We start from the raw sequence: 57,469 nt of genomic DNA on the forward strand, positions 1-57,469 counted from the left end.
CCGTGCAAACGTCGACCAGCTGGCTCTCATCGTCGCAGATTCGCCGAGACCTCGTCGAGGCGTGGCGATATGCGCGCGGCCACCGAACGATGATCGCGCTTCTGGTCGTGACGGTCATCACAAACTTATGCGGTTATAGCTATAACGTTCTGCTGACGCCTCTTGGCAGGGAAACGTTCAACTTGTCGGCCTTGATGATCGGCGTGCTTTGCTCGGCGGAACCGGCAGGGTCCTTCGTGGCCGGAGCAATCATCGGAAGCGTTCGACCGCGCGGCCGGTCCCTTCTCTGGTTGCTGACGGGATCGATATTGTTCTTTCTTGCGATAGCGGTTGCCGGGTCCGCGAGCGCGCACAAGTGCTCGCTGACCTTGCTGCTGCTCATCTTCTTCATCGGCGGACTGGGAAGCGCCGCGTACAACATACATCAGACGACCATAGTTATCGAATCCGTGCCCGATGCCATGCGCAGCCGTGTCTTTGGCTTAGTGACTGTCGGAATCGGATGCTGGCCGACAGGAACGCTATTGGCAGGCGGGCTTGCAGCAGTGCTCGGCCCCGCCGGTGCGCTGATCGTTCTGGGCATGACCGGTATCGTGGGCAACGGCCTTCTGGTACTTTGCGCAGCGCGCGCAGGCGTCCGCGTAAGCAGAAGTCGAGCGAAACAGTAGTGTACGTGAGTGAGCTTCCGCCGACCGTGCGTCCGTCGCCTGGTACGCGCTGAAGGCCGCCGGAAAGGGAACGTCATTTGCTCGCGCGAGGTACAAACAGATCGAACACGTGCGAGGCAAGACATGGCCGAATCAGACAATGGCGTTCGCAAGAGCGCCGCATACCCGTATTCGTCGGGCGGATGGGGATCGCTGAAAGCGGTCGCAGGCGCGCTCATCCGGGAAAAGGTGCCGTTGAAGGAAAGCACGGTCCTGCTGAAGCAGAACAAGCCCGATGGCTTCGCCTGCGTGAGCTGCTCGTGGGCCAAGCCGGCGGACCCGCATACCTTCGAGTTCTGTGAAAGCGGGGCGAAGGCGACCGCGTGGGACCTGACTGCGAAGCGCATGACGCCGCAGTTCTTCGAGTTGCACACGGTGACGGAGCTATGCGCGTGGCACGATCACGATCTCGAAGATGCGGGGCGTCTCACCGCGCCGCTGCGCTACGACGCCGCCACCGACAAATATGTGAGCGTCTCGTGGGACGAAGCATTCGAGGACATCGGCCGCGAGTTGCGCGCGCTCGATCCGAAGCGCGTGTCGTTCTATGCATCAGGAAGGGCATCGCTGGAAACGTCGTACATGTACCAACTCTTCGCGCGCATGTACGGCACCAACAATCTTCCCGACAGCTCGAACATGTGTCACGAAAGCACGAGCGTCGGGTTGAAGGCCGCGATCGGCGTGGGCGTCGGCACGATCAGGCTCGACGACTTCGAGAAGACCGACCTCATGTTCTTCTTCGGGCAGAACGTCGGCACCAATAGCCCGCGCATGCTGCATCAACTACAGGAAGCGAGAAAGCGCGGCGTGCCGATCATCACCTTCAATCCCTTGCGCGAGCCGGGGCTCATCAAGTTCGCCAATCCGCAATCGCCGCTCGAGATGTTGTCACCGGCGCATACGGTGATCAGCACGCAATATCATCAGGTGAAGACGGGCGGCGACACGGCCGCGATGCTCGGCATCTGCAAGGCCGTCATTCAAGCCGACGACCGCGCAAAGGAACACGGCGAGCCGCGCATGCTCGATGTCGACTTCATCGAAACGCAAACGGTCGGCTTCGAGGCCTTCGCAGATTACGTGCGCGCCGCGTCCTGGGACGATATCGAACGCGTGGCGGGCCTGCCGCGCACCGATCTCGAAGCCGCTGCCGAGGAATACATGCGCGCCAACGCGGTGATGGCGCACTACGGGATGGGCATGACGCAGCACAGGCAAGGCGTGCAGAACGTGCGCATGCTGTGCAATCTACTCTTCCTGCGCGGGAACATCGGCAAGCCGGGCGCGGGGCCGTCGCCCGTGCGCGGACATTCGAACGTGCAGGGGCAGCGCACGGTGGGCATCACGGAGAAGCCGGAGCTCGCGCCGCTCGACAAGCTCGCGAGCCAGTTCGGCTTCGAGCCGCCGCGCGAGAAAGGCATGAACATCGTCGAGACCTTCGAGGCGATGCTCGATGGCAAAGTAAGCGCGGTCGTCAATCTCGGTGGCAACCTCGTGCGCTCGGTGCCGGACCGCATGCGCATCGAACCGGCGTGGCGGAACCTGAAGCTCACGGTCAATGTCGCGACGAAGCTCAATCGCAGTCATCTCGTGCATGGCGAGAAGTCGTACATTCTGCCGTGCCTGAGCCGCATCGAGATCGATATGCAGGCAAGCGGCGCGCAGGCGGTGTCGATGGAAGACAGCACGGGCTGCATTCACGGCTCGCGTGGCGTGGCCGAGCCTGCATCGCCCGATGCGCGCTCGGAGCCGTATATCGTCGCGGCGCTGGCGAAGCATACGCTCGGCGAGCGCTCGACCGTCGACTGGGAACGCTGGCGCGACGACTATGCGCTCGTGCGCGACGAAATCGCGAAGACATATCCCGAGACCTTTCACGACTTCAACGAAAGAATGTGGACGCCGGGCGGCTTCCCGCGCGATCTGCCAGCACGCGAGCGCAAGTGGAAGACCAAGAGCGGCAAGGCGGAGTTCTTCGTGCCAGAAAGCATCGGGGAAGATCCGGACATGCCCGAACGCGAGCCGCAATCGTTGCGGCTCATGACCTTGCGCAGCGACAGCCAGTTCAACACGACGATCTACGGCCATGACGACCGCTTCCGCGGCATCAGCGGCGGCCGCATGGTGATCCTAATGTGCGAGGCGGACATGGTGCGCCACGGTCTCAGGAAGGATGACCGCGTGACTTTGCGCACCATCGCGGCCGATGGCTTCGAGCGGCGCGTCGGGGGTCTGCGCATCGAGCCGTACGACATACCGCAGGGATGCATCGCCGGGTATTACCCGGAGTGCAATCCGCTCCTGCCGCTATGGCACTACGCGAAGGAAAGCAAGGTCCCCGGCGCGAAGTCCATCCCGGTCCATATTGTCGAGGTAAACGGTACGCCGCGCGAGCCTTGAGCGCCGTTACGCGCGATATCGGCGGCGCGCGGAAGCGGGCCGCAGACAGTGCGCGAGCGCGAGCGCGCCGATCGATATCAACGCAAACGATGCGAGCGGAAACGTGCCCACGGTATTCGCCGCGATCGCGCCGGGCCGGTGCTGCGCGACGAGCTGCATGCGGCGCTTCGTCATGCGCATGCCCAGCTCGGACAACTGCGAGGCGAGCGCGCGTTCGGCCGTCGGAAGCAGCACCGTTTCCTCATCCGCGACGTGATGCATCGCTTCACGCATGAGCTGCATGAAACGGGCGTCGTAGGCGGCATCCTCCGGACCCATCGAACGCAGCTTCGCGATGTCTTCGCGCATCTTGTCGTGCTCGGGCTTGCTCTTCGTAAGATGTTCGTCTCCGGCCATCACCTCGCTGAGCGCGGGGTAGAAGATCTCTTCCTCGAGTTGCGCGTGTATTTCTAGCGCCGTGCAGGCGAGCTCGACGATGGCGCGCTTTCTCCACCACGCTCTTTCCGCGTGATAGCGATGAAAAGCCGCCATCACATGCGTGTGATCCATGCGGATCATCGTCGTGATGGAAGGGGAGCAGGATGGCATGTCCACGATGACTCCTCAGCCGCATGTGTAGGGCTGCTGTGATGGTAGGGTATTCGCGTAATCGGTCGACTAACGTTGGAGATGTGGGCTGCGTCCCTCGTTAAGGCTTGAGGACCACCTTGATACATCCATCTTCTTTGTCTCGAAAAGTCTTGTACATCGAAGGACCATCCTCCAGACGCATGCGGTGCGTGATGACAAACGACGGGTCGATCTGTCCGTCCTGGATGCGGCTCAGGAGATCATCAGTCCAGCGGTTGACGTGCGTCTGGCCCATGCGCCAGGTGAGCCCCTTGTTCATCGCGGCGCCGAACGGAATCTTGTCGATCAGTCCGCCATACACACCCGGCACCGAAAGCGTACCAGCGGGACGGCACACGTAGATCATCTCGCGAAGTACGTGGGGCCGGTCGGTCTCCAACATGACCGCCTGCTTGGCGCGATCGTAAAGGGCGTCGAACGAACGCGTCGCGTGCGATTCCATGCCGACTGCGTCGATGCATTTCTCCGGACCCTTGCCCTGCGTCAAGTCCCGCAACCGATCCAGCACGCTTTCCTCTTTGAAGTCGATTGTGATGGCGCCCGCCGCGCGCGCCATCGCGAGACGTTCGGGCACGCGATCAATCACGATCACCTGTTTCGCACCGAGCAGCAAGGCGCTACGCACTGCCATCTGCCCGACAGGACCCGCGCCCCAGATCGCGACGGTATCGGTCGGCTCGATCTCACACTGAACCGCCGCCTGCCATCCGGTCGGAAAGATATCGCCGAGAAAGAGCACCTGCTCGTCGGTGAGCCCGTCCGGGATTTTTACATGCGTCTTGTCCGCAAACGGCACGCGCACATACTCGGCCTGCCCGCCAGGGTAGCCGCCCGTCAAATGCGTGTAGCCGAACAAGCCCGCCGTAGCGTGACCGAACACCTTATCGGCGGCGTCCTTGTTTCGGTTGGAGCGCTCGCAAACCGAGAAATTGCCGCGCTTGCACTGGTCGCACTCGCCGCAGATGATCGTAAAGGGCACGACGACGCGGTCGCCAATTTTTAGCGCCGTGTTGTCTCGGCCAACTTCGACGACTTCTCCCATGAATTCGTGGCCCATCACGTCCCCGGACTTCATGCCGGGCATGAAGCCGTCAAACAGATGGAGGTCCGAGCCGCAGATTGCGCAGGTCGACACCTTAATGATCGCGTCCCGGCCATGCTCGATGAGCGGGTCAGGAACGGTGTCGTATCGAATATCCTTCTTGCCGTGCCAGATGAGTGCTTTCATGGATGCCTCGGGCTGTTTTGTTGCAATGGCGGGTATGCTGTCGTGAACCTAGGCTTCGTTGTCGGCCTTGCCGGGTCTGCCGCTGCGGCTCGTGGGCTCGAGGTCGAGATCGACATGATCGTGCTCGGGCACATATGGCCCTTCCTCGGAATGATCCTTTCCCTTGGGCACAAGAGTCGGGTCGATGTTGCCGTGCTCGCGCTGTTCGATGGTGCCGTCACCTTTTTCCTTTATATCGCCCTCGCCAAGCGCTTTGCGGCGCTCGTCCGCACGCTCGAGGGGATCAGATGGTTCGCTTTGCATCGCCTGCTCCTTCAACACGCTTGAGGGTATCGCTTTCCATTCGAGCAATCGATATGCCTCGATTACCAAGGGTGCGCGCTTTGTCGCGAAACATGAGACATTTCGATTGGGCAGGGTGCTTACGCCATTGCCTGACGGCACTGAGCGTCGCGCCCTTGCATGGCCTCGAATATCGCACGAAAATGCTGCGCCGTGCGCCGCAATCCGTCGTCGAGCGAGGTCGTCGGCGACCAGCCGAGCGCCTCGCGTGCGAGCGCGATATCCGGCTGTCGATGCCACGGATCATCCATCGGCAGAGGCTTGAACACGATCTCCGACGACGACCCCGTCAGTTCGATGATTCGCCGCGCGATCTCGAGCATCGAAAGCTCGTGCGGATTGCCGAGATTCACCGGACCGGTCAGTTCGTCGGGCGTGTTCATGAGGCGGATGAACGCATCGACCATATCGTCGACATAGCAGAACGAACGCGTCTGCGAGCCTTCGCCATAGACCGTGATCGGCTCGCCCGATAGCGCCTGCATCATGAAGTTCGAAATCACGCGCCCATCCGACGGGTGCATGCGCGGCCCGTACGTATTGAAGATGCGCGCGATCTTGATCGAAAGCCCGTGCTGCCGCCGATAGTCCATGAAGAGCGTTTCGGCGCAACGCTTGCCTTCGTCGTAACACGAACGCGGCCCGATGGGATTCACGTTGCCCCAGTACGCCTCCTGTTGCGGATGCACGTGGGCATCGCCATAGACTTCGCTCGTCGATGCCTGAAAGATGCGCGCGTGCACGCGCTTCGCGAGCCCGAGCATGTTGATCGCGCCGTGCACGCTCGTCTTCGTAGTCTGCACCGGATCATGCTGATAGTGAATCGGTGAAGCGGGGCACGCGAGGTTATAAATCCCATCGACTTCCACATAGAGCGGAAAGGTCACGTCGTGACGCATCAGCTCGAAGTTCGGGCTGTCGAGCAGATGCGCGATATTGTCCTTCGTGCCGGTATAGAAGTTATCGACGCACAGCACGTCATGACCTTGCGCAAGCAGACGCTCGCACAGATGCGAGCCGAGAAAGCCCGCGCCGCCCGTCACCAGAATCCGCTTCCTGAAGGCTTCTTTCATGTCGTCAAGTCCTGTCAGATGAATGGCTAGCTGCACACATAACGCAGCGCTTCGTCCCAGTCGCGCGCGAAGCGGGCGATGTGGAAGCGTTCCAGCGCGGTGCGCCGCGCGCCTTCGCCGAGACGCCGCGCTTCGGCGGGATCGCGCAGAAGGTGCTGCATCGCGTCGATGAGCGCTTGCGTATCCGTATGCACGTAGCCGCTCTCGCCGTTGCGGATCACGGTGGCGAGTTCGGTCGTCGCGAGACCGATGATCGGCATGCCGATCGTCATCGCCTCGACGATCGCGAGTCCGAGACTCGTCCAGCGAATCGGATTGAAGAAGAAACGATAGCGCGCGCTGAACGCCGCAAGCTCCAGATTGCCGACTTCGCCGATGCCGCCCGCCGATTGCGCATCCATGCCGACGAGATCGAGCGGCACGCGCGTGGCCGCTTGCGCATAGACATCGTTGCCGAGCCTTCTTCCGCGCTGACGCAGATGATTGATCACCGCGATGCCGCGCTGCAGTTCGCCGCTGTAATGCACGTCCTTGGGCACCACCACGCCATGCTCGATGACGCGCGTGGGCGTTTCGCCGCTCTCCCACATGAGCCGGTTGAAGTGCGTGACGTGCACCAGTAGCGTGTCGCGCTCCCGCACCCAGTGCTTCTGTTCGAAAGGGTTCTCCTGCGGCGGATCGTGTTCGATATAGATGCGCGGCAAGCGCCGCTGGGCATCGGTGAGCAGGTTGAGACGGTCGTCGTCCCATTGATGCCTGTGCTGGAACAGCACGACATCGAACGATTGCGACGGCACTTCGCTCGCCGGTATCTCATGCACGTTCGCGCCGAACGGCAACGCGCCCGCCGTGCCCGCGTATCCGGGCGGATAGCCGGGACGCGTGACCAGATAGAAGTCGTGCGGCGCCTGGCTCAGGTAAAAGAGGTAATTGCCGTGGATATGCCACGTGAGCACACGCAAGCGCCGGGAACTAGTCGTGGGCATGAAGAAGCGTCTCCTGTCGGACGGTGGTTTCGAGTTGGGCGAAAGCGGTATCGAGCACCGATCGCACGCTCACGTTGAGCGCGCATTCGTGGCCGTAGGGACAGTCGCGAAACGCGCATGGACGACATGCGGGCCAGTCCGCGAGCACCCGATGACGCGCATGATCGAGCGGCGCCCAGCGGCGCGTATCGCTGCCCGATGCGATCACGACACTGGACGTGCGCATCGCCGCCGCGACATGCGATAGCCCGGTGTCGTTGCAGACGATGAGTCTCGCCCTCGCGACGAGCGCGGCCAGCGCGCCGAGCGACGTGCGTCCGGCGAGATCGATGGCTCGCAGGCCGGCATCGTGTGCAACGCGCGCGGTGAGCGGCGCTTCGCTCTCACTGCCCGTGACGGCGACTTGCCAGCCGGCTTGGGATATCGCGCGCGCCACTTCACCGAAGCGCTCGACGGGCCATCGGCGTGAAGGCAATTGCGCGCCCGGATGAAGCAGAACGAGTCTTTCGCAAACGATCGCGCGGGCATCGACCAGCGCATCGCATTCGCGCGTGTCGTCGTCGGTGAGCGGAATCTCCAGATCGAGCGCATCGGCTTCGATGCCGAGACGCTGCATCAGCGCGGTATAGCGCGCGGGCTCGGGCAGATCGTCCGGCCACGGCATGAACACGCCTTCGCGCATTGATTCATCGGGCTTGAGAAAGCCCGCGCTCATGCGCGCGCCCATGCCCGCGACGATATCGTTCGCGACGCCGCCGCTGCCATGCAACTGGATCGCGAGATCGAAGCGTCGTTCGCGCATGGCGTGCAGAAACGCGGGCAGATGCGCGTCGGTTTCCTCTTGCTCGGGAAATCCGATAGCGCCCGGAAACACGATGCGTTCATCGAGGAGATGCGCGTATCGGTCGACGAAGCTATTCGCCCAAGGCAAGCCGATGAGCGCGATATGCGCCTGCGGATACGCACGCCGCAACGCGCGCAATGCGGGCACGGCGCACAGCATGTCGCCGAGTTGCAGCGTGCGAAAGATCGCGATGCGTTCGATCGGCTCGATGTTCATAGGAAGAACACCCCGAACTTGAACGCGCCGCGAATGCGCCAATAGATCGACAGATACGGAATGATCGCGGATGTCCATAACATCTCAGCGATATGCGCGGGCGTGCGGGCCGTCGTCTTCAGTCGTTGCGTGCAGAACCATACCGTCATCGCTGCCCATGCGAGTCCCGCCATCGCTGCCATGCGCGGCGCACCCGCGATGAGCGATACGAGCGCCACGACGAGCGCCGCGAGCATCGCATAGTAGAGCAGCGGCGGACCGCGCCGGATACGTTCGCGAAACAGCGCACGATGCTTCTTGTACAGCAGCGCGTCGAACTGGCTCTTCTTCTGCTGAGAGATGCTCACGCCCCAGCGCGCGGGCCGCACGGGATGCAGGACCATTGCATCGTCGGCGCGTGCGATGGAAAGTCCCGCGCCCATCAACGCGAATTGCAGATCGGAGTCTTCACGCCACGCGGACGTGAAGCGCGCATCGAATCCGCCCGTGCGTTCGAGCGCGGCGCGTGTCGCGAACGCGTTCGCGGTGGCGAACTCCGTGTTGGCGAGACCGGCTGCATCGAGTTCGTAATCGGTCGGACGCTTGCGCAGCGGCACGACGATGCGGCCCGATACCGCATCGGCGCCCGCATCGAGCGCGCGCATGCCGTTCGCGAGCCACTGCGTATCGGGGATGGTGTCGTCGTCGGTGAAGGCGATGCTCCGTGCGAGCGAAGCGCGCCAGCCCGCATTGCGCGCGCCGGCCGGGCCTTGCGTCGACGTCACCGGCACGTAGCGGATTCTCGGTCCGTTCTGTGCGTGGGATGCGGCGAGACGCTGCACGGATGTCCTGGTCGCTTCATCGGGACCGTCATCGCACACGATGATTTCATATCGCGCCGGATCATACGCTTGCGATGCGATCGCGCACACGCAGCGTTCGAGCATCGCGGGACGGCGATACGTCGGCACGATCACGGACACGTCCGGAATGAAATCGTCGCGTGCAGCGGCGGGCGCATCCGTCGCGCTCATCTCGCCGTTTTCGAAAAGCCCCGTGTACGTGCTCATGCGCGCGCACCCGGTTTTTCGACGAGGAACGAGCCGATCACGAGCGCATCGAGCGGGGAGGTCCAGAACGATTCGAGCGCATCGCGCGGCGAGTTCACCATCGGCTCGCCGCGCGTATTGAACGACGTATTGACGAGCACCGGCACGCCCGTGCGCGCCTTGAACGCGGCGATGAGATCATAGTAGAGCGCATGCTGCGCGCGATTGACGGTCTGCACGCGCGCGGTGCCGTCGATATGCGTGACCGCTGGAATGCGCGCCTTCATCTCGGGCCGCACATCGAACACGAACAACATGAACGGCGCGACGCGTGCATCGACGAACCAGTCGGCGGCATGCTCCTCCATCACGACGGGCGCAACCGGGCGAAAGTCCTCGCGATCCTTGATCTCGTTCAGACGCGCCTGCATCGACGCATCGATGGGCGATGCAAGGATCGAGCGCGCGCCGAGCGCGCGCGGCCCGAATTCCGTGCGTCCCTGATACCAGCCGATCACGCGGTTCTGCGCGAGGATCTCCGCCGTTTCATCGGCGATATTCGTGAGCTTGCGATAAGGCGCGCGCGTCCATTTCAGAAACGCTTCGATCTCTTCGTCGCCGAACTCGGGGCCGAGATACGCGTGATCCATGCGCCACTTGCGTTCACGGTCGCCTGCTTCTGCGCGCTCGCGATAGTCCGTCCACAACGCGGCGCCGAGCGCCGTGCCGGCATCGCCCGCGGCGGGCTGCACCCACACTTCCCTGAACGGACCACGATCGCGCAGCCGCGCGTTCATCACGCAGTTGAGCGCGACGCCGCCAGCCATCGCGAGATTCGGCAGCCCGTTGCGCTCATGAAGCCACTTCGCGAGTTCGAGCGCGGTCTCTTCGAGCACGACTTGCAGCGAATGCGCGATATCGAAGTGATGCTGCGTGAGCGGACCGCCGCGTTCGCGCGCGGGGCCGAAGCGTTCGACGAGACGCGGCGCATCCACGGTATAGCTTCCGTCATGACGATACTTCACGACCTCGCGGAAATGATCGACATAGGCGGGCTTGCCGAAGGAAGCGAGCGCCATCACCTTGTACTCGTCCGACGAATGCAGGAAGCCCAGGTAGCCCGTCACGGCTTCATAGAGCAGGCCGAGCGAATGCGGCAGTTCCACCTGCTTCAGCCGTTGATATTCGCCGTTCACGAACTGCCCGAGGCTCGTGGTCACGCCTTCGCCGCGGCCATCCATCGTGAGCACGGCGGTATCGTCGAAAGGTGCCGCGAGAAACGCGCTCGCCTCGTGACACAGATGATGATCGACGTTATGCCATTGGAAACGCACCGCGCGTCCGCCGCTCGCGAAGCGCTTCTTCAGATGATGCGGCGCGCCGTCGAGCAACTGTCCTTTCGCGTTGACGATATAGCTCAGAAACAGCGGGTCCCACGGTGATTCGGACGGATTGGTCAGCGCTTCTTCGGACGGCATCATCGGCAGCGCGATGCTCGCCTTCGCGTCCTTCGGCATGCCGGAGAAGAGTTGCGGATCGTATGAATACGCGATGTGATCGATGTCGGCCAGCTCGATGCCCGCTTCCTTCAGGCAATAGTCGATCGCATCGAACGGAAGCTGCCAGGTCGAGAACGGCACGGGGCGCTTCGCGTGCTTGACGTGCGTGAAGCGTTCGTCCTCGGCCGCCGCGATAACGACGCCATCCTTGACGAGCGCCGCCGCGCTGTCGTGATAAACCGCGTTGATTCCCAATGTGTACATGTCTAGCTGGCCTGTGTGGTCGGGTTGATTTGCGATGGATTTGCTTCGATCAGTTCCAGCACGGCAGATACGACCTGATCCACGGCCACGCCCGTGAGGCACGCATGATGTCCTTCGGGACATACGCTGCGATAACACCAGCGGCACGGCACGTCGTTGTAGAGCACGCGATGCGGCGTCTGCCACGGCATGTGCTGCGGATTCGTGAGGGCGTACAGATCGACGACGGGCGTGCCCAGCGCCGATGCGAAATGCACCGGCCCGCTGTTGTTCGAAAGCAGTACACGCGCATGCCGGATGAGCGCGGCGAGTTCGCCGAGTTCGAGCGCGCCTGAGAGATCGAACGCACGCGCGCTTGCGCCGCATGCTTCGCGGCACAACGGACTTTCGCCCTGCGAGCCGGTCACGAGCATCGGCCATTGCAGATGCGCGCCGAGGCGTCCGATCGCTTCGGCGAAGCGCTCGACCGGATAGCGGCGCGAGTCCGCGCTCGCACCCGGATGCACGACGATAAACGGCGCATGCGGATCGACGCCGCGAGCGCGCAGTTTTTGCGCAAGCGATGCGGCATCCTCGGGACGCACGTTGAAGCGCATGCGCGTATCCGCCGTGCGCGCGCCGACTCGCGCGACGAGCGCGAGCTGCCGTTCGACTTCATGCCGCGTGCCCTGCTGCGGCTCGGTTTCCTGCACCCAGTCGCTGAGAAGGCCATATGGGTTCTCGCGACAATGCGCGAGGCGCAGCGGAATGCCGGCGAGATGACAGAGCATCGCGGCGGGCAGCGGATTCTGACTGTACACGCTGAAGATCACGGCCGCATCGAACTGCGCGGTATTGAGGCGCGCGCGCATGGCGAGATCGGCGAGTGCATCGACGGGCGCATCCTGCTTGACCCACGGCGCGTCGTATTCGATCACATCGTCGATTGCATCGATGAAAGGCGCCGCCGCCTTGCCCGCGCGCGATGCGAGCAAGGTCAGTTGCCGTCCGGGCTGCGCGGCGCGCAGCGCGTGCAGCGCGGGTGTGGTCATCAGCACGTCGCCGAGATTGTCGAGACGGATGCAGAGAATGCGCTTGACCTCCGCGCCCCAATCGCGCGGCTCGTTCGCCGCGCTCTTGCGCGCATGGGCCTCGACGACCGGCGGCAATGCGGACGGACTGAGTGGATCGCGCTTCATGCGGGACACTCCGCATTGACGATCGCAATCGCCGCCTCGTACATGTCCTTCGCGACGATATCCGGTTCGCGTCCTGCGCCTCGCAGCCATTCCGTCTCGTTGCCGTTATCGATGAGCACGCAGCGACAGCCCGCGCGATGCCCCGCTTCGACATCGTCGAGAATGTCGCCGATGAACCAGCTCTGCGAGAGGTCGATGTCGTGTTCGCGTGCCGCGCGCAACAGCAGACCGGGCGCGGGCTTGCGGCAGTCGCATGCGCGCGTGTACTCGGGCACGATGCCTTGCGGATGATGCGGGCACCAGTACATATCGGTGAACGAGGCACCCGCTTCGGCGGCGAACTCGCGCAGACGCGCTTTGACCTGATCGAGCGCACGTTCCCCGAACTTGCCGAGTGCGACGCCGCTCTGATTGCTGACGACGAAGAGCGGCAGTCCAATCCATGCGAACAGACGCAATGCGTCGAGCGCGCCGGGCGCGAGACGCATCCAAAGCGGATCGACATTCCAGGGCACATCGTCAAGCAAGGTGCCGTCCTTGTCGATGAAGACGGCTGCGTGCGGCAGCTGCATCATCGCGATCCTCCGCTCATCGCGACGCGCGCCGCGGTCTGTGTCTCCGCGCCGCTCATGCCACCACTGATGCGCGCATAGACCTGCGCCAGCGCCTGCGCGACGCTCGACCACGTGAACATCGCGTTCGCGCGCGCGAGGCCGGCTTCGCCCATGCGGCGCGCGAGCATCGGATCGCGCTTGAGCGTGGCGATCGCGTCCGCGAGCGCGGCCGGATTCTTCGGCGGCACGAGCAGTCCCGTCTCGCCGTGCGCGACCGAATAGCGGATGCCGCCCACATCGGCGCCGATGACAGGCGCGCCGCACGCCATCGCTTCGAGCGGCGTGATGCCGAAAGGCTCGTACCACGGCGTCGTGACGAACACATCGGCTGCGTTATAGAAGTGCCTGAGTTCGGCACGGCCATGACGGCCCGCGAAGTGCACATGCGCTTCGATGCCGGATTCACGCGCGATGCCGCGAAGCCTGCCGATCTCCGGCGTCGCGATTTCGTTGGCTTCGTCGGAGTTGCCGCCCACCACATAAAGCTCGACGCTTTCGCCATGATCCGCGCGACAGGCGCCGAGCGCGCGCACGACGTTGTCGATGCCCTTGCGCGGCACCATGCGCCCGAGTTGCAACACGATGAAGCGATCCTGCGGCCAGCCGAGCCGTTCTCGCGCGCGCGCCTTGTCGAGCGGATGAAACTCTGCGCGATCGAAGCCGCACGGCACGAGATCGATGCGCGCGGGGTCGGCATCGTAGAGATGGATGAGGTCGTTCTGGTCCTGCGGACATTCGGCGATCACGGAATCGGAGCGCTTCACGAGCGCGTCTTCGATATCGAAGCGCGCATCGGGAAAGCCGTCCGATTCGCCCTGATGCAACCGCCGCACGCGGCCGAGCGCATGAAAGGTCGTGACGAGCGGCACGCCGAGCGCTTCCTTGATGCGCAGTCCCACGAGACCGGACATGAAGAAGTTCGCGTGCACGATGCCATACGGCTGCGCTTCCTGCTTCATGAATTCGATCATGAAGTCGGCGAACGCATCCATGTGCGGCAGAAGTTGCTCCTTCGGCAACTGCACGGGCGGCCCCGCCGGTACGTTTATCACGCGGATGTTTTCGAAGCGCGAGACGAGAGGCAGCAACGAGCGATCGCAGCGCGTGAAGACATCGACATCGTGACCGATACGCACGAGCTGGCGCGCGACGTTCGCGACATAGATGTTCTGGCCGCCGCTGTCGACGCCGCCCGCAATCGCCAGCGGCGAAGCATGTTCACTAATCAATGCGATTTTCACGAGAGTCTCCCTTGGACTGGCCGCCCGCCGTCATTTCTGGTCATTCAAGGGAACAGCATTCGTCGTGCCGCTCGTTTCGTTCGGCTGGCGAAAAGAGAAACGATATGCGGTTCGTCGTGGAGTGCACCGAATTTTCGACAGAGTTCAGTCGCGCTCCTATGAAAGCATTTCTTGGGGCGCTGTAGTTATTTACTGGACTGAAGCGTTTTCGCACGAGTGACTGCTGCGGTTCGTGTGTTCGCGCACTTGGCCGCCTGACCGTCGGGCCTACGCGTGCGGCGGTGACCAGGGCCGTTGCGTGGCTGGTCGAGGTGAGCTATCTTGCAGGCAATCTGTGGGGCGCCGTTCACGAGCTGCGACTGTGACGCGGGGATCGATGCAGGTGCACCGGGCACGAGCGCGCCGGCTACAACCCGAGCATGGATCGCACGACCTATCCGGCAGAGATTCAAGCTGCGGGAGCGAAGGCCGCGTCCCAGAGCGGCCCGACTAGCTTCGGCGGCGCTGCTGACACGACGTCGGCAGCGGGCGGCCCGGCGCACACCGGCAATAGCGTCGCACCGGTCTACTGAGCCGGGCTTTTTGCGTCCCATTTGGCGGCTTCCGACGCGTTGATCCGCCGTCAGGCGAGGCATGCTTGGTCACGCGTCGTCGCGACGGAAGGTGGAAGCAAGGTGTCCGAGACAGCGCAGGACCAAGCCAACCGGGTGTGGTGTGACCAGAGGATCAGACACGGTCGATATATAGGGAGGGCTGCCGACACCGCATGCTGCTGGCCCCACGAGGCGTACAAGCACTTCCTGAAACGTCCGGATCATAAATCGAACGAAGTCTCTATTCCGCGGGTACTTTTTCTAAGGCTGATTCGCCGCTCTCCAGCAGTTCATGAAGCTTGAACAACGCGATTTTCAGATGGCCATCAACCGCTAGTTTGCGAGCCGTGTGCAACACGTCCTGCTCAAAGGCATCGGGTTCGATTCCCCTCGATCGTCGCATCTCGATCATCGCCTTCCTCGTCCAGGTATTGGACGTCGAGCGATACGTCGCCAGAAACCATGACGGTGGCTGTCAAGCCGTTCACCATGTCCGGTTTAACCTCGTCGACGCTAGTAACCGTGTTGCTGCACGGGCCCATCGAAGGTCCCATCATTGAGACCGGCGAACTCCTCCTGATGATCCTCAAAGAACGACTTGACAGCTTCTTCAACCTTGGCCCTAAGGTCGGAATCTTTGCATAGATCGTCGAGGATGCTCACGTTGCCTCCTGTCATGTTGTTTCCGAGCAAGCCCGTCGATCGCGACGATCTCGATGACACCTGGACAGCCTTCGCGCTCCATCGCGCGAGGACGTAGCCAGCTACACGGCAGGGCCGCGTGAATGCGCATGCCTTTCGCCACACGCTCGGCACGTAATCGGTCGCGGACGAGGTACCCATCGATGTGATGCAGAAGGCTGGGCCATACGTCGCTGCAAACGACAACCATCTACGTGCAGGCCGAGAAACAGCGGGTGTCGGAAGAAGTGGCTCGAGTTTCTTGGCCGAGCCCGAATGCGACTGGTCCGCTCGGACGCACCCAAAGGACTTAGGTGCCAAGCGCAAATTGATTGAAGAATCGAACCATTTCGCTCGTTGCATGCGGACCGCAAGGGTCGGTGTACGTGCCTTCGATGTTCCCTCCGGATCAGGCATGACCCAGTCCGTGGACAAGCCATTGCTCGCCGACGGGGCGTCTATTCTCATCACGAAAGACACAACACGTGTACGCGTAGCCGTTCTTCGTTTTCTCCACGTAAGTTGAAGAAGGTTCAAGCGACGCGCTGCAGTCGCCATGCAAGAGTGCGCGCATCGCGACGATTTGATCGCTATTACGCGGATGCACGATTTCGTCGGCGTCGCCGTGAAAGACGATGAGCGGCACGACGCGGTGTTGGAGACCTTCAGGCAAACGTGCGGGCAGGCGCACCTTACTCATCCCATCATTCATCGCACAAAGCGCAGAGAATGCCTCATCGGCCACGCCGAAGGCGACGCCCGAGTGGACCGCTGCGGCCGCGTACAGATCTGGATGGGTGACGGCGAGATTGACCGCCATGGCGCCGCCAGCCGACATGCCCGCCACATAGACCTGTGTTGGGTCGACGTGGTAGGCCGCAATGACCTCCCGAGTAAGGGCCGCGATCATCGAGGTTTCGCCGGACTCACGCGCCTGGTCGCTGGGGCGGAACCAGTGCCAACATCGAAGCAGATTGGTGCTCTCCGACTGCTCCGGATAGGCGACGATATAGCCGTGCGCCTCTGCGGCTTCGTTCATTTCTGTGCCGGCTGCGAAGTCGTCGGGGTCTTGGTGTGCGCCGTGCAGCATCACGATCATCGGTAACGGCTGGCCGTGATAGACACTCGGGACGTAAAGTTTGAACCGGTGGGTATGGCCGCCATGCTCGAAGCGATTGCTCAACCATTGCGGCCCATTCGTAGCCGCCAGCCCGTGTCGCCCGCAAGAAGGCGCAATCGCGGGGCGCGACCGCTCCAGCGGCGCTGCGTCCTTGCTCGCGTCGATCGGGGCCCGGGAATGATCCGGCTTCCCGCTTTGGGCGGTCGTCTGGGGCTCCACGAAAAAATGCGTCGCCAACCACAGCGGTCCGCCGGTGAACAGCGAAAATAGCGCGGCCTGTGCCGACGCAAGCGGATCAAAGTTATTCATTTCGTCTCTTTGAAGTAAATCAGCGTGCGCTCGGATCCGCACGCAGACGCAACGGGCGATCCATTGGCCGCGTCAGGAACACTGCATTCGCCATTCCTGGCGTCGCATAGAACCTAAGCGAAGATTAGAAAGCGAATCGTTAAATCCGCGATGCGTCGTGCGGCGCGCGCCCATCGGTCTTTGGCAGCGCCATGCCGCATGAAGCCTCTCGATTGCGGCCTCATGCAGCTCGTCGTATCAGGCTGAACGCTTGGCGGGTGCGCGCGTGGTTGTCTTTGCGATTTCGCCGTTCGCATCCAGTATGGTGCCGCCCGTTTCGGGTACGGCGTCGGTCGCGGAGTCGGCGAGGTTCGTGATGAGATCGCTCGACGATTGGACGTCTGACTGCCCGTCGCTCGCGGCGACCTTTGCCGCCTCACTGAATGTGACGCCGTTACGCTCATACTGGCCGCGGACTTCGCCAACTATGTCGTCTTGGGTTGACGTGATAATCGACATCACGTGCTGGCCGTAGGAAGCGGCCTTCTGGGGGAACTGGGCGAACATGATGGACTGCCAACCAAGCACGTTGCCTGCGTCCGCCTCGTCCCCCGCGCGCAGTAGCGTGTTGCTTTCCTCGACTACCTTGTGGACTGTCTGTACGTTCAGTTCCGTCAGCGCTTGCAGACCGCTCGCGAAGCGCCCCGTGACGTTGAGAAGCGTCTGCAAGTTGGCGCGCGCGAGGGACGGAATCTGGTAAGCGAAATAACCGGGGTACTGAAACATTGACTGGCTCCTTTAAAAACTCGATGAACGTCGTTTGAAAGGAAATGTCAGACACGCCACACGGTCGTGCAGGAGTTGCCGGTCCGAAGAACATCGCATCGTGGGTGCCGACATCTGAAGCGGATAAAGGCGAGAGTCAGATCGCCCGGTCGCCTGAACCAGGCGATCGCAATGCTGCATCGGTAGGGCTTATTCGGGCGTCGTCTTTTTGGTGCTGGAAACGTCGACGGAGGCATCTCGGGAACCGGGCGTGCGCTCGACTTCCACTTGGGTGCCGCGGACGGTATCTGTGACTGTCTCGGTGCGGTTGGATGCTTCCTTGCCGACCACCACTTCCTCAACTACGCGGGCGGTCTTGGCGACGACAGCTTCTTCCGCAGTTTCCTTGATCTCAACGGAACCCTCGCGCAGATCGGCGGCGGTCGCGGGCCGGTCCACAGCGCGGCGCTCGATATTCGCGTGTTCTTCGCGCAGGTTCACCGACTCGCTGACTGGCGTCTCGGTCAGGCGGGAGTAGACTCGCACGCCACCCGTTTGCACGGATCGTTTGCCGACTTCCAGCGATTCCTGCACGACCGGAAACGCCTTCCGCTCTTCCGCGATCTGGTCCGCCGTGTAGGCGGGCGCGTCGCGGTCATAGTTGGTATAGCCCGTGTTGCGCCATTGAGCGACGCGCGAATCGATGTCGACCGCGCCGGCCGCATACAGCGCATCACGCACGCGTTCCGTCTCGGATTCATTCACCACGTCTACCGACAAGAGGGCACTGCCACGCCGCACGGCTTCTTGATAATGACCAATCTCTTCCGGTCGATCGCTGTCGCCGAAAAGATTCTTGAAGAAATGCTCAATCCTGGCCATCGCTCCTTCATGGACTTCGCCAGCGGGACGGCCCGCTGCTGCGCTGTCCACAGCTGGATCAGTGGACAGGGTCGAACGCTCGTCATTCGAATGCACGCGCATGTCCGTGCGTGCGATGCCTTCTGCCTCGAGCCGCGTCTGGGCGCGCTCCGCATCCTGGAAGGTATCGAATACACCGATAATCGTCTGAGTCATTGTGGCATCTCCGGATAAAGGGCTTGCGCAAGCCGAAAGTGAAGCGCGTGTGAGAGCGAACGCAACCTCCGTTCCAGTGCAGCTCAACGAGAGGGCGGATCAGGCTTCCACTGGCCATCGGGGCCGTCGCGCCGCTCAACTACCAGTTCCTCGGCATGCGTCAGGACTTGACGCACGACGTCGCGTTCTGTCTCTGTCGTCTTGATGTGTACCTCTTCTTTCAACGTCAGTTGCATCGTGACGACCGGCACATATTCGTAAATGGGAATGATTAATGTGTCGCCGTCCCGGCGCGGCTCCGCGCGTTCCTCGACCGGGCGATTAACAGGTACGTGCTTGACCTCAACATGCTGCTCGCGCAGGCGCATCGTCACGGGTTCCATCTCTTCATGGACAACCTTGCGTACGCGCACCGCTCCCGTCTCCGTCGTCCTGACGCCGACCTCAAGCTCCTCCTGGACGGCAGAAAGACGGACTTCATCTTGTGAGACGCCTGACGCGGCGGGGTTTGGTGCGGCTTTCTCTGAATTCATCGATTCCTCCATGCGCGAGCGCGGCGTGCCACGAGGCCGCTCACAGCCGGCCACTATGCGCGGCGGCCCGGTTACGAGGCAGTGCGGGATCTCGATCCGCCGCGGCGCCGCCGCTTTCCTCGAACGGCGGTTGATGGCGAAAACCGGCGCCGCCCGACACGATCGCGATGATCGCGCCGACGACCAGTGCAGCGAACGAGAACCAGCTCGCACGCGCGACGCCGCGCGCAGCCGTATCCGCCGCTTGGCGAGCGTTCTGTTCCGCCTCGGGGCCGGATGCCGCGGAGGCTGCCGAGGCCACTGTAGCTTGCACCTGCTGCTTCGCCGAATCGATCAGCTGATTGCTGCTGCCCGGTTGATTAGCCGCAGTCGCCCCGACTTGGGCGCCGGTCGCGGCGATGCTACTTGCCGTGCTCACAGCACCGGTGATCAGCGACGTCATCCCATAGACAATCAGCAGTGTCATGACGGCCCACGACAGCAAGCCGTGTAGCCATCCAAGCACAGGGGCGCACCGCCCGGCGAAGTAGGAGCCGACGAACACGGCGAACACCGTTGTCACGATGACCCAGACGCCCGAGCCGAAGCCAAAGCCGTGCAACGGGTCGGGCTTCGACAGCGGCGCCAGCAGCGATGCACCGATGGCGGTGCCGAGCGCACTCATGGTCAGATAGACAATCATCGAGAGGATGACTCCCGCGATGATGGACCCCCACGACAGCCGTGGTAGGCCGTCTTTGGTCGTTAAAAGTCGCATGATCGTTCTCCGTTGAGTCGTTGCGAGGATGGTCCTGACTGGTCGCAATAGACATGCCGACTCGCTGGTACCGGCGAACAGAGGACGCAACGACCGCGCTCTCCCGCGCGTCGTCGTAAGTGGACGGTGAAAGTAAAAGTGACGGCGCCATACCAGCCAAATTGTTGCGCGATATACGTCACGTATCGGACGCGCGCGGTGGCGCATGGGCTGGCGACAACGCGCTATGATCCGACGACAAGGGGAAAACGGCGACGAGAACGGCGGAGCGAACCGCTAGCGCGGCTCAAAACCAAAAAAGACAGGAGAAGGAGTCATGTACGCTAATGTCGACGACGCGCAGTCCGCCTTCCTGGATGCCCTTGTGATCGAAAGGAAAGTGGTTTGGGTCTTTTTGGTTAATGGAATCAAGCTGACTGGCCAACTGACGTCGTTCGATAAACGTGTCCTCTTACTGCAGTCTCCCACCGGCCTACAGACCGTTTTCAAAAGCGCTGTTTCTACGGTTTGCCCGCCCCATGTGATCGAAGGCAGGCAATCACGGGATGGCCGTCCCGTGGAACAACACGAACGATTTCGGCTGAAGCGGCCTCAACGCTAATCGTCACCATGCCTGCGAACAAGTGAGTTGTGGCAGCGCCATGTCTGGACGTCGAGAAAATGGCGGTCAACCGGTATGGTGATTGCTGCGGGTGGGTTACGGTCGTGCTCCTAGGATACCGAAGATGCTTACACAGAAAACCAAGGACATTGTCAAGGCGACGGCACCCGTGCTCGCCGAGCATGGATATCCAATCATCAAGCGCTTCTATACGAGACTCTTCGAAGCTCATCCGGAGCTCAGGAACGTTTTCAACATGACCCATCAGGAGCGAGGCGAGCAGCAGCAAGCGCTCGCTCGACTAAAGAACATCGCAAACAAGCACGCTAGCCTCGATGTGCGACCCGAGCACTACCCCATTGTGGGTGAGCACCTCCTGGGGGCGATCAAGGACGTGCTGGGCGACGCTGCAACGGACGAGATCATTTCCGCGTGGGCGCAAGCCTATGGAAATCTGGCTGACGTCCTGATGGGCATGGAAAGCGAGCTCCGTGAGCGCTCTGCAAGTGCACTGGGCGGCTGGAACGGGTGGCGGAAGTTCGTCGTGAAGGAAAAGCGCGCCGAAAGCAGCGTCATTACGTCCTTCATTCTGGAGCCCGTCGATGGGCAACCAGTGCCGAATTTCGAACCGGGACAGTACATCAGTATTGCTGTGAACGTGCCCGCGCTCGGCCTTCAACAAATCCGTCAATACAGCCTGTCCGATATGCCTAATGGGCGCAGCTACCGAATCTCCGTCAAACGGGAAGAGGGCGATGCAACGCGGCCACCCGGACAGGTCTCGTCGCTGCTGCACGATCACGTCAACGTCGGCGACGAAGTCAAGCTGGCCGCACCGTACGGGACTTTCTACATCGATGTCAATGCGGCAACCCCGCTGGTGCTAATCAGTGGCGGTGTCGGGCTTACGCCGATGGTGAGCATGCTCAAGCGCGCCATCCAGAATCCACAGCGACAGGTCGTTTTCATCCACGGCGCCCGCAACAGTAACGTCCATGCGATGCGCGACCGACTCAAACAGACAGTCGCCACGTATCCCGATTTCAAGGCTGTTGTGTACTACGATGATCCTTTGGCGGGCGACGTACAAGGCGTCGATTTCGATCGCAAGGGCTTTATCAACCTCAGCGAGATCAAAGACCTCCTCTTGTTACCGGATGCCGACTACTACATTTGCGGCCCGATTCCCTTCATGCGGCTACAGCATGATGCTTTGCGGCAGCTAGACGTCCCTGAATCAAGAATCCACTATGAGGTTTTCGGTCCGGACCTCTTCGCGGAGTAAGCCAGCGGTTTGATGAACTTCAGGCCAAGGACGCTGCCCAAACGCGTTGTGCTGCAATGTCCGCAGACGCTGCATGGACCGGACCATCAAGTCTGCGGCTGGCCGCCTTGGCCGGAGACATCCAGTAAAAGCTCGATGAGGGCCTCGCCGCGCCCAATCCCTGCGTTCGGCCGCAGCATTCACCCCGATGCAGTAACGGCGTATCGGCAACGGTGATAGTGTTCCTCGAGCGGCGAGTGACGCGGCCACCGCTCGGCTGGCCGCGCACACGGGGCTTTATATCAGTCCTGGTCGCTGCGCTCGACAACGAGCATCAGCGCGCAGACGCTGCGGCGTCGAGTGAGCCATAGCGATAACTGTTTCTTCCTTCTCGTTTGGCTTCGTACATTGCTTTGTCGGCCGTCGCCAGGAGCCTGTCCGGCGTCGTTGGCGTTTGAGCGTTGCACAGAACAACGCCCACGCTCGTCGCAATCGTGACCTCATGATCAGTCAGGCAAAATGGCCTACTCAGCGGGATGCAGATGGATTCGGCAATGCCGCTGGCGGCCGTCTCATCGGTCACGCCGTGACTCACGACAACGAATTCGTCGCCTGCAAGACGGCTCGTAAAATCGCTCTTGCGCACCGTGTCCGTGAGGCGCTGGGCGACCTGTCGTAACAACTCATCGCCTGTCTCATGGCCGTATGCATCATTGACCGGCTTGAAGCCATCAGGTCGAGAAAGAACAGGGCCAGCGCTTGACGCGTTGCACGGTCAGACGCAAGGTGTTGCGCCAGATGCCCGGTCAATGCACGTCGGTTTGGCAATCCGGTGAGCGGATCACGCATTGCCTGCGCGATGAGTTGCCGCTCGGCCTGCTTACGAGCCGTTACGTCTTGCGCCATCTGCGTGCAAAAAGCGACCTCTCGCGACGTCTCGCAGGCATCCACGCCGACCCGCGATTTGAACCACTGCCGATGTTCGTCGACCAGCGAGACCAGCGCTATTGGCACGCTGAGCATGTGTGCGAGCACACGCGTGATGCGATCGAATGCTTCTTCGGCAGGTGTATCGAGAATCGATAATCCGTGCAAGACGCGCAGGCGTTCTGCCTCGTCGGGCGGCATTGGAGCAACGTGCATGAATTGGTCTTGTGCAGGCGTTCATTTACGAGCAATCCATTCTAACGGCAGTCGTTGCAAGCGTTTGCCAGCAGCAACAGCAGCATGGCGTCGACAATAGACGAAGCGTCCTTGCACGTGACGTACGTACGATTATGTGGACACGAAAATGAAGCGACGCAAAGTACGGTGGCCGCGCTAGCCGTCGCTTTGCCGGTCAACGGTGCAGCGGTTGCGCAGACGGGAGGGCAAAAGGCCCAGTGCAGCCTCACAGGTGAAGCAGGAAAGGGCGGACCGATTTTTCCCAATTCATGCCGCCGATATGGCGTAGCGCCGGCAGTGTTCGAGGTATCCGACCTCGTGGCTTCCCACCAGATCGACGATGCTATGCCACAGCCATAGTGGGGCATCCATTGAACGTGTATTGCCCCGTCTGAGATCAGTGAGCCAGCTCCGTCGCGTTGCTCGGTCCATTTGCCGCGCGTGCGCCTGGCCGACGATGCGCGCCAGATAGCGCGCCAGGTTCATCGCCTCGGTTTGCCCGATCTGCTCTATTTCTAGCTTCAAATCCTGCGGCAGCAACTCGCGGAGAATGACTGGTTTGCCTTGAAGATCGGCCGCGCGCATTCGCTTGCCGAGGTGCGGGGAGAGATTACGGGCGCCTTCCACGACACGTTCGGCGTTGTCGCGCGGCATTGCGGTGTTGGCATAGCCGGGTGCCGCAGCCTTGACGGCTTCCTTAATGTCGATGAGGCAAAGATCGTCGCCTTCGACTACGCCCCCGTCGACATCGAGTAGAACGGCGTACCGAAGACGTCCGAGGGAGCTGCAGCCTTTGACCCAGTAGGCGGCGTCCAATACGGTGACGTTACCGGTATTCGAGCGGCCCCGCAGACTCGTCGCTAGATCGGCGACAGTTTTTTTCTCAAAAAGCGCTTCAATTTCGCCACGTTCGTCTTTGGTGATCGGCCAGAACCGCTTGCCAAACGGAATGGTCGGCTGCGTGTCGTCTAGTCTTTCGCGCGCTAGATGTTTCCATGAACGACGAACGGCTTCGCGCATCACGATGCGCACGACCTCTGGGCGTCTGATTTCCTCATCGAGGTTGCATTTCTCGTCGAACGTTTCCGTATAGCCCGCGAACAAGGCTTCAATCATATTGATCGTCGTAACGCCTGGCAGCGCTGAACTGCGCGCCGCGGTGGCGAGGGACAATCCGAGACGAATCAGATCATGCACCGGATTACCGATGACGGTCTGATCCAGATCTCTGATCTGTACCTCGATTCGACCGTTGGCATCGGCAATTGGACCGAGATTGCCGGTATGGCAATCGCCGCAGATCCACACTGCTGGTCCCGACGGCAGGCTCTCGGCAGACGCCTCGTGAAGCCAGTCATAGAACTTGATCGTATTTCCGCGCACGTATGCGTGCGTTGAACTTGCCATCTTGTTGTTGCGCCTGGCAGTCAGGACTTTCAACCGACGTTCGCAGTCGGCCACCTTCGCTTTTCGTTGATTTCGCCACCGGACAGTGCCCTTCAAATATCGATGATGCGACGACGGGTGAAAAACGTGATGCATGCCATGTGCCCGAGCGGAAGTGGTCGCGCAATGCAACTTTCTTCCGTTGAGGCCATTACGTCTCCGTCGCATGGCAATTGAAGGGTGCTTATTTTGCTCTAATTAATCAAATCTATCTGGTTCGAAAGCCTGATAATGTAATATTATCGGGATAGCGTTTCAGGGGTAAAATTCACGAATTCTGATTTACAAGAGAGGAGAGCGCGCCGTGGCACAAGGCTTTCCGCCGGATGACCCCAACGCGGACCGTAAACCGGACCACGAACCGGACCGCGAACCGGACGACGGCTCGGGCGACGCCTACGACGAGCTGCCGGATGCGTACGTCACGCGTCTTTTGCATGAGCTCGAACAGGTCGTCACCGCGAGCCGCCGCACGATTGCCATTCGCTATGCCGCCCACGGGGTGACCTTCCCGGTGCCGCCGACGCTGGACCGCGCCGAACTCATGGTACTGACCGCGCTGGTGCAGACCTACGGCGTCGCGGTGTTTCGCGATGACTTCAGTGGGGTGCGCCAGCGCTTGGCGGAATGCGGTGCCGTGGTCGTCCTGCAGCAGACGGTGTTCGGCGATCGCCCGGGCCGGGGCTTGCAGCGTTATGGGACTCGAATCGGTGGGGGATCCGTCGGCGGCGTCGCTGCGCGCCTGCAGGAAGCGCGGCCGCTGTTCGAGACGCTGTGCGAGCAATTTCCTGAGACCTTTCTGGTGCAAGCGCGGGCACTGCTGGCGCGGGTCGCGCGGAGATCGTTGCCGCCGAGGCCACGGAGGCAACCGATGCCACCGAAGCCGCCCGAGCCGCCGCTCGAATCGGAGGACGGAGAGTGCGACGATGCCTAAGCACAGTCAGCAAGATCGGCACGATCAGCATGACGCCTCGGCTCGGTCGGCCCAAAAAGCACCCTCCGAAGCTCGCTCCAAGGCTGCCCCGGAAAAGCTCACCGCCAAGACCGCACGCCCCCCGGAGAAGCTCACCGAATCACTTGCCCTCGAGCGCCGTTACACGACCAAGGATTTCACGGCGCTGCGCGCGTACGTGCAGCGCATCGCGCCCGCGGTGATCGCGCGCACTTACTACGATCCCGACGAGGATGCGCACGCGGCAACGCCTGGTGCGATGGAGCGGCATCTCAACACGATGCTCGACGCACTGGTGGCGCTGGCGCTCGCGCACGGCTCGACGGCGCTCGCCGATCATCTGCGCGCGTCGATCCGTCAGCACGGGCGCCCGTCGCTGACGGCGGTCACCTTCCGCATGGTGACCGAGGCGGCGCAGTTGGCCGCATTGCCGCCGCGGGCCGATCACGCCATCAGTGCTTGGCTGCGGCCGCGCGTGGCGCGTCGGCTGAAAGGCGAGGGCATCCAGACGCTCGGTGAACTGGTGGCCTTCTGCAACCGACGCGGCGGCAGCTGGTGGCGCTCGATTCCGCGCATCGGCCCGGGCCGGGCGCGCGCGATCGTGAGCTGGCTGCGCAAGCAGCACGTATCACTGCAACTAACGATCGAAGCAGACGTCGACTCCGAGGAACGGGACGGCGTGCCGCTGATCGCGGCCGAACTGGTCGAAGTGGTGCCGGCCGCCAAGGTGACGGGAAGCGGCCCAAGCGGCGTCCCGAGCGGCGGCGGTCCAGGCGGCAGCCCGGAATGTGCAAGCCGGCTGACGAGTCGCCTCGTTCTTGCGCCGCTCGAGCGTCTCGCCGTGCCGCACGCGCTCTCCGGCGCGCATGGCGAAAATCGTTCGACGGCCTTCTGTTATATCCAGGCGAACCACGATCTCGATGCAGTGCGCGCGTATCTGAACCGCTTTCGCGATCAGCCTAAAACGCTGCGGGCGTACACCAAGGAGCTCGAACGCTTCCTGTTATGGGCGGTCGTCTTGCGCGGCAAGGCGCTGAGTGATCTGCGCGTGGACGACTGCGAGGCCTACAAGGACTTTTTGAAAAGCCCCGATCCGCGCTTTGTCGGCGAGCGCTTCCCGCGGCACTCGCCGCGGTGGCGACCGTTTGCCTTGCCCAACGCCTCTGCGGCCGCCGACGGTGCCGCATCGCTGTCCGCGACGCTTTCGCCCGACTCGCAGCGTTATACCGTTCGGGTACTGCAGACGGCGTTCGCCTGGTGGGTCGATGTGCGCTATTTGGCAGGTAACCCATGGACGGCAGTCAACGATCCGGTCGTCGTCAAGCGCGCGAGCGCAATGAAGATCGAGCGGGCATTGCCAGCCGAACTGTGGCGCAAGTTGCGCGACGAGCTCGATACGCGATCGGCAGCCGCGGGGGCGAAGCAATGGCGCGCCCTGCGCGCAGCCATCTTACTGATGGGCGATTCCGGTCTGCGGCGTGAGGAGGCGGCCTCCGCGCGTCGAGAGCATTTGCGTCCGTCCCAAGTTACGACAGGCGGCGTCGCTGTGTGGGAGTTGACGGTGATCGGCAAGGGGCTGCGCGAGCGGGCCGTGCCAGTGAGCGCCGCGACCCTCTCGGCGTTGCGTGTGCATTGGGCCGATCGACGCAGTGACTTCGACGGCGTAGCGGACGGGGCGATGCCTCAGGGTCCTTTGCTCGCACCCATCGTGATCCCGTCAACGGACGCATCGCGGCGGCGTCACCGAAGCAGACAGCCGGGTTCGCAGAGCGAAGCCGGTTACACCGCCGATGGCATCAATCGGTTGATGGCGCGCATGTTGACGGCCCTTGTCGAGACCATGGAAAATCTCACGTCAGACGAGCGGGCGACGCTCGGCTCAGTCACCGCGCATGCGATGCGACCTACGTTCGGAACGCAATCCGTGGCCAATGAAGTACCGATCGACGTGGTGCAGAAGGTGCTGGGTCATGCCTCTCTGCAGACGACCTCGATCTACGTGCGGGCGGAACGAATCCGAATGCTGGAAGAGGTGGCTGGCTATTACGCGCGAAGCGCTGACTTCGTTGGCGTCACCCAACGCGACAAATGAATGTAATGAGTTAGCGATGCTACCGCTCGAAGAAGCTACGACAATATTTCTAGGTTTGGCTCAACTTAAAGGGGTGGGCTTCAAGACCCTTCGCGGGTACGGCGGGGTTGACGCCGTTGCCGAAGGATTTGCGACGGAGGGCGCGTCGAAGTTCATTCGCCGTCTGTCGGATGAACCCCTCACCCACGACGTCCATTCTCACGTGCTTCGGATGGGTACGGTTGCCGCAGCAAACATCCGAAATCGGGGCATCCATCTGGTTCGTGCAGGCGATCCCAACTATCCGAAGCGATTCGAAGACCTTGATGAAAATTTGCGCCCACTCTGGTTTTTCTACCGGGGAGACGTTCAACTGCTGAGCGCGTTCAACGTGGGGGTCGTCGGCACGCGATCCCCATCTGATGAAGGGGCGTTCTTGGCGAAATATGCGGTCGCAACGGTGCGCGCGCTCGACGCCTGCCTGGTCAGTGGACTGGCCAAGGGCGTTGACGAAATCGCCCACGAATGGGCGCTTCACTCCGGCGTGAAGAACATCTCTGTGTTGGCGAACGGTCTCCTGAGGGTGTATCCCGCTAAGAACGCGGACTTGGCCGATAAGATCGTCGACGCAGGAGGCGTGCTGATTTCCGAGTACCTTCCCAGTGAGGCACCCAGCGCGGAGGCGTTCGTCTGGCGCAACCGCTTGCAGGCCGCCCTTTCGAATTGCGTCGTCGCGCCGGAGTGGAAGCGCGCGTCAGGCACGGCGCACACGATCAGATTCGCGAAGAAGCTTGGCCGACCCACGATTAACCTAGTCTCTACGGGTCGAACGTTCAGCGATGATCACGGCCAAGCGGACATGTCGTTCAACGTTCCCGCCGAGCACACCGAATTCACCGACGCATTGCGCGGCACGCTGGCCGGGGGGCAGGAGCCACCTGCCGAGGCGCATGCAAAGACCGCCTTTTTCGCGCGGCAAGGTGATTTGTTCGGAGCGACGGAATGAGTTTGAAGCTCTTGCTGGTGAGTGTCGGTGGAACGCTTGCGCATGGTAATCAGATCAACGGGAAAATCGCTGCAGAGTTGGGCCGTTTGGTCCGAGAGTTGGATGCCCGCGGCGTCAGGACTGTCCTGTGGTCCAATCGAAATTGGACCGTGGGTGGCGTTCCGTTGCGCCAATACTTTTCCCAGATCGCCGGCATCGACGTCCCTGTCCATGGAGCAGGCGTCGATCGCAGCCCTGCTCGCGTCCTTCAGAACTCTGCGGCGCCCATATTGCAACGCTACGGGGTGCAGACCCACGAGACGGTACTCGTCGGCGGAATGACCGACGACATGCGCGCGGGCGTTCAGAACCAATTCATCCTAGTGCGACCAGACTGGTACGCGCAGCAGATGGAATACGGCTTTCCCGTCGCGAGTGTGGGCGAGTTAGCGCGGTTCTGTTTTGTCTTTGCGCTCAGGCAGCATCCGATTTTCTGGCGCGTGCAGCACGGTAACCTCGACGTCAGCGCCGGGGGGCCCTTCTCAACGATGAACGAGCGGTTCGCTGTCTTCGGCGGTGACGCTCGAGCGTTCGCGAAGCACGGGCAGGGGCATCCTGACTTCTGGTTTTATTTCACCGTGTCGTCGTTGTACTTTGCCGGACTTCTGCAGGGCGTCGACTATATTTGCAGCTATCCTGGCCACAAACCCGATTCGGATCCGGATATACACGGCGTGTCAGCGACACTGGCACGACTCGGAAAGTGCTTCGGTAAATCCTACTATCACGACTTAATCATCCGGCATCGCGAAGCCCCGAAGAGCCAATACACGAAAGCGGCGGACCGCAGGTTCATCACGCAATTGAACACGATCCACTTGCAACCGAAACCGCATCGAAATTTGCGCGACCAGCCCAACAAGACCAACCTCAAACTTGCGGGCAAACGCGTCCTGGTCGTCGATGACTTCTGCACGTCGGGGTGCAGCTCGGAAGCCGCGCGCGCATTCATCGAGGCCGCCGGTGGTCAGGTCCGGCTGTATTCATGGTTGAAGACAATCAACACGGCGTATCAGGAGATCACGCCGTCGATCGATCTGAACGCGTACGCAGCGGCGTCGCTTGCCGCCGACCCTCCTGCGGTGGCTCATGCCTACCATGCCGGTATCATTGATCATCATGCTCCGGCTGAGATTCAGTCGATCTTCGATCAGTTTTGCGGGTGGACCTGGTAGCGCCAGATTTTTGGGAGGTCGGCAGTGATAACGCAGGGACGTGCAGCTGAAGGCCCGGGTCGAACCCCAGCGCGCAACTGCGCTGCCCCGGAAAATGCGCCGGGACCATGAGCAGAATGCTTTATACTGTATGTATATACAGTACCATGACAATGCACGAGGAGTCACATGAGCACGCCGTTCGACTTAGGCCAGTCATTACTCGCGGCCGCGCCGGTTGAGCCCCTGCGAGAGATGGGCGCTTACGAGGCGCTGTGGCAATCCGATCGGGCATCGTTCAAATCGATTGCGGAAACATTCCGACAGAATCCGAACGCCACGCCCTCCGAACTCGTCCCTGCTCAGACCATCGATGAAACGGTTCCGCAGGTGATGGACCATCTCGAACGGGCAGGGATTCATGATCTTGGCATCTGCGTGCACGGGACGGCCGACTATCCGAATAAGCTTCGGGATGCGGCGTATCCGTTGGAATTCTTGTACTTCAATGGATGGCAGGATCTGGCCTTCTCCCACAAGTCTGTCGCCGTCGTGGGCACGCGATCTCCGTCCGATGAAGGCGCGAGACGGGCGAAAAAGCTCGTCAAACTGTTAGTTAAACACGATTTCACGATCTTTTCAGGGCTCGCGCGGGGCGTGGATACGATCGCGCATACCACCGCGATTGAAGCGGGCGGGCGGACCGTGGCGGTCATCGGAACACCCATTACGGAGTCCTATCCGAGCGAAAACGCGGACTTGCAGCGCCGGATTGCCAAAGAGTATCTCGTTGTGAGTCAAGTTCCCATCCTTCGCTATGCGCGGCAGACGTTCCGAGGAAACCGCCTCTTTTTCCCGGAACGGAACGCGACGATGTCCGCGCTCTCCGATGCAACGGTCATCATTGAAGCCGGCGAGACCTCGGGGACGCTCACGCAAGCGCGAGCCGCTTTACATCAGGGCCGGCAACTCTTCATTCTGGATAGCTGCTTTCAGAATCCAAAACTCACCTGGCCCGCGAAGTTTGCAGAGAAAGGCGCAGTCCGAGTGAAGGACTTCGACGACATTCTCAACAGGCTCGGCAATGCGGCTCCTGCAAATTGATGAGGCAACCCGAAGGGATCATCGTTACCTAAGGGCTGACGACTTTTGTCTCTACCAAGGGGAATACACGGCGCGCGGAGGCTATGGCTGCAGCCCCATGAACGACATGATCTTGAACATCAAGAAGTCGGTCACTAGAAGGGGGCGTCCTGAATACCAATACAAAGAACGAGATATTCGTCGTGCCGGCTTAGCCTTTCGCGAGGCGTTGAACGCAGAGGCGCTTGCGACGGTCACGTTCGTTCCCGTTCCTCCTTCAAAAGAAGTCAATCATCCCGAGTATGACAACCGAATTGAACTGGTCCTTGCTCATATGGCCGAGGGGACGAATGCGGACGTCAGGCAACTTGTGCTGCAGGCGGGGAGTTACGAAGCTTCAAGTCAGGCGGCGATACGAGGAGGCGACCGCATGCATGCCGAGGACCTGATCGCGCTCTACAGGATCAATGAGGGCATCGCCGATCCCGCTCCTCAGCGCATCCTCGTGGTGGACGACGTCCTGACCACCGGGAGTCACTTTGTCGCGATGAAGACCGTTCTTCGACAACGGTACCCAAACGCATGGATCGGTGGCCTCTTCATTGCGCGACGAAGAATTGAGGACGACGTTGCTGAGTAGCGTTCGCCGGTCAGTGTAGTTGGTCGGCGGCAGCTCTATCACTTTCCTTCAAGAATGAACTCAACTGATGTCGAGAAATGGCCTCCGTACATGCAGCACGTTGGGGTGCGGCATGCGTTGCAAATTGCCCAGCAGGTTGCAACCTGGAGCGAAGAGAAACTTTACGGACTCGAGTTGCACGCTCCTGAGCCAGACCATATGGCAGCTACAGCGTTCTCGATAGTTCACGAGCACCAGAAATCCTGTCTCTTGTTGGTCCAGCATGGCCTCGTCGGTTCGGCCACAGCCTTGATGCGCCCGTCCGTTGAAGCTCTGATCCGTGGGCTTTGGTTGCAATGGGCGGACGATACCGAACTCTTGCGTTTCCAAAGAGGCGAAGATAGTCTCAATTTAGAACGTGCAATTAAGATGATCGTGCAGCGTTCAGGCGTCGCGCGCTACAACGATCTGCTTGGCATGTGGGCCGAGTCAAAAAGAACACTTCACGGTTATGTACACCACAGCTTTCAATCGATAGTCCGTAGGTCTGGACAATTTGAGATGCCGCCAGAGGAAATTGTTTCGCTGCTTACCTTCAGCGCCGCGCTCGCAACGCATGCTTCCATCGAAATTACAGAGCTTGCGAGTAAGCGTGTTGTTCCTGGTCAAGAGAAGATAGGTCGGGAATCAATGCATATGCTGCAGGGAGAGCTGGTGAGCATTCTCGATGCACTCGGCCTTGTCGAGATCCGGTCTAAGAAAGATGTGCCAACAGAACGGGAGGTGAATGACTGAATGACTCTATTGCACTGGCAAAAGTGTCGTAGAGAAACAGCCGGTCGCCACGACCAGGATTCTGGCTTGCAATGTTGCTTGTTCAACGATGCCCCGATGGATATCGTCCATCGCGCGTTGATGCGGCGCCGGCCCATCCACGCGTCGGGAAGGCGCGGCGCAGTCAATCGACTTGCGCAGTCAGCGTCGCTTCATTCGCCCGGAAAGTCAGGCACCAAGATTGCAGAGCAATTTTTAACGCCCTTCAAATGCGCATACTTCGGTCGGGACGCGCAGGAGCGTCGGGTGTCAGCAGAACCTACAGCAATCATCGGCATGGGTCGCTCGAGGGTGGGCTTGACATAACGCCGTCCTCGATCACAACAGGCACGGGACAGACACGGGGCTTGATCCTGCTTTGGCACGGGACTGAGCCGAGCAACCGGAGCGCGGCGCATGACCTGGTCCTTCACAGGATCAGGAATGCGATGCCCGCCGTTATGGTCGGTAACAACGCAGCGCCGAGCAATCGCAGCGGACTCACCGCACCTCCCGAAAATCGATTACCGAGAATCGCCAACCCGGCCGGATTAGGCGCGTTGGCAATCACGGTCAGTCCGCCGCCCGTCACGGCGCCGGCCACCAATAGGTATTTTGCGCTGTCGGACAAGCCAGGGAGGAGCGAGCCGAGATAAGTGATGGCCGCATTATCCATCACTGCCGTTAGCCCCGTCGCGCCGAAGTAAAGGGTAAGAGCGTCCATCGAACCCACGACCGGCTGCAGCCACCACTGTTGCAGTCCGCCGAGCACCACCAGTCCGCCGAGAAAGAAAGCGACGAGAAGGCTTTCGCGAAGCATGAGGGGCGATTGATGGCGCTCGTATGCCTGCGTGTAGCCGAGGAAAAACAGAAACGCCCCGACGAAGACGACGGCATGATGCGAGTTCATGACGACCAGCCCGAGAAATCCGATGTGAACAAGTGTGACGCCCACTGGAACGGGCTTCGATAGCAAATCGCCAGTGTCTTCGGTCGTCGGCCGCGACGGGACACTTTTTGCAGCGATTGCGACGAACACAGTGGCATTGAAAAGGACAGCAAGGGCTGCTTTCCACCCGAAAGTCGCAGCCATGAAACCCGTGTTCCAGCCCCAGGCACTTGCGACCATCAGCACCGGTGGTGCGGCGTACGCCGTCATGACGCCGCCGATCGACACGTTCACGAAGAGCAACGCGAGTCCGAAGTACTTAACGCGTTCGGGTACTGGAGCGGCGAACAGTCTGTCCCGCAAGAGAAGCGCCGCGAGCGTCATTGCGGCCGGTTCGGTAACAAGGGAGCCCAGCAGCGGAATTGCGGACAACGAGAACCACACCACGGCAACCTCTGCGCGCAGCGGCAAGAAGCGAGAGAGCCCCATAACGACGTTCGTTACGAGGACAAGAATCGGTCGGCTTGCCGCGATGACCATGATGACGAAGACGAACAGCGCCTCGGTAAATTCGCGATGCTCCAGGTATCCGACGGTCGCCCTAGACCCGACAAGCGCCCACATGACGAGACACAGAACCAGCGCCCAAAATCCGAAGACGACCTCGACTTCAGCCAGGAAGTGAAATATCCCTGAGTGCCGTGGAAAGTGGTGGCCAAGCGTTTCGATTCGGGCTACGGCGAACGTATGGAGCAGAGCAATTGCGAAGATGACAGCGGCAGTAACTTCAACGGAATGGGGCATCGAGCGAAGGGAAGGTGGGGTTTTGAATCTAGAGCGGTTGTCAATCTGGTAATGTTACAGCACGCTTTCAATTTAGTCGGACGAGCCGGACAGGCGGAAGCACCGCAGATTTCGTCCCGGGATTAGCGACTGAGATACCCGTTCAATCACATCTTTTGAGGTAGCGGTCGAGCAGAACCGTGGCAGTAGTGCCATGTAGAAAAACGGATAGAACGATGGCCAACAAGATTATCGGCATGAGCTTGCCAGCTATGCCGTTTCCAGCCCGCTCGAGCGCGAAAAGCAGATAGTAGAAGGCGCTGACACCGCGCAGTCCTAGCCATGCCGAGAGTGAACGCTGGTGGCGATCCATCGACGAGCCAATAAGAGAGAGACTGCTGCCGAGCGGGCGCGCGACGACAAATAGAAACAGGACCGGCCAGGCAACGGACCAGTGAATCAGTTCGCGCCAGTGCGCAGACACGACGCTGCCGATGATGACCATCAACCCGAGCTCGACGAAACGTTCGACCTCCACCGAGAAGCCCATCATGTTCTCGGCAATGTAGGCGTGAGCCAGTTCGGGATCCGTGGCCGCTTCCTCACGCTCCCCACGTTCGACGGACTCCAGCACTTCATTCGGTGGCTGTTCGCCGGTTGCCTTCATTTCTTGGCGGCGCAGCGCAACACCGGCGACGAACACGGCGATAAAGGCGTAGCCATCAACGATCAGCGTCGCTCCGTAAGCCAATGCAACCAGTCCTAACGCAAGAAAACCTTCGAGGCCCAGTGCGTGGTCATACCGCGTGCGAAGCCAGGTCACGAGAACCACGATACCCGCGCCCAGCGCCCAGCCGATTACGACGGCGCTGACCAGTCCCCAGGCAATCGCGAGGGAAAACGTCCATGGATTGCTGCTGCCAAAGCTTTCGATCCCAGAAAGGGCGAGCGCGATGTAGACCATTGGTGAGGCTGCACCATCGTTCAGACCGCCTTCCGACGACAAGGCAAACCGCAATGGCTCCTCGTCGCCAGCCTGCTCGACGCGCAGCTCGTTGGCTAGGACAGGATCCGTTGGTGCAAGCGCGGACGCCAAGAGCAGCGCGGGACCGAGGGCGAGTCCGAGCCCCCACCGAGCGGCAACAAACATGATGGCGATGGTAATGAGCATCGCCGGGCCAGCAAGCCGCAGCGTCAATCGCCAAAGCGGATCCGACAGCTTGATTCGCAGATACATCCCGATTGCGAAAAGCGAGACGACGAGACCGGCCCCGGTCAGCGTGCGCAAAAGCGCAACGTCGCGTTTGAGGTCGATGTTCAACAAGCCTGCGCACGCCGGACCGAGTAGGAAGCCGACGACAAGGTAGACCATTGCGCCGGTCATCGGCAGGCGCTCTACGATCTTTCGGCCAATGGCCATCAAGACGAGTAGAGCCCCAACTATCAAAAACCAGACGGCCTCGATCGTCAAAACAAGCTACCGATTGCCGGGAGCCGATCAGGGCGCCGGTGCGGCCGGATTATTGTCGTCAGCCGCGGCATCATCGGCGGCATCCTTCAAGTCTTCCTTTGCGTCACCGAGCTCCTTCCTCGCTTCGCCACCCGCCTGTTGCGCGTCGCCTTTTGCTTCCTGTACCGAGTCGTCCGTCATTTTTCCAACGCCTTCGTTGATTTTTCCCTTAACTTTTTCGCCCACGCCCTTGACCTGATCTTCGTTCATCGCGGTTCTCCTCAATTCCTGCCGATTGCAGGCTTCAGTACACTCGCAAGGTTGGTGCCGACCCATGCTATGACTTCGCAAAGGAGATCATTAACTGTGTCCGATACCCCGCAAATCAGAGTTGAACGCGAGGCAGGCGGTTGGATCTGGATAGCCGTTGTCCGAGGTTCGCATGACGATTCGCCGCCCGTGGTTCTCCAATGCCATGAGGCTTTTGTCAGTCGGGAAGCAGCGCTTTTCGATGCCGCCCAAACCTTGCAAAAACGGAGCGTCCTGCCAGACGGCGCAGGGCGAACAGATACGGCATAGTCCTGGGCCGTATCCACGAGCCGTCAGCCGGCCGTTGATTTCTGCTGCCAGCGGAACCTATGAATGACGGTGGAATCTGCGCCGGTCGCGGAGGGGGGCCGCGCTGCCTGCGCCCGCATAGAATTACGGCTGAGTCCAAGGGGACAAATCGGCACCAATGCAACTATTGGTGTCAGAGCCGGAGCATTGCGCGTCTGTGTGACCGTTCGATCTAAGCGCCTCAGCATGCATCAAGTGCTGCGCGCTATCACTTTTCAGTGAAAGCCTTCACAAAAATCCGTCGAAATGTGCCAGCCTGATATCGTCGTGACGGCGATGGTCGCCCGCCACGGCGACACAACGCAAGCGAATTTGCTCGGGCCGGCCGCCCGCAATCGCCTGCATAGATAGGCCGCCGTCGACGTCGGGCAAGCCAACATCGAGGAATGGAAAAGGCCGCATGCCGAGCGGGGGCAGCCGGTTCTCGTCTTGCGCAGGAAGGAAAAGGCCACGGCCACGCTCAACAGAAGTTCTTGCTGACGGTCGTTAGTCCGCCAAGCAGGTGCGACATGTCGACGAGTCGCTGCGCCACCAGGTGACGGACTTCGCCTTCGCATTGCCAGGTGCCATACACCGCAAGTAATGCAGCGCCCAACGCTTCACGTCGCTGTTTCTCAAGCAGTGAGGGCCATACGATGACGTTGACGTTGCCCGTCTCATCTTCGAGCGTCACGAACATGACGCCTTTCGCGGTGCCAGGTCGCTGCCGTACGGTCACGAGCCCGCAGCCTCGTGCGAGACGGCCGTTTCGATAGGTCCGCAAGGTCGAAGCCGGCATGAGCCGCTGTTCAAGCAGCGCCGGCCGCAAGAGCGATAGCGGATGGCGTCCGAGCGTCAGTCCCGCGGTGTCGTAGTCGCTCACGATCTCCTGCGCTTCAGATGGGGCACCGAGCGTCGGCGTTTCATCGTCGATTCGGGTATCGGACAAGATGTCGCGGTCGGGCACCGCGGCAGCGGACTGCCACAGCGCTTCACGACGGTTCCCCGCAAGTGACCGGAGCGCGTTCGCTGCCGCGAGCACCTGCAGGTCGCGGCGATCGAGCTGCGCGCGACGCCCTAAATCGCTGACGCTTGTAAACGGCTTCACGGCGCGTGCCGTTTCGATCCGCTCGGTGGCGCCTTCACGCATGCCCCTGAGCAACGAAAGGCCGAGCCGAACCAACGGCTTGTCGTGACCCGGCCGCTTTTCCAGCACAGAATCCCATCCGCTGATGGTCACGTCGATCGGCGCCATCTCGACGCCATGACGCCGCGCGTCTTGCACCAACTGAGAGGGCGAGTAAAAACCCATCGGCTGGGAGTTGAGCATGGCGGCCAGAAAGGCCGCTGGCTCATGGCACTTGAGCCAACTGCTCGCGTAGACGAGGAGCGCGAAGCTTGCGGCATGACTCTCCGGAAAGCCATACTCGCCGAATCCCTTGATCTGCTCGAAGATGGCTTCCGCGAACGCCTTGTCGTAACCGCGCGCCTGCATGCCCCCGACGATGCGATCGTAGTATTGCTGCAGGCCACCCTTGCGCTTCCAGGCCGCCATCGCGCGCCGCAGCTGATCGGCTTCACCCGGCGTGAAGCCGGCAGCGAGAATGGCGACCTGCATCACCTGCTCCTGGAAGATCGGCACGCCGAGCGTGCGGCCGAGCGCGGTTTTCAGTGCCTCGCTGGGATAGGTGACCGGTTCGAGCTTCTGGCGCCGCCGCAAGTAGGGGTGGACGGCGCCACCCTGAATCGGACCCGGTCGCACGATCGCGACTTCAATCACGAGATCGTAGAACTCTCTGGGTTGCATGCGCGGCAGCATGCTCATCTGTGCGCGCGACTCGATCTGGAAGACGCCGACCGTGTCGGCGCGGGAGATCATCTCGTAGGTGGCCGCGTCTTCGGCCGGAATGTCCTGCATTTCAAAGCGCTCACCGCGTTGCTCCGAGACGATATCGAGCGTGCGTCGAATTGCCGACAGCATGCCGAGCGCGAGCACGTCAATTTTCAGCAAGCCGAGTGCTTCGAGGTCGTCCTTGTCCCACTGGATGGCGCTGCGGTCGGGCATCGCCGCGTTCTCGACAGGCACCAGCCGCGTGAGCTTGCCGCGACTAATCACAAAACCGCCCGAGTGCTGCGACAGATGCCGGGGAAAATTCAGTATCTGCGCCGCCAGATTCGCCCACATGGCGATCAGCGGATTGGCAGGGTCGAGGCCGGACTCTTCGAATCGACGCAGCAGATCCTGCGAGTGATCGAACCACTGATGGCTCTTCGCGACCTTGTCGACGATTTGCGGATCAATGCCGAGCGCCTTGCCGGTCTCCCGAAGTGCGCCCCGCGGTCGGTAGGTCGACACCGCGGCGGCAATGGCTGCGCGATCGCGTCCGTACTTCCGGTAAATGTACTGGATGACCTCTTCGCGTCGTTGGTGCTCGAAGTCGACATCGATGTCGGGCGGCTCACCGCGTTCCTTGCTGATGAAGCGCTCGAACAGCATGTTGCCACGTGACGGATCGACTTCGGTGACGCCGAGGCAATAACACACCGCGCTGTTCGCCGCCGATCCGCGGCCCTGGCAGAGGATGTGCTGACTGCGCGCGAAGCGCACGATGTCATAGACGGTGAGGAAGTACGCTTCATAACGCAGCTCGCGAATGAGCTGCAGCTCGTGCTCGATTTGTTGTTGCACGTTGTGTGGCACGCCGGCGGGGAAGCGCCGGTGCGCGCCGATATAGGTCTCTTGCCGCAGATAGGCTTCATGCGTGTAGCCTTCGGGAACGAGTTCGTCGGGATACTCGTAGCGCAATTCATCCAGCGAGAAGGTGCAGCGCGCGAGCACCCTCAACGTTTCGGCAATCGCATGCGGCGGATACAGGTTCGCGAGCCGCAAGCGGGAACGCAAATGCTGCTCGGCATTGGGCGCAAGCTCATAGCCGCATTCAGCCACGGGTTTGCCGACGCGAATCGCGGTCATGGTGTCTTGCAGGGGCTTTCGCGAGCGCACGTGCATCACCACGTTGCCGGTCGCCACGACCGGAATTCCGGCTCGCAATGCCACTTGTTCAACGATGCCTCGATGAATGTCGTCCATCGCCCGCTGATGCAGCGTGAGGCCGACCCACGCACGCGCCGGAAAGGTCTGGCGCAGCCAGTCGACTTGCGCAGTCAACGTCTCTTCATTCGCCGGAAAGTCCGGCACCAGGATCGCAAGGCAGTTGGGAACGTCCTTCAAATGCGCGTACTTCGGTTCTGGTCGGGCGAGATCGTCGGGGGTCAGCAGGTAGCTGCCCTTGGCCGCCCGCATGCGCGCGAGCGTAATGAGCTCACACAGGTTGCCGTAACCATCCCGGTTTTGGGCGAGCAAGATAAGGCCGAACGCGGGGTCAGATGCGGGCCCAGCAGCAGGACCAGCAGCGGGGCGGCTTTTGGGACCGCTATCCGCATCCTGACGCGCATGGACCAGACGAAAGTACGAGCCGATGACCAGCGGCAGCTTCTCTTCCTTGGCCTGAACATGCGCGCGCACGACGCCCGCAACCGAACACTCGTCGGTGATGGCCAGTCCCGCGTAACCGAGTTGCGACGCGCGCAGCACCAGTTCTTCGCCGTGCGATGCACCTTGGAGAAACGAAAAGTTACTAAACGCGAAAAGCTCAGCGTAGTCGGGCAGGGCCGATGAGGGAAAGTCCACAATGCCACCTGCTTATCCGCTTAGCCAAACAACCCGTGCAGGAACCAGCGCGTTTCCTCGGTCTTGACGCTCGGCCGTTCGCGGTAGATCCAGTAGCAGCTTTTATCGTCGGCTTCCGCGACAAAATAGTCGCGCGTCACCAGCGCCCCATCGTGCCATCCGGCCTCGATCCGTTCGCCAGTTGAGACGAGCTTCAGCGGCGAACCGTAGAACGGACGATGATTCTTGACCATCAAGCGCAAGGGCACATGCAGTAGCCAGGTCGGTCGCGGCAGATCATCAGGCGCGGGGAGGGTCTTCGGCGTGCTCTGCACGGGCACCCACTGGTTGGCGTGTTCCGGCCGATGATCGGGCGCGGGCGCGGGCCGCAAAACATTTTCGGCGCCCAGACGTGCCGCTAGAAGCTCTAGCAGCCGGTTATGGTCTTGCGCGGACCCGCCTGGCTCGGGAAACAGCGAGTCGCTGGGCGGCTCGGCCGCTCGCACTTCGGCGGCCGTCAGCCGCACGGCGATGACCGCGGCTTCCAATTCCGTGCGACCGAGTCGCTCCTTCAGGAGACGAACCAGGTGCTCTTCATGCCAGGTCGGCTCAGCGAGTGCGATCTCAATGAGCGTCGGTTCGATGGCCTGGCGTCCGCGTTCATGCTCGAGCGTGATCGTGGCATGCGTGAGCGCCAGCTGCTGGGCCGTGAGCCACCCGCAGAGCTGCACGACGAGTCGCCGCGCGGAAAAGAGGATGGCTTCGGCATGCTCAACGCGATCAGGCAGCTCGACGCGTGCGCTGAAGGTCGGCGGCGGTTCGAGCCATTCGTGCAGTTCAGGCGCCAGGCCATAGGCCCGGTCTAGGGAATCGAGTAGGTCCACGCCACATCTCTTCTTTAAACCTGCACGGGGCAGGCGTTGGATATCACTCAGGACGCGGCAGCCCAGTCCATTGAACCAGTCGGCGAAGGGGCGCAACTCCGGCACCACCATGAAGGGCAAGACGTCCAGGTAGCGTTCGAGCGAACGCATCTTGAGCACCCGCTGGCGGCCGGGCTTGGCGAGGAGCCACGCACCGCGCCCGGTGGGCGCGACGCTTATGCGCGCGGTGACGCCGATGGTCTTGACGACGTCCTTGATGTCCCTGCACACGCGCAGGATGCCGCCGAAGAGGCGCAAGCTCGCGGTGACGTCGACGACGACGGTTTGCTCCTCGCACACGGCCACCTGCGGCGAAAAACGCAGCAGCGCGACCGCCACCTCGCGCTGCATCTCGTGTTCACGCGCGGCGCTCCGGTCGAACATCAGCGCCTCCGGCGCGAGCGTCGTGACCCCGCCGCGTTTCATCCCCACTCGCACGCCCGCGTCCCTTGCCACCGCATCGAGCACGATGACTTTGTCGCGCTCGAGCACCACGCACCCGTGCTCAGACGGAGGCGACCACCTCGGTCTGAACACCTCCAGCGAAAGCCGGGGCAAGTGAATGGCGACGAACACGGCCATAGGGACTCAGCAAGATCGGCGACGGTTGTAGGGTGACGGTCAATGGTTCAGTTCGGTTGGGACCGCGTCGTTTAATCATGTCGACTGCGATCCCGCCCTCTGCCGGTCTCACGCCAAGCCGTAAGGTCGCCGGTGACGCATCCTGGGCGCTGGCAAGCGGACGCACCAGAATCAGCAACGTCTCGGTCGCCTGAGCGGCCAAATGCAAGCGTCGCAAAGCCTCGGAGCGGATGTGCTGTTGCCAGAACAGCAGCGCACCGCAACTTCCGGCCTGCAGCACGCGCTCCGCGCACCACAAGGCGTCCGCCGTTTTCGACGCACGCAGCCACATCAGCTTGTCCAGCGGCACGCCGAGGTACGAGAACGCCAGCGCATTCGGCACATGCGGCGCCTGCAGCAGCAGGACGGGCCGCCGAGCGTGCTGATCCTGCTGAGCGACGCGCGCGAGCGCCGGGCGCAACAAACGCATTTCACCGACGCCGGGCTGCTGCACGAGCAATTCCACGAGCGCCCCAAGCGGCCAGCCACCGCCGGGCAGTTCCGCGGACAACGCCGCGTAGCCGGTGTCTACGGTCTTACCGTAGGCACGCGCCAACTGCGATCCGCGCCACAGACTCGGGTGAATCGACTCGACATGTTTGGGCAGGGCCGCCATTTTGCATAAGTACTGTATGTATGTACAGTACTTTACATCGAAACCCGCAACGCGGTATTGCGCCCTTTTTTGTCGCGGCTGGCATCTCGGGCGACTATCCTGCTTGGTTACTGCGGGGAATACGGAACGGCGCCGGCAGCGCGGTCGGTAACCAATCCTTGGGCGTTGCCCAAGCCGGGCGCCCAAGACGAAGTCAGGTTGATTCCGGCGCCGGCGCCCACAATTATTTTTGAGGCGGGGCATTGAGCGCCCGGCGGTAGATTTCCCCCGTCGGTCCACTCTGAAAGCGAATTGCTGAGGGCTCGAGCGGCGCGCTCTTGCAAACAGTCTGTGGGGTTTTATGAACAAGATCGGTAGTTGCATTTCACATGGATTGGGGACCGGCCATGCCCACGCCGCGGACCATCCCCTACCTCCGAAAGTTAGAGAATGTCGATAGGTTCCAAGCACCAGGTACGAAGTAAAGGACGAAACGAGACGACGTATGGCCGGATCTGATAGCAACGAAGTGTTGGATGTGTCGGACGCGCGGGCGGAGCTGCTGTGCTTCCTGGTCGCGACCGTGGCGGCCTCCCATTCGCTCACATACGAGTGGCGAGTCGATCATCTCGTGGAGAGCTGCCGCATCTGGCTTCGACGCAATCGCCTTTGGATGGATTGGCTCGAGCGCGTGCGCCTCGGCCAGCTGGCGCTCAAGATCGCACAACGCGACCTGAAGGGCGCCGGCATCGCGGTGCGCCAGTCGAATGTCCAGGCGCTCTTCACGGGCGACATGCAACTGAACTATTCGTGCACCGTCATCAAGAAGATGCTGGCGCTGTGCAAAGAGGCGCTCTGACGTCCTGGGCACGACTCCTTGGAGCGCCGCTATCACGACAAGAGGGGAACCCAACACATGTGTTACTCCGCGCAAATCCAGGCTGACTATCGCCGCTACGTGAAGATGTTCGGCGCACAGATGGACATCCGCGAGTTCGCGCGACTGTTCTGGGAGCGCGCCGAGGGCAGCAAGGCAAAAATCCCCAAGGCGATGGAAGACGCCTTCCGCGAGCCTCAAACCGATGACGAGCGTCAGATCAAGACCTTCATTGATCGATACAACGCGGAACAGGCGACCAAGGTCGAGCAGGAGCTTTTCAAGCAGCGAACGCGGCTGGCCGATGCTGAACGCACGCTGCAGACAAAAACGACCAAAGCGGCGACCGAAAGCAAGCGCATCGCAACCGACAAGATCGATGCGGCGTTACGGCGCTTGGCCGACTTCGGTCGAACTGAACAAGAGCCCCGTGACTCACGCATCTTTCCCGGCTACTATGCGCCCGTGCTCGTGGTCGAAGACGGACAGTATGTCGTCAAGCCAATGCGCTACCAGTGTCGCATCGCGGGTAAGCCTGCGAACTATGATGTTAAGTACCCCGGAACATATAATGCGCGGCGCGATAGTCTGGAAAAGTTCTGGAAGCCGTGTTTCGGCTACACGCATGGTCTACTGTTGGTTGACGTCTTCTATGAGAACGTCGCGAGAGCGAAGTGCGAGAACACGCTATTTGAGACGCATGACGGACCGCAGGCGCCCGGCGAAAACGTCGTCCTGGAGTTTCGCCCCAACAACGGTCAGCTGCTGATGGTAGCGTGCCTCTGGTCGAAGTGGACGGCTCCCGGGCAGCCGAATCTCCTCTCGTTTGCCGCCATCACCGATGAACCACCTGCCGAGGTGGAAGCAGCAGGCCACGACCGCTGCATCGTCCCAATCAAGCGAGAAAACGTCGATGCCTGGTTGAGTCCGCAGGCGTCCGACCTCGCCGCACTCGACGCGATCCTCGAGGATCGAGAACGGCCTTACTACGAGCATCGGCTTGCCGCGTAGATTGTGAACAGCAGGAGCCGCTTGCCGGCGGCCGCCCGGAACGCGCCTTGCTTCGCTGTCATTGTTCTTTACTGAGGAGGTGCAACGATGGCAGGCGACAACTCGTATAAGCCCGGTGAGATCGTCAAGGTGTCCGGCATCTATTCCGTCGTTCATGACGATGGCAAGGATACGTTCGAAGTCACGTGTGTCGAGGGCGAACATTTTCCGCCGACGCGCAGCGGCAAGGGCGCCCACTTCGAACTCAAATACGCGGCGACGCACTCACACAAACACGGTGAACTGAAGGGCACCGAGGCGCGTGGGTGACATGGCTAAGGTCTAATTACCTGATCCACCGGCATGAAGTGCTAACTGTCTAGCGCTTCATGCCGATTGCTTCATGCCGACCGCGCGGCGCATCGCGGCGGTGATGCCTTGCCGCGTGCGCCAGTAGCCTTCCCACGGATCCGCTGCGAGTGTGCGTTGTCGGTGGATGGCTTGCGCCATCGTCCACTGATCACCGCTTTTTACGTCCTTCAACTCATCCCACGATATCGGCATCGAAACCGCCATGCCGGGGCGGGCGCGCACCGAAAACGCGGCCACCGTACTGGCGCTGCGACCATTGCGCAGATAGTCGATGAAGATCTTGCCAACGCGATTTTTCGGCCCCAGCACAGCTGAAAATCGCTGCGGCACGACGCGCGTCATGTGCTGTGCGACCGCTTGGGAGAAAAGCTTCACGTCCTCCCAGCCCTGTCGGCGGGTGAGGGGCACGACGATATGAAAGCCCTTGCCGCCGCTCGTCTTCGCAAATGAGCGCAGGCCCAGCTCATCCAGCACGACCTTGACGAGTGATGCGGCTTCCAGCATCGCTGACCAAGGCAAGGCGGGATCGGGATCGAGGTCAAAGATGACGCGATCGGGATGTTCCAGATCGGGCGCCGCGCCGTTCCACGAATGGATCTCGACGACGCTCATCTGAGCGAGACCAACGAGCGCATCGGCAGTATTGGCAACCAGCAGCGGCTTGTGTCCCGGATACAGGCTCACGGGCAACTCCTCCACGCCGGGAATGCGCGCACGCTCGGAGTGCTTCTGAAAAAACAGTTCGCCCGCAATACCGTCGGGCGCGCGTACAAGCGCAAGCGGCCGGGCACGCAGGTAGGGCAGCGCCCACTCGGCGATCGCCTCGTAGTACCGCACGACGTCAAGCTTGATGCGGCCTGAGGCCTGATCCATCACGCGCTGCGGGTTGCTGATCTTGATGTCCCCCACGATGACTGTGCCGCGGGGACCGGGTCGTTCGCGCGTCGAGCCGATCCGCTCATGACCTTCGACTTGTGGATCGTCAATGACCTTTTCTTCCGTAACGGCCTGTGCAGGCTTGTCTTCGCGCAGGGCATGAAACACGGGATGCCGGATTTCGCCGTTGGGCGTCCATTCCAGGAACGACGCCTCCGCCACCATGTCGGGCGCGAGCCAGTGGAACTCGCGATCGCGTTCGGGTTGCGGTGCGTTGTAGAAGGCGGGCTCAGTCTGAAGCAAGGCTTGAGCGCGCTTGCTAAACGCGGCACTGCGCGCAGGCGTCAGATGAGGCGCAACATGGCCCGCGTACCTGAGCGTGCCGTCTTGCTCATAGACGCCGAGCAGCAACGAACGCACGCCAGACTTTGCACCCTTCACACGCGAGAAGCCGCCAATCACGAACTCTTGCCTGAGATTGCACTTGAGCTTGATCCACTCGTTCGAGCGACCCGAGCGGTACGGCCCATCGGCGCGCTTGCCGATGATGCCTTCGAGTTTCATCTTGCAGGCGGACGCCACGAGCGACGCCGGGTCCTCGGCGAAATCGTCGGAATAGCGAAGGAGAGGGCTTTCGACGCTTTGCATCAACTCGTGAAGCAGGGCCCGACGCGATCGAAGCGGCTGCTCGCGGATGTCGTTGCCGTTCAGCCACAACAGATCGAAGACATACAGGACGATGTCCGCCGTACTGCGCCGGTCGAAAGCGTTCTGCAGCGCATTGAAGTCGGGCTTGCTGCTGGCGTCCAGCACGACTGCCTCCGCGTCAATCCAGGCCCTGTCGACCGGCAGGATTGCCAACGCGTCTCGCAACCGCGGCATGCGCGCCGTCCAGTCGTGTCCGTTGCGCGTGATCAGCTTGACGTCGCCCCGCTCGATGCGAGCGAGCATTCGGTAGCCGTCGAACTTGATCTCGTAGGACCATTCCCCTTTCACGGGGTGACGCTCGACCAGCGTCGCCAGTTGAGGCTCAATGAGCGCCGGCATTTCGCCTGGCGCCGTGTCGGGCGCGCGTACCCGAGTCGCGCGCGAACCGGTCCACCGACCCATGTCACTCGTCGCCCGCGTCCGGCGGCACGCCGTCGCCGTCGCCTTCATGGTCCCCTTCGCCGTCGCCCCCATCGAGCATCGGCGGACGAAGCGGTTGCTGCGTGTCGATGCCCGCCATCTCGAGCGCCGCGTCGATGCGCAGAAGCTCGGCCCTGAAGCTCACCCGCCACCGCGTTGGCGGTTCGTCATCGCCCAACAGCATCATGCCGTCATGGATGACGAGCGCATAGCGCGCAACGAGGAGCGCATCGACGAGTTGCGCTTCCCGTTTCGCTTGTTCCAAGAATTCAGTCGCTTTCATGGCGGCACCTCCCGTCGCCAGACGCGCAAGCCTTACGCCCGGGGCGAGCAAGCGGGAAGAGCGAGCCGTTGTCAGTTCAAGTTCGGGCTTGCAATCGGGTGTCGATCTTCGCGCTCGCTTCCGGTAGCCGGGAATTGGGCGGAGCACGGCCACCATTAATCCAAAAATCCCGGCGCGAAGGTAACCGACGAAATCTGCAGGGCTCGCTCAGCCTACGGTCCACCAGGCAGCGCGTAGGCGACAATTGAGTCGCCGGGCGCGGTGCGTAGCCCGCCGTGCCCGCCCGCGGCAATAACGATGTACTGTCTGCCGTCCGCGCCCATATAGGTCATCGGGGTAGCCTGGCCGCCGGCAGGCAGGCGAGCACGCCATAGCTCGGTACCAGTGCGTTCGTCGAAGGCGCGTAGATAGGTGTCGGCCGTTGCGGCCATGAATATCAGTCCGCTGCCGGTCACGATGTTGCCCCCGATCATGAAGATGCCGGTGGGCAGGGCTACGTTCGCGTGCGTATTGAAGAGATTCGAATCGCGCGTCGTGCCGACCGGTTCCTCCCAGGCAATGCGGCGACTTTTCAGATCGATGGCGACGAGCTTGCCCCCCGGTGGGGCGCTGCAGGGAACATCGAGCGGCGTAAGCCACGGCTTCACTACGGCGGCGTAAGGCGTGCCGTACTGCGGCGCAACCGCAAATTCCTTCGGCTTTGGGTACGGCGCGTTACTATTCCAGCCGGCCCAGGGCTTGATCAATCCCCGGCGCATCGCCTCCGCTGTCGGCATCGACTCCATGGTGAAGGGAATGTAGCTCGCATTGGCAATCAGAAGATGATTTACAGGGTCCAGCGTCGCGCCGTACCAGTCCACCACGCCATCGAACGCCGGATACGCGATCGTGGTACCCAAGGAGGGCGGCGTATAGAGGCCGGCGTAGTGCGCACGCCGGAACTGGATGCGACACCAGAGCTGCCCAATTGGCGTGGCGCCCCACGTGTCCTTCTCCGTCAGCTTGCGTGGGGCCAGCGTCGGCATGCCGACGGAATGTGGCTGCGTGGGAGAAGGCCGTTCTCCGGGCAATGCGGGCGACGTCGGCACGGGTTTTTCGACGACGTTGGCAAGCGGCTTGCCGGTACGACGATCCAGCAGAAAGAATTCGCCCATCTTGGTAGTTTGCACAAGCGCGGGCACCGTGCTGCCGTTGGGTCCCGACAGATCAACGAGCGTCGGACCGATCGGCAGATCGAAGTCCCACAGGTCATGATGCACCGTCTGGAAATGCCAGCGCTCGTTGCCGGTTTCAATGTCGAGCGCCACGACGGCACTGGAGTATTTGTCATCGAACGGCCGTCGATTCGCGCCGTAGTAATCGGGCGTCGCGTTGCCAAGCGGCACGTACACAAGTCCGAGCTCCGCGTCGGCCGTGTAGGTACCCCAGCCATTGGGCGTGCCGCGCGTATAAATTTCGCCAGGTCTGAGCGGCGCCGTCGGATCGGGCTTGCCCATGTCCCAGGCCCATGCCGGCTTTCCCGTAAGCGGGTCATAGGCCCGCACCACGCCCGACGGTTCGCCTTCAGCCTGCTCATCGTAGATCCAGCCGCCGAGAATGATCCTGTCTCGCACGACGAGCGGCTGAGAAGTGATGAAAAGAAAGCCCGGCGGAACCTTGCCCATGTGCTCGGTGAGGCTTACAAAGCCGTGTTCGCCGAAGCCCTCACAGGGTTTGCCCGTCTCGGCATCGAGCGCGACGATGCGCGCGTCGGCGGTCGTGGCAATGATGCGCCGCGGGCAGTCGCTTCCGGGCGGCGCTTCGTAGTAGGCGACGCCGCGACACGCGAGGTATTCGTTTGCCGCGGTCTGTGCATGTGGGTCGAACGTCCAGATCGGCTTGCCGGTGGTTGCGTCGAGCGCGATCACGTGTCGATGTGGCGTGCATAGGTATAGCCGGTTGCCGACCTTGATCGGCGTGGCCTCGAAGTTGAATTCGCGTCCCGCGGTCGTTTCGCCCTTACGTGGAAGATCACCTGTCTCGTACTGCCAGGCCTTGCGTAGCCGCTTCACGTTGGTGCCCGTAATCTGACCAAGCGGCGAATAGCGCGTGCCCGCCATCGTATGGCCGTAATAACGCCAGTCGGTATCAACCGTATCGACCGCTGGTAGCGCACTATTCGTGCGGAGGTCGGATAGCGCTTCGTATTGAACGTGCCGAGCGTCCGTCACGGCGAAGCCCGACCAGAAAATGCCGATGATCGACAACGCATAGATGACGCCGGCGACACTGGCCGAGATGCGGGCCGCATGCCTGGCGGTGAGCGGCCGTACGACCATCGGCAAGCTACACCATATGCCGAGCACCGCGAACAGAAAGATACGCGGCATTAATTTCCAGCCGTCCAACCCCACTTCGAAAAGTGACCAGGCGAGCGTGCCGATAAACAAAGCGAATTACCACCACAGGCTCCCTTCGCGGCCCATGATCATTAGCACGCCAGACACGACGAGCAGAGTTCCCGCGACGACATAATAAGGGGAGCCACCGAGCGCAAGAAGCCACCCGCCGAGCGCCAAAAATGCCGCCCCAAACACGGTGATGAAGACGCCGGTGAGAGTGGGAAATAGAAAGAGTCGACGCGGCATGGCAAGCCTCGTTGGGAACGAGCATGCAGGGGCACACAGTGGACACGCAATTTGCATGCCGCGCTGTATGCCGCGCCGCATGCCGCGCTCGACATGGCGGTATGCGCTATCTGCCAGGGGCGTTGGATGACGACGTACCGATGTTGCGGCGAGGGAACTGAATCCCCCGGCGATTCAGCGGACTCGTCAGTTCCCTGCCTTGGCGACAGAAGCGCAATCGCCCAATCGCCGAGATTGGCGGCTGGCCCGCGGCTTGCCCTGCGGTACCGTAGGAAGCGCTGCGCTTCGACTGCTGCTGCTGCGGGGGCGGCTGCGCCGTCAATTAACTTCGTCGGGAGTGGTGTTGTACGGCATCGGCAAGGGCTTGCAAGTTGAACGGCTTTGGCAGACATGCATCACAGCCTGCCTCGCGCGCCCGGGCTTCTTCCTGGGCGACCGGACGACCCGTGACGGCGACGATGGGAACATCCATGCAATGCGGGAACTTCCTCAATTGACCGACCAACTGATAGCCGTCCATGTCGGGGAGATTGACGTCGGTGATGATCAGGTCGATTTCGGCTTTCTCGGCAATCCGCAAGGCGTCGGTCCCATTCGTCGACGTTGAGACGCGTGCCTCGTAGAGCGACAGCAGATCAGCCATCGCCTGGAGCGAATCTGGTGAATCTTCGACCAAAAGAACGTGGACGTCTTTGAACACCGACAGGGCGGCCGGCCGTTCGCCGGCCTGTCGATCGGCGGACGCCGCATCGGTGGGTAGCTGCACCACAAAGCGGGCTCCTTTGCCGTCTCCCTCAGAAAACGCCTCCGCCTTGCCGCCATGCAACTCGGCAATCTGGCGCACGAGCGACAGGCCGATTCCCAGTCCGCCGGGTCGCGTGCGATACGGTACGTTCGGCGCTTGCTGGAACATGTCGAATATCGATTTCAGGGCGTCCGGCGCAATGCCGCAACCTGTGTCAGCGACTTCCAGCCGGGCCTGATCGCCGCGCTGATCGAGCCGAATGACCACCTCGCCGCCTTTGGGTGTGAATTTCAGGGCGTTGCTGAGCAGGTTCCAGACGATCTGCTCGACGCGCACCGGGTCACCTCGAATCAGCACCGGCGTTTTGGGCACGTCTAACTGAAAATCGATCTCGCCCTCGTCGAAGTCTTTCTGCATCGCATTCGCGATGGTACGAACGGCGTGGCCAAGGTCCGTTGGCGTGAATCGCAACGACAGCTTACCGGTCTGGATGCGCGAGAAATCGAGCAAGTCGTCGATGATCTGAGCTTGGGCGAGAACCGACTTCTGGATCGCGTCCGATACTTCCTGAACGCGGCTGATATGCCGCGCCTCGGGCAGGCGCGCGAGAATCTCCGCCTTCATATGAATCAAGTTCAGCGGGTTTTTAAGTTCATGCGACAGCACGGCAATGAACTCGTCCTTGAGACGGCTGAGCTTGCGAATCTCCATATTGCGTACACGCTCCCGCGCACGCACGCTGTTTTTTCTGCCGTCGGCCAGTTTGCGCTGCGTTGCATCGTGGACAATCTTGGCGTAGCCGGAGAAGCCGGGCGCTTCGATGCGGCTGAGGAAGCCGCTGCAATAGATGCGCGCGCCGCTTTTCGTTGCATGCCAACGCTCGTCCTCGGCGCGCCCCCGTTCGAGGGCTTGATCGCGCTCTCGGGCGGGCACGCCGGCGGCGATGTCTTCAGCGGTGAAAATAGATTCGAATGGTTTGCCAAGCATTTCCTGAGCATCGAAGCCAAACAGGTGCTTGGCGCCGGCATTCCAGCTGACGATCGCCGCATCGTCATCGAGCACGATGATCGCGAAATCGTGCGTCGCGTGCGCCGCGAGCTTGAGCTTCTCTTCGCTGCGTCGCGCCTGATCCTGTGCGGCCTTTTGTTCTGAGATCTCGATCAGCGCGAGGAGGGCGCCGTCGATGCGATCATCATCGGTGCGGTAAGGCAGCACGCGCGCGAGGAACGTGCGGCCGTCCTTGCTGGTCACTTCTTTTTCCGACCGCTTGAGCGACTCAAACGCCGCACGAAGATCGGTGAGCATCTCCGGATAGTCGAGCTGGTGGGTCAGATGCTCAAGCGGCCGTCCGGTGTCAATCGGCCGGATATTAAAAAGGGTGTCGGCAGGCGCGGTGTACCGCTTGATGTTCAGCGTGCGGTCCACAAACACGGTAGCCACGCCGACCAAGGAGATGAGGTTTTGAAGATCATCGCTGACGCGGGCGGACTCCTGAACCTTGGCCAGCAGTTCGGAGTTGACCGTCATGAGCTCCTCATTGAGCGACTGCAATTCTTCGCGGCTTGCCTCCAGCTCCTCGGTAGCCGAGCGCAACTCCTCGTTCATCGCCTGGAGTTCTTCGTTCGATGCGCGCTGTTGCTCGCTGGAGACCTGCTGACGCGCCATGGAAGTGCGCAAACGATCTTCGCTACCCTCGAGCGCCTCCCTTAACGTGTCCAGCGTGTCCTCGCCCTCAGATGGGCCGTGCTCGGAGACCGCATCCGGCAGCGGCGTCAGTACATCGCAGGTGGCCGACACGAGATATTCCTGGTGCGCGCCATCGCGGAACAGTCTGAAGGATATGTTCACCGCGATCTCGCCCGATGCGGTCATCAACGGTACGGACGTTGCGTCCTCGCGGCGAACCGTTTTCAAGCAGCGCTCAATCGCCTGCCGAACCCCCGGCTGGGCATCGCTGCGTATGATGTCGAACAGATTGCTTACCCTGGTTTGGCGCACGTCCTCCGTCAGCCTGTTGGCGTGTGTTGAGCGATGCACGATCGTGCCGTCCAAGCGCATGACGACTATCGGCGGACCAAACAGGTCGAGCGCGCGAGCCCGACTCGGCAGATGAGCCTCGTCTGCATCGGCGATCGGCGGCATCGAAAAATACGTCTGGCCGCCAGAACCGGCTGCTTCCCCATCGGTAAGCGGCAGCACGTTGCCAGGACTTGACGCGGCCGCGTTCGGCAGCGCGCGGTAGATCTTTTTGTGCTTGTCGATGGGTGTGAACAGTTCTCGAGCGAAATCGGCTGACTCCGCTGAACCGAGGAACAGAAAACCTTCATGCGGTCGCAATGAGAAATAGAAGGTGTCCATCACTTGCTTCTGCGCGCGGCGATCCATGTAGATCAGAATGTTGCGACAGGAAACCAGGTCGGCACGCGAAAAAGGCGGATCGCGAAGCAAGTTGTGGGCAGCAAAAATCACCGTATCCCGAAGCGATTTCGCCAAACGGTACCGATTACCCTCCTTATTAAAGTATTGGCTGAGGCGCTCCGCTGAGATGTCGTTTTCGATCGCGAGTGGATAGTTGGCCGTGCGTGCAATCGCAATGGCGCGCTCGTCGATGTCGGTGGCGTAGACAGTCACGCGGGGCCGATGCCGTAAGTGGCGCACGGCTTCGTCGAGCAATATGGCGACGGAAAACGCCTCTTCGCCGGTCGCGCATGCCGCAACCCAGGCGCGCACTTCGTCGCGTCCTCGGAGGTTTTTCAGGAGCTCGGGGATGACCGCGCGCTCCAGTACTGCGAAAGCGTCCCGATCTCGAAAGAAATGGGTCACGCCGATGAGCAGGTCCGCCAAGAGCTTGGGCGTCTCCTCGGCGTTGTGATCGAGGAAATGTCGGTACGCGCGCGGAGTCGATAGTCCGTTGACCTGCATGCGGCGCTCGATGCGACGCACGATCGTGCCACGCTTGTAGTTGGAAAAATCATGGCGAGTCCGTGCGCGCAAGATCGCTAGAACCTCATCGATCGCATCGGCATCGGGAACCGGGGGTTGCGATGCGGCTGCATGTTCGTCATCCGATGGCGCCGGCAAGTCGATTTTTGCGGCGTTTTGCGCCAATGCCAAGATTCTCGGGATGATCTGATCCACGGGCAAAATAAGGTCGACATCGCCGGTTGCGATCGCGTTGCGCGGCATGTCGCCATACTCCGCTTCATCGGGACGTTGGGCGATGGTCACGCCGCCTTGCTCGCGCACGCGCGAGATGCCGACCGAGCCGTCCGTACCGGACCCCGACAGAATGACCGCGAACGCGCGCGAACCATGCGCGTCGGCCAGACTTCGAAAGAACACGTCAATCGAAGTCGGCGGCAAGCGCGGCGGGTCCGGCTCGCTCAGACGCAAATAGCCATCGATCATCGCGAGCAATTTACCGGGCGGGATCACGTAGACCGTGTCTTTCTCGAGGGGCACCGAGCCGCTCACCTGGCTGACCCGCAAGCGAGTGACGCGCTGAATGACGTCGTGCGCGTGGCTCGCGTGATCGGGCGACAGATGCAGTACGACCACGAAAGCCACGCCAGGCGAAGGGGGAGCGGTCTCGAACAGGCGCAGGAGCGCCTGCACCCCACCCGCCGAAGCGCCCACGCCGACCACCGGAAAGTCGGGTCTCCGCGGTTTGCCAGGTTGCTTTTCGTTCGATTTCATGTCGACCTCTCGTTGCGCTGAATTGCTTGCCCTCTCGTCCGGGATCCTGATGAGCAGGAAGCCGAATATGTGATGATATCGAGAAGCGCAAATCGACCGATGTCTCGATGTGTCGATATGTCGATGTCTCGCTTCAGCGCGTCGGCAAACCTTTCTGCTAGATATCCTAACGTTTAATTGCTATAAAGCTTCACTTCCACTACCTTTTGGTTCGAATGCAATTCCGACCGGCCGCCTTTGCCTCGTACAACGCGCGATCGGCGCGCCGGACTGCTGCATCTACCGTGTCAGCCTCGGTAAATTGGGTCACTCCTGCCGAGAAACTGTAGTTGATGGAAGGTTCTTCTCCGGTTTTGACGCTTTGCATCGACACGCGATTCTGCAACAGCGTGAGAACGGCGACAGCCTCGTCGAGCGGGGCGCCGAGCAATACAACGAGGAATTCTTCTCCTCCTATCCGGCCTACGGTGTCCTGCCGCCTGAGTGTCTGCTTGCAGACCTCTGCGAAATTCATCAGCACGGCATCGCCGGCTGTATGTCCAAACTCGTCGTTGATCTGTTTGAACCGGTCAAGATCAACCAATGCCATGGAAAGCGGAAGCGGCGCAACCGACTGGACGAAAGCCTGTCGGCCTACCTCCAGCATTTCGAAGGCATGCCGTCGATTCGGAAGCCCGGTCAAAGCATCCGTTCGTGATTCCCGATAGGCGGCGTCGCGTGCTTTTCGCGCCTCGTCCTCGCCTCTTTTCTGCTCGGTAAAGTCAACGCCTATTAAGGTGATCCATCCATTTTCGAAGAGGGTTTCGGTCATCCAGAACCAACGCCCGTCGTGCATATCCGTCGCAAACGTGCGTTCACCCGGTGTACCGCGCCGGCGACGTTGAGTGTCCGCAATGAACTGGATAGGGTCGTCCCGATCAATACGAGGTCCGCACTGGCGTTCCACGCAATGAAGAATCAGGTCGGCGAACGTCATTGAATGCTCACTGGACCACAGTTGAAATATCCTGCGGAACGCGGCGTTCGCATATATCAGGCGGTCTGACTCGTCGTACACCGCGACTATCGTTCCGCCTTCCGACAAAGATTTTAGAATTGCGCCGAAGGCTGGGAATGCTGCTTGAAACTCACCGGAGGAAATCATTGTTCATCCCAAGAGTGTCTACCTTGACCTCATCCTGATCCGGAACGCGGTGCCTTGTCGATAACGGCAAGCAGTTCTCCAAGATCGACGGGCTTGACGAAATAGGCGTCGAAGGAGTCCTGCCCACGATAAAGGCTACGGTCTCCAACCCGGCCGGTAAGTGCAACAAGGGTGGCGCTCCGACCTCGACTGCTCCTGATCCGGCGAGCAACTTCGCGGCCGTCAACGTCCGGTAGCCCGAGGTCCAGGACGACAACCTCGGGTTTGAACTCCTTCTCGACGTTTAAGGCTTCATGGCCGCTTTTCGCGGCCCGGATGATGTGCCCCTCCGACTCAAGCACAAGGCTCAGGCTGATCGCCGCATCCTCGTTGTCATCGACAACAAGCACCCGGCGCGCGACCGATGCAGTGGCAAATTGCGGTAGGGACGGCCGCTCAAGGGAGGTATCGACAGTCGGGATGACCGGCAAGCGCACATCGAATGAACTTCCTTTCCCAGGGCCTTCGCTGTGTGCTGCTACCTTGCCCTCATGGAGTCGAACCAGCGCACGCACAAGCGCCAGGCCGACCCCGAGGCCGCCCTTCAGCCGGCCACCGCCAGATGGAGCCTGGGCGAACATTTCGAAGATCGCTGCTAGCTGGTCCTGCTCGATGCCGATGCCATTGTCAGTCACGGTGATCACGGCCTCATCGTCCTGCCGGATAACCGAAACCCACACGTTTCCGCCCACAGGCGTGTAGCGGAGGGCGTTATTGAGCAAGTTCTGGACGATCTGCGAAAGCCTGACGGCATCCCCACGGACATAGATGGGCTCAGCCGCAATTTCCGCTGCCAGGTGGTGCGACGAACCGGTGATGAAGTGGCGCGCGCGCGTGCTTTCGATAACGTCTCTCACGACGGCGCAAACGTCGGTTCGCGTGCGTTGCAGTTCGATCCGCCCTTCAGCGATGCGCGAGATATCCAGCAGATCATCGGTTAGGCGCGAGGCCTGATCCAGCTGCCGATCAAGCATATGAACGGCCCAATCCTTGTCGGGCAGGGACGGGTCCGGGCGTTTGAGCAGGGCGATGGCAGACCGCATTGCGCTGAAAGGATTGCGCAACTCATGCGCGAGCGTGGCCAGAAATTCGTCCTTACGCCGATCCGCCGTCATGAGGGCCCGTTCGGCGGCCTCCTTTGCCTTGAGGGCCTCTTCTGCCCGTTGGCGCGCCTGAACAAGCTCACGTTCGTACTGATGCCTGTCGTTGACGATTACGACCGCGAACTCGTCCACTTCGCGTCCTGCCTCGCTTACGCGACAGGCGTTGACGAGCACCGGAATGACGACTCCATCATTGCGGCGCAGGCCCAGCTGCACTTCCGCCACCGAGCGCTGCACCTGTAGCAGCGGGACGAGGTGCGTGTGCATGAACATCCGGCCACCGACCGTCAGCAGATCCAGAAAGGTCAGGCGATCTACAAGATCGGCTGCGGAAAAGCCCAGCCATCGGCACAGCGTCTGATTGACGCGCAGGATTTTCCCGCCTGCCGCAGTTGCCAGCAAGCCGCAGGGGGCCCGTTCGTAGGCCGCGTTGCCTGCGGCTACCACGTCACCGCGTTCATGCGTCGTCACCTATGACCTCGTGAAGGAATCCCTCGATGGCATCGACGCTAGCGCTGGGCGCACTCAAGTGGGGACAGTGGCCGATATTTCTTACAATCGCCAGCCTGCTCCCGGGAATCGTTCGGTGCATGTACTCGCCGACGCAAACCGGTGCGAGAAAATCGTCATCCGATTGAACGATCAGGGTGGGGGTAGAGACGCGAGACAGTTCGGCCCGGTGGTCCGCCAGGAAGGTGACGCGTGCGAAGTGTTTTGCAATGTCTGGATCGGTCCGACAAAAGCTGTTGACGAGCTCATCTCCAAGGTGCGGCTGTTCCGGCGCGCCCATGATGGCTGGAGCCATCGTGCTCGACCAACCGAGGAAATTGTTTTCCAGCGTTTCCAGCAGTTCTTCAACGTCCGCACGCGTGAATCCGCCGTGATATTCGCCATCGTTTATGAACGAGGGCGAGGGTCCCACCATGACGTTGGCGGCAAAGCGCTCGGGCGCCCGAAGCGCAGCGAGCATTCCGATTGTCGCGCTGACCGAGTGCCCGACGAAGATAACGGGACCGGTAGCGGTCTCGTCAAGCACCTCCAGAACGTCGTCGGCATAACCGCTCAGCGCACCGTACTTGGTGTAATCGTAGCTCGCAAGATCCGACCCGCCGCTGCCCACCAGGTCGAACAGAACGGTCCGGTAACGACCTTCGAATGTCGGAGCAACAAACCGCCACATCGACTGGTCGCAGCCGAAGCCATGGGAAAAAGCCATGGTTGCTGGCCCACTGCCCAGTACCTTGACATTATTTCTTTTCAGGACGCTCATAGGCTCTCAGAAACGGTTTGGCGCGCAGACCGGCCAGAAGAGGAAAAGAACGGCAAAGGCAGTTCGAACATTTTACCTTGTGGTGTCTAGTACTTTCACTTGACGAGCGACAGGTCCTGCTCGTATCGCTTGATCGGGAACGTGAGTGCCTCTTTCCCATGGTAAGGCGCCTTCACCGGACGGGCAACGAGCTTGTTGATGGCCAAGCTAAACCGGCTGAATGTTGATAAATTGATCGATGTGGCAGGCGTACGAATTGTCAGAAAGTCAACTCGGCTATGAATAATGGAAGCACCGATCCTTTATCTTTGGGACTAGCCTTTCGGTCGCTCGCTGATGCTTGAGCCATTGTCGTGGCACTGGTGATTATTTCGAATGGGATTTCGCGGAAAGATGACTTCGTCCAGCCTCATTAGTCGGTCTTGCAGAATCGCGCGAAGCCAAGCGCAGCGTGCGGATAGGTGCAGATAAGCAGTTGCGAAACTCCCAGTTTCAATATGAAATGGGCCTAT

At 61.3% G+C, this 57,469-nt stretch carries 49 protein-coding genes and 1 pseudogene (1 of these 50 running past the window's edge); 15 read left to right on the plus strand and 35 right to left on the minus strand.

Annotated features, from left to right (window positions below; genetic code table 11):
- A protein-coding gene (locus tag QCE69_RS37420; RefSeq protein WP_309935896.1) for an MFS transporter crosses the window boundary here: on the plus strand, window positions 1–668 show its 3' portion. Its footprint begins 604 nt before the window's first position; the window shows 668 of its 1,272 coding nt (coding positions 605–1,272); the start codon falls outside the window, past its left edge; the stop codon is at window positions 666–668.
- Between the two features lie 123 nt (window positions 669–791).
- Window positions 792–3,110, plus strand: coding sequence for an FdhF/YdeP family oxidoreductase (locus QCE69_RS37425; protein WP_309935897.1), 2,319 nt, complete (start codon window positions 792–794; stop codon window positions 3,108–3,110).
- Window positions 3,111–3,116: 6 nt separating this feature from the next.
- Here QCE69_RS37425 and QCE69_RS37430 read toward each other — a convergent pair whose 3' ends face one another.
- From QCE69_RS37430 to QCE69_RS37480, 11 genes are all read right to left on the minus strand, one after another.
- On the minus strand, window positions 3,117–3,698 hold the full coding sequence (locus QCE69_RS37430; RefSeq protein ID WP_309911432.1) for a hemerythrin domain-containing protein: 582 nt from the start codon (window positions 3,696–3,698) through the stop codon (window positions 3,117–3,119).
- 100 nt (window positions 3,699–3,798) lie between these two features.
- Window positions 3,799–4,968, minus strand: coding sequence for a zinc-dependent alcohol dehydrogenase (locus tag QCE69_RS37435; protein WP_309911431.1), 1,170 nt, complete (start codon window positions 4,966–4,968; stop codon window positions 3,799–3,801).
- A gap of 48 nt (window positions 4,969–5,016) precedes the next feature.
- Entirely contained in the window at window positions 5,017–5,271 is a 255-nt protein-coding gene (locus tag QCE69_RS37440; RefSeq protein ID WP_309911430.1) for a hypothetical protein, read from the minus strand.
- A gap of 119 nt (window positions 5,272–5,390) precedes the next feature.
- Window positions 5,391–6,383, minus strand: coding sequence for an SDR family oxidoreductase (locus QCE69_RS37445; protein ID WP_309935898.1), 993 nt, complete (start codon window positions 6,381–6,383; stop codon window positions 5,391–5,393).
- Window positions 6,384–6,409: 26 nt separating this feature from the next.
- Window positions 6,410–7,369 carry a glycosyltransferase family 4 protein gene (locus tag QCE69_RS37450; protein ID WP_309935899.1) on the minus strand — a complete coding sequence of 320 codons (960 nt, stop codon included), beginning with the start codon at window positions 7,367–7,369 and terminating at the stop codon, window positions 6,410–6,412.
- On the minus strand, window positions 7,356–8,429 hold the full coding sequence (locus QCE69_RS37455) for a glycosyltransferase family 9 protein (RefSeq protein WP_309935900.1): 1,074 nt from the start codon (window positions 8,427–8,429) through the stop codon (window positions 7,356–7,358). The genes QCE69_RS37450 and QCE69_RS37455 overlap by 14 nt, the downstream gene beginning before the upstream one ends.
- Window positions 8,426–9,442, minus strand: a complete 1,017-nt coding sequence (locus tag QCE69_RS37460) for a glycosyltransferase family A protein (protein ID WP_309911479.1) — start codon at window positions 9,440–9,442, stop codon at window positions 8,426–8,428. Before QCE69_RS37460 ends, QCE69_RS37455 begins: the two co-directional genes overlap by 4 nt.
- 32 nt (window positions 9,443–9,474) lie before the next feature.
- Entirely contained in the window at window positions 9,475–11,220 is a 1,746-nt protein-coding gene (locus tag QCE69_RS37465; RefSeq protein ID WP_309935901.1) for a carbamoyltransferase C-terminal domain-containing protein, read from the minus strand.
- A 2-nt stretch (window positions 11,221–11,222) separates the two neighbouring features.
- The gene (locus tag QCE69_RS37470; RefSeq protein WP_309935902.1) at window positions 11,223–12,398 is read right to left on the minus strand and encodes a glycosyltransferase family 9 protein; all 1,176 of its coding nucleotides are present in this window, start codon (window positions 12,396–12,398) and stop codon (window positions 11,223–11,225) included.
- Window positions 12,395–12,970 carry an HAD family hydrolase gene (locus QCE69_RS37475; protein ID WP_309911478.1) on the minus strand — a complete coding sequence of 192 codons (576 nt, stop codon included), beginning with the start codon at window positions 12,968–12,970 and terminating at the stop codon, window positions 12,395–12,397. The genes QCE69_RS37470 and QCE69_RS37475 overlap by 4 nt, the downstream gene beginning before the upstream one ends.
- Window positions 12,970–14,253: a glycosyltransferase family 1 protein gene (locus QCE69_RS37480; RefSeq protein ID WP_309911423.1), complete on the minus strand. Its 1,284-nt coding sequence runs from the start codon at window positions 14,251–14,253 to the stop codon at window positions 12,970–12,972. Before QCE69_RS37480 ends, QCE69_RS37475 begins: the two co-directional genes overlap by 1 nt.
- 419 nt (window positions 14,254–14,672) lie before the next feature.
- Here QCE69_RS37480 and QCE69_RS37485 point away from each other — a divergent pair, with 419 nt between their 5' ends.
- Entirely contained in the window at window positions 14,673–14,825 is a 153-nt protein-coding gene (locus tag QCE69_RS37485; protein ID WP_309911422.1) for a hypothetical protein, read from the plus strand.
- Between the two features lie 262 nt (window positions 14,826–15,087).
- On the opposite strand, the gene QCE69_RS37490 is transcribed toward QCE69_RS37485, so the two are convergent.
- The 7 genes from QCE69_RS37490 to QCE69_RS37520 form a co-directional block, all read right to left on the minus strand.
- On the minus strand, window positions 15,088–15,258 hold the full coding sequence (locus QCE69_RS37490) for a hypothetical protein (RefSeq protein WP_309911420.1): 171 nt from the start codon (window positions 15,256–15,258) through the stop codon (window positions 15,088–15,090).
- Between the two features lie 101 nt (window positions 15,259–15,359).
- Window positions 15,360–15,509 carry a hypothetical protein gene (locus QCE69_RS37495; protein ID WP_309911419.1) on the minus strand — a complete coding sequence of 50 codons (150 nt, stop codon included), beginning with the start codon at window positions 15,507–15,509 and terminating at the stop codon, window positions 15,360–15,362.
- Window positions 15,510–15,936: 427 nt separating this feature from the next.
- Window positions 15,937–16,956, minus strand: a complete 1,020-nt coding sequence (locus QCE69_RS37500) for a PHB depolymerase family esterase (RefSeq protein WP_309935903.1) — start codon at window positions 16,954–16,956, stop codon at window positions 15,937–15,939.
- Between the two features lie 237 nt (window positions 16,957–17,193).
- Window positions 17,194–17,721 (minus strand): phasin family protein, encoded by a 528-nt coding sequence (locus tag QCE69_RS37505; protein WP_309935904.1) that lies wholly within the window; start codon window positions 17,719–17,721, stop codon window positions 17,194–17,196.
- Window positions 17,722–17,910: 189 nt separating this feature from the next.
- Entirely contained in the window at window positions 17,911–18,777 is an 867-nt protein-coding gene (locus QCE69_RS37510; protein WP_309935905.1) for a YsnF/AvaK domain-containing protein, read from the minus strand.
- A gap of 83 nt (window positions 18,778–18,860) precedes the next feature.
- Window positions 18,861–19,310, minus strand: a complete 450-nt coding sequence (locus QCE69_RS37515) for a YsnF/AvaK domain-containing protein (protein WP_309911413.1) — start codon at window positions 19,308–19,310, stop codon at window positions 18,861–18,863.
- A 40-nt stretch (window positions 19,311–19,350) separates the two neighbouring features.
- Entirely contained in the window at window positions 19,351–20,067 is a 717-nt protein-coding gene (locus QCE69_RS37520) for a hypothetical protein (protein ID WP_309911411.1), read from the minus strand.
- Between the two features lie 316 nt (window positions 20,068–20,383).
- Between QCE69_RS37520 and QCE69_RS37525 the strand changes: the two genes are divergently transcribed.
- Window positions 20,384–20,668 carry an RNA chaperone Hfq gene (locus tag QCE69_RS37525; RefSeq protein ID WP_309911409.1) on the plus strand — a complete coding sequence of 95 codons (285 nt, stop codon included), beginning with the start codon at window positions 20,384–20,386 and terminating at the stop codon, window positions 20,666–20,668.
- A gap of 124 nt (window positions 20,669–20,792) precedes the next feature.
- On the plus strand, window positions 20,793–21,953 hold the full coding sequence (hmpA, locus tag QCE69_RS37530; RefSeq protein ID WP_309911407.1) for an NO-inducible flavohemoprotein: 1,161 nt from the start codon (window positions 20,793–20,795) through the stop codon (window positions 21,951–21,953).
- A 313-nt stretch (window positions 21,954–22,266) separates the two neighbouring features.
- On the opposite strand, the pseudogene QCE69_RS37540 reads toward hmpA, so the two are convergent.
- Window positions 22,267–23,075 (minus strand): annotated as a pseudogene (locus QCE69_RS37540) (diguanylate cyclase domain-containing protein).
- A gap of 288 nt (window positions 23,076–23,363) precedes the next feature.
- Window positions 23,364–24,557 carry a DUF2252 domain-containing protein gene (locus QCE69_RS37545; RefSeq protein WP_309911404.1) on the minus strand — a complete coding sequence of 398 codons (1,194 nt, stop codon included), beginning with the start codon at window positions 24,555–24,557 and terminating at the stop codon, window positions 23,364–23,366.
- A 289-nt stretch (window positions 24,558–24,846) separates the two neighbouring features.
- On the opposite strand from QCE69_RS37545, the gene QCE69_RS37550 reads away from it, so the two are divergent.
- The 7 genes from QCE69_RS37550 to QCE69_RS37580 all read left to right on the plus strand — a co-directional run bounded on the left by QCE69_RS37550 (window position 24,847) and on the right by QCE69_RS37580 (window position 32,261).
- Window positions 24,847–25,476, plus strand: coding sequence for a hypothetical protein (locus tag QCE69_RS37550; RefSeq protein WP_309935908.1), 630 nt, complete (start codon window positions 24,847–24,849; stop codon window positions 25,474–25,476).
- Complete coding sequence (locus QCE69_RS37555) at window positions 25,469–27,586, plus strand: site-specific integrase (RefSeq protein WP_309935909.1); 2,118 nt, start codon at window positions 25,469–25,471, stop codon at window positions 27,584–27,586. The genes QCE69_RS37550 and QCE69_RS37555 overlap by 8 nt, the downstream gene beginning before the upstream one ends.
- Window positions 27,587–27,602: 16 nt before the next feature.
- The gene (locus QCE69_RS37560; protein WP_309911398.1) at window positions 27,603–28,571 is read left to right on the plus strand and encodes a DNA-processing protein DprA; all 969 of its coding nucleotides are present in this window, start codon (window positions 27,603–27,605) and stop codon (window positions 28,569–28,571) included.
- Complete coding sequence (locus QCE69_RS37565) at window positions 28,568–29,785, plus strand: phosphoribosyltransferase (protein WP_309935910.1); 1,218 nt, start codon at window positions 28,568–28,570, stop codon at window positions 29,783–29,785. The genes QCE69_RS37560 and QCE69_RS37565 overlap by 4 nt, the downstream gene beginning before the upstream one ends.
- A gap of 168 nt (window positions 29,786–29,953) precedes the next feature.
- A complete protein-coding gene (locus tag QCE69_RS37570) occupies window positions 29,954–30,868 on the plus strand; it encodes a DNA-processing protein DprA (protein WP_309911394.1) in 915 nt (304 codons plus the stop codon).
- A gap of 97 nt (window positions 30,869–30,965) precedes the next feature.
- Window positions 30,966–31,487 carry a hypothetical protein gene (locus tag QCE69_RS37575; protein WP_309911392.1) on the plus strand — a complete coding sequence of 174 codons (522 nt, stop codon included), beginning with the start codon at window positions 30,966–30,968 and terminating at the stop codon, window positions 31,485–31,487.
- 90 nt (window positions 31,488–31,577) lie between these two features.
- Window positions 31,578–32,261: a DUF6988 family protein gene (locus QCE69_RS37580; RefSeq protein ID WP_309911390.1), complete on the plus strand. Its 684-nt coding sequence runs from the start codon at window positions 31,578–31,580 to the stop codon at window positions 32,259–32,261.
- A gap of 448 nt (window positions 32,262–32,709) precedes the next feature.
- Here QCE69_RS37580 and QCE69_RS37585 read toward each other — a convergent pair whose 3' ends face one another.
- From QCE69_RS37585 to imuA, 7 genes are all read right to left on the minus strand, one after another.
- The gene (locus QCE69_RS37585; RefSeq protein WP_309935911.1) at window positions 32,710–33,972 is read right to left on the minus strand and encodes a putative Na+/H+ antiporter; all 1,263 of its coding nucleotides are present in this window, start codon (window positions 33,970–33,972) and stop codon (window positions 32,710–32,712) included.
- A 142-nt stretch (window positions 33,973–34,114) separates the two neighbouring features.
- Window positions 34,115–35,422, minus strand: coding sequence for a cation:proton antiporter (locus QCE69_RS37590; protein ID WP_309935912.1), 1,308 nt, complete (start codon window positions 35,420–35,422; stop codon window positions 34,115–34,117).
- Window positions 35,423–35,449: 27 nt separating this feature from the next.
- Complete coding sequence (locus QCE69_RS37595; protein ID WP_309935913.1) at window positions 35,450–35,671, minus strand: CsbD family protein; 222 nt, start codon at window positions 35,669–35,671, stop codon at window positions 35,450–35,452.
- A 576-nt stretch (window positions 35,672–36,247) separates the two neighbouring features.
- The gene (locus QCE69_RS37600; protein ID WP_309911375.1) at window positions 36,248–36,391 is read right to left on the minus strand and encodes a hypothetical protein; all 144 of its coding nucleotides are present in this window, start codon (window positions 36,389–36,391) and stop codon (window positions 36,248–36,250) included.
- 88 nt (window positions 36,392–36,479) lie between these two features.
- The gene (locus tag QCE69_RS37605; protein ID WP_309935914.1) at window positions 36,480–39,689 is read right to left on the minus strand and encodes an error-prone DNA polymerase; all 3,210 of its coding nucleotides are present in this window, start codon (window positions 39,687–39,689) and stop codon (window positions 36,480–36,482) included.
- A gap of 20 nt (window positions 39,690–39,709) precedes the next feature.
- A complete protein-coding gene (locus QCE69_RS37610) occupies window positions 39,710–41,173 on the minus strand; it encodes a DNA polymerase Y family protein (RefSeq protein ID WP_309935915.1) in 1,464 nt (487 codons plus the stop codon).
- Window positions 41,097–41,828, minus strand: a complete 732-nt coding sequence (gene imuA, locus QCE69_RS37615; RefSeq protein WP_309935916.1) for a translesion DNA synthesis-associated protein ImuA — start codon at window positions 41,826–41,828, stop codon at window positions 41,097–41,099. Before imuA ends, QCE69_RS37610 begins: the two co-directional genes overlap by 77 nt.
- 484 nt (window positions 41,829–42,312) lie before the next feature.
- Between imuA and QCE69_RS37620 the strand changes: the two genes are divergently transcribed.
- The 3 genes from QCE69_RS37620 (at window position 42,313) to QCE69_RS37630 (ending at window position 44,004) form a co-directional block, all read left to right on the plus strand.
- The gene (locus QCE69_RS37620) at window positions 42,313–42,666 is read left to right on the plus strand and encodes a hypothetical protein (protein WP_309911372.1); all 354 of its coding nucleotides are present in this window, start codon (window positions 42,313–42,315) and stop codon (window positions 42,664–42,666) included.
- Between the two features lie 57 nt (window positions 42,667–42,723).
- A complete protein-coding gene (locus QCE69_RS37625) occupies window positions 42,724–43,695 on the plus strand; it encodes an SOS response-associated peptidase family protein (RefSeq protein WP_309935917.1) in 972 nt (323 codons plus the stop codon).
- An 87-nt stretch (window positions 43,696–43,782) separates the two neighbouring features.
- Entirely contained in the window at window positions 43,783–44,004 is a 222-nt protein-coding gene (locus QCE69_RS37630; RefSeq protein WP_061152680.1) for a hypothetical protein, read from the plus strand.
- A 57-nt stretch (window positions 44,005–44,061) separates the two neighbouring features.
- Here QCE69_RS37630 and ligD read toward each other — a convergent pair whose 3' ends face one another.
- From ligD to QCE69_RS37670, 8 genes are all read right to left on the minus strand, one after another.
- Window positions 44,062–46,032: a DNA ligase D gene (gene ligD / locus QCE69_RS37635; protein WP_309935928.1), complete on the minus strand. Its 1,971-nt coding sequence runs from the start codon at window positions 46,030–46,032 to the stop codon at window positions 44,062–44,064.
- Window position 46,033: 1 nt separating this feature from the next.
- Window positions 46,034–46,384, minus strand: a complete 351-nt coding sequence (locus QCE69_RS37640) for a hypothetical protein (protein ID WP_309911367.1) — start codon at window positions 46,382–46,384, stop codon at window positions 46,034–46,036.
- Window positions 46,385–46,545: 161 nt separating this feature from the next.
- A complete protein-coding gene (locus tag QCE69_RS37645; RefSeq protein WP_309935919.1) occupies window positions 46,546–48,762 on the minus strand; it encodes a membrane-bound PQQ-dependent dehydrogenase, glucose/quinate/shikimate family in 2,217 nt (738 codons plus the stop codon).
- Between the two features lie 6 nt (window positions 48,763–48,768).
- Complete coding sequence (locus tag QCE69_RS37650) at window positions 48,769–48,960, minus strand: hypothetical protein (protein WP_309935920.1); 192 nt, start codon at window positions 48,958–48,960, stop codon at window positions 48,769–48,771.
- A 322-nt stretch (window positions 48,961–49,282) separates the two neighbouring features.
- A complete protein-coding gene (locus QCE69_RS37655; protein ID WP_309935921.1) occupies window positions 49,283–53,401 on the minus strand; it encodes a chemotaxis protein CheB in 4,119 nt (1,372 codons plus the stop codon).
- A gap of 199 nt (window positions 53,402–53,600) precedes the next feature.
- A complete protein-coding gene (locus tag QCE69_RS37660) occupies window positions 53,601–54,545 on the minus strand; it encodes a diguanylate cyclase (RefSeq protein ID WP_309935922.1) in 945 nt (314 codons plus the stop codon).
- A gap of 29 nt (window positions 54,546–54,574) precedes the next feature.
- Complete coding sequence (locus tag QCE69_RS37665; protein WP_309935923.1) at window positions 54,575–56,158, minus strand: ATP-binding protein; 1,584 nt, start codon at window positions 56,156–56,158, stop codon at window positions 54,575–54,577.
- The gene (locus QCE69_RS37670) at window positions 56,145–56,957 is read right to left on the minus strand and encodes an alpha/beta hydrolase (RefSeq protein ID WP_309935924.1); all 813 of its coding nucleotides are present in this window, start codon (window positions 56,955–56,957) and stop codon (window positions 56,145–56,147) included. The genes QCE69_RS37665 and QCE69_RS37670 overlap by 14 nt, the downstream gene beginning before the upstream one ends.
- Window positions 56,958–57,469: the final 512 nt, after the last annotated feature.

Source organism: Caballeronia sp. LZ032 (genome assembly GCF_031451315.1).
GTDB lineage: Bacteria > Pseudomonadota > Gammaproteobacteria > Burkholderiales > Burkholderiaceae > Caballeronia.

Excerpts from the sequence above, each read along its gene's own strand:
- QCE69_RS37425 (WP_309935897.1), top strand. The coding sequence starts at position 792 with ATGGCCGAATCAGACAATGGCGTTCGCAAGAGCGCCGCATACCCGTAT.
- QCE69_RS37430 (WP_309911432.1), bottom strand. The coding sequence starts at position 3,698 with ATGCCATCCTGCTCCCCTTCCATCACGACGATGATCCGCATGGATCAC.
- QCE69_RS37435 (WP_309911431.1), bottom strand. The coding sequence starts at position 4,968 with ATGAAAGCACTCATCTGGCACGGCAAGAAGGATATTCGATACGACACC.
- QCE69_RS37440 (WP_309911430.1), bottom strand. The coding sequence starts at position 5,271 with ATGCAAAGCGAACCATCTGATCCCCTCGAGCGTGCGGACGAGCGCCGC.
- QCE69_RS37445 (WP_309935898.1), bottom strand. The coding sequence starts at position 6,383 with ATGAAAGAAGCCTTCAGGAAGCGGATTCTGGTGACGGGCGGCGCGGGC.
- QCE69_RS37450 (WP_309935899.1), bottom strand. The coding sequence starts at position 7,369 with ATGCCCACGACTAGTTCCCGGCGCTTGCGTGTGCTCACGTGGCATATC.
- QCE69_RS37455 (WP_309935900.1), bottom strand. The coding sequence starts at position 8,429 with ATGAACATCGAGCCGATCGAACGCATCGCGATCTTTCGCACGCTGCAA.
- QCE69_RS37460 (WP_309911479.1), bottom strand. The coding sequence starts at position 9,442 with ATGAGCGCGACGGATGCGCCCGCCGCTGCACGCGACGATTTCATTCCG.
- QCE69_RS37465 (WP_309935901.1), bottom strand. The coding sequence starts at position 11,220 with ATGTACACATTGGGAATCAACGCGGTTTATCACGACAGCGCGGCGGCG.
- QCE69_RS37470 (WP_309935902.1), bottom strand. The coding sequence starts at position 12,398 with ATGAAGCGCGATCCACTCAGTCCGTCCGCATTGCCGCCGGTCGTCGAG.
- QCE69_RS37475 (WP_309911478.1), bottom strand. The coding sequence starts at position 12,970 with ATGCAGCTGCCGCACGCAGCCGTCTTCATCGACAAGGACGGCACCTTG.
- QCE69_RS37485 (WP_309911422.1), top strand. The coding sequence starts at position 14,673 with ATGGATCGCACGACCTATCCGGCAGAGATTCAAGCTGCGGGAGCGAAG.
- QCE69_RS37490 (WP_309911420.1), bottom strand. The coding sequence starts at position 15,258 with ATGATCGAGATGCGACGATCGAGGGGAATCGAACCCGATGCCTTTGAG.
- QCE69_RS37500 (WP_309935903.1), bottom strand. The coding sequence starts at position 16,956 with ATGAATAACTTTGATCCGCTTGCGTCGGCACAGGCCGCGCTATTTTCG.
- QCE69_RS37505 (WP_309935904.1), bottom strand. The coding sequence starts at position 17,721 with ATGTTTCAGTACCCCGGTTATTTCGCTTACCAGATTCCGTCCCTCGCG.
- QCE69_RS37510 (WP_309935905.1), bottom strand. The coding sequence starts at position 18,777 with ATGACTCAGACGATTATCGGTGTATTCGATACCTTCCAGGATGCGGAG.
- QCE69_RS37515 (WP_309911413.1), bottom strand. The coding sequence starts at position 19,310 with ATGAATTCAGAGAAAGCCGCACCAAACCCCGCCGCGTCAGGCGTCTCA.
- QCE69_RS37520 (WP_309911411.1), bottom strand. The coding sequence starts at position 20,067 with ATGCGACTTTTAACGACCAAAGACGGCCTACCACGGCTGTCGTGGGGG.
- QCE69_RS37525 (WP_309911409.1), top strand. The coding sequence starts at position 20,384 with ATGTACGCTAATGTCGACGACGCGCAGTCCGCCTTCCTGGATGCCCTT.
- hmpA (WP_309911407.1), top strand. The coding sequence starts at position 20,793 with ATGCTTACACAGAAAACCAAGGACATTGTCAAGGCGACGGCACCCGTG.
- QCE69_RS37555 (WP_309935909.1), top strand. The coding sequence starts at position 25,469 with ATGCCTAAGCACAGTCAGCAAGATCGGCACGATCAGCATGACGCCTCG.
- QCE69_RS37560 (WP_309911398.1), top strand. The coding sequence starts at position 27,603 with ATGCTACCGCTCGAAGAAGCTACGACAATATTTCTAGGTTTGGCTCAA.
- QCE69_RS37565 (WP_309935910.1), top strand. The coding sequence starts at position 28,568 with ATGAGTTTGAAGCTCTTGCTGGTGAGTGTCGGTGGAACGCTTGCGCAT.
- QCE69_RS37570 (WP_309911394.1), top strand. The coding sequence starts at position 29,954 with ATGAGCACGCCGTTCGACTTAGGCCAGTCATTACTCGCGGCCGCGCCG.
- QCE69_RS37575 (WP_309911392.1), top strand. The coding sequence starts at position 30,966 with ATGAACGACATGATCTTGAACATCAAGAAGTCGGTCACTAGAAGGGGG.
- QCE69_RS37580 (WP_309911390.1), top strand. The coding sequence starts at position 31,578 with ATGCAGCACGTTGGGGTGCGGCATGCGTTGCAAATTGCCCAGCAGGTT.
- QCE69_RS37585 (WP_309935911.1), bottom strand. The coding sequence starts at position 33,972 with ATGCCCCATTCCGTTGAAGTTACTGCCGCTGTCATCTTCGCAATTGCT.
- QCE69_RS37595 (WP_309935913.1), bottom strand. The coding sequence starts at position 35,671 with ATGAACGAAGATCAGGTCAAGGGCGTGGGCGAAAAAGTTAAGGGAAAA.
- QCE69_RS37610 (WP_309935915.1), bottom strand. The coding sequence starts at position 41,173 with ATGGCCGTGTTCGTCGCCATTCACTTGCCCCGGCTTTCGCTGGAGGTG.
- imuA (WP_309935916.1), bottom strand. The coding sequence starts at position 41,828 with ATGGCGGCCCTGCCCAAACATGTCGAGTCGATTCACCCGAGTCTGTGG.
- QCE69_RS37620 (WP_309911372.1), top strand. The coding sequence starts at position 42,313 with ATGGCCGGATCTGATAGCAACGAAGTGTTGGATGTGTCGGACGCGCGG.
- QCE69_RS37625 (WP_309935917.1), top strand. The coding sequence starts at position 42,724 with ATGTGTTACTCCGCGCAAATCCAGGCTGACTATCGCCGCTACGTGAAG.
- QCE69_RS37630 (WP_061152680.1), top strand. The coding sequence starts at position 43,783 with ATGGCAGGCGACAACTCGTATAAGCCCGGTGAGATCGTCAAGGTGTCC.
- ligD (WP_309935928.1), bottom strand. The coding sequence starts at position 46,032 with ATGGGTCGGTGGACCGGTTCGCGCGCGACTCGGGTACGCGCGCCCGAC.
- QCE69_RS37650 (WP_309935920.1), bottom strand. The coding sequence starts at position 48,960 with ATGCCGCGTCGACTCTTTCTATTTCCCACTCTCACCGGCGTCTTCATC.
- QCE69_RS37655 (WP_309935921.1), bottom strand. The coding sequence starts at position 53,401 with ATGAAATCGAACGAAAAGCAACCTGGCAAACCGCGGAGACCCGACTTT.
- QCE69_RS37660 (WP_309935922.1), bottom strand. The coding sequence starts at position 54,545 with ATGATTTCCTCCGGTGAGTTTCAAGCAGCATTCCCAGCCTTCGGCGCA.
- QCE69_RS37670 (WP_309935924.1), bottom strand. The coding sequence starts at position 56,957 with ATGAGCGTCCTGAAAAGAAATAATGTCAAGGTACTGGGCAGTGGGCCA.